The sequence below is a fragment of the Deinococcus arboris genome (genome assembly GCF_009755355.1).
Lineage (GTDB): Bacteria > Deinococcota > Deinococci > Deinococcales > Deinococcaceae > Deinococcus > Deinococcus betulae.
The window spans coordinates 1-57054 of the sequence record NZ_WQLB01000003.1; the positions used below are offsets into that span (position 1 = coordinate 1).

Sequence of the window (57054 nt, forward strand, 5' to 3'; positions counted from 1 at the left end):
GCTTAGGCCCAGGGATTCAGGACCACCTTGATGCAGCCGTCGTGCTTGTCGCGGAAGGTTTTGTAGAGGGCTGGGGCCTCGTCCAGTGAGGCGCGGTGGGTGACCACGAAACTGGGGTCAATCTCGCCGGCTTCAATGCGCGAGAGCAGCGGCGCGATGTGGCGCTGAGTGTGGGTCTGGCCCATCTTGAACGTCAGCCCCTTGGCAAAGGCCGCGCCCATCGGCACCTTGTCGATCAGGCCGCCGTACACGCCGGGCAGGCTGACGGTGCCGCCTTTGGCGCAGCTCAGCAGCGCCCAGCGCAGGGCTGTGATGCGGTCAAAGCTCAGTTTCAGCCGCTGCTTGGCCGTGTCCACCAGGGCGCCGGGACCGTGCCCGTGGGCCTCCATGCCCACCGCGTCTATGACGTGGTCGGGGCCGCGCCCGCCGGTGGCTTCACGCAGGGCCACCAGCACGTCGTCCTGCTCGTAGTTGATGACCTGGCACCCGGCCGCCTCGACCATTGCCAGGCGTTCAGGCACGCGGTCCACGACGATGACGTGGGCCGCGCCCAGCATCTGCGCGCTGCGGGCGGCAAATTGGCCCACGGGGCCGGCCCCGAACACTGCCACCACGTCGCGCCCCGGCACGATGCCGCAGTTCTCGGCGGCCTGGTAGCCCGTGGGAAAGATGTCGGTCAGGAACAGCACCTGTTCGTCGCGCAGGTCGGATTCAATCTTGTGTGGGCCAATGTCGGCAAACGGCACGCGCACGTACTGGGCCTGCCCGCCCGCGTAGCCGCCGTACATGTGCGAGTACCCAAACAGGCCGCCGCCGCTGACCCCGCCGTACAGCGCCTCGGCCATACGGTGATTGGGGTTGGAGTTGTCGCAGGCGCTGAACAGGCCCCGCCGGCAGGGGTCGCACACCCCGCAGGCGATGTTAAACGGCACGACTACGCGGTCGCCTGGCTTCAGCTTTTTTACGTCCCGGCCGACTTCCACGACCTCACCCATGAATTCGTGGCCCAGGATGTCACCCTTTTCCATGCTGGGAATCACGCCGTCCAGCAGGTGCAGGTCCGAGCCGCAGATGGCCGTGGAGGTGATTTTGATGATGGCATCGGTGGGCAGCAGCAGCGTGGGGTCGGGCACAGTCTCCACGCCGACCTTGTTCGTTCCCTGCCAGACAATCGCTTTCATGCGGCACCTCCCTGGGGCGCGCGGCCGCTGCTCTGGCCCTCGGTGGTGGGGGCAAAACCCAGTTCCTGCTCCCGTTTAAAACGCATCAGGTCGTCGCGCAGCTGCTGGGCGGGTTCCTCGCCAGTCAGGCGGGCCACAATGGCGCCCGCCGTGCCCGCCGGCGGGCGGTAGGTCAGGCGCACCACGACCTCGGTGCCCCGGTGACCGGGGGCCGCGCGGAAGAGGACCTCCCCGTGGTTGGGCACAGACGCGCCCTCCACGCTGGCCCAGGCCAGGCGCTGGCCCGGCTCGTCGGCGGTGATGTCGGCCTCCCAGCTCACCTCGCCAGTGGGGGCCTTCACCGTCCAGCGCGAGCGCCTAGCGTCCAGCACTTCTACCCGCTCCAGATGGGTCATCAGGCGGGGAAGGCCAGCCAGGTCGCGCCAGACGGCATACAACTCGGCGGCGGGTTTGCCGACCGTCACAGCGTCACTGACCAGCACCTCGCCCTCTTTGGTCTGACGGATCTTCAGGGCCGTGGCCAGTGGGTTGCGTCCGGTGGCCGCCAGTGCCACCAGGCCGGCCCCCACCCCACCCAGCACGATTTTTTGCAGGGGGCGGGCGCTGCGCAGGCCCGCGCCCATCAGGGCCACACCTACTGTGCCCACCACCGAACGCTCGCGCGCAAGCATGTGGGCTCCGGTGCTGTGGGTGTCCGGAGTATCGGAAGCGGAATCGGAAAGGGCGGGAGGGGTGGGCTGGGTGTCGTCCTGACTCATGGTGACCTCCTGAAAGCTGTGGGCGCAGTCAATCCAGCGCGGGCGGGCAGGAGTGCGGTCTGTCTTACTGTGTGACCACTGCCTCAAGGCCCAGGCGCTCTCTGCTCGCCCAGATGACAGCGGCGTCAAGGCAGTGGCCAGGGGACCTAGGGCCGCGCTTGAGTTGCACCAAGGTGTCTTAAGCTCCGGCCTCTCCCCCGCTCTGTCCGGCTGGTTTCTGGTTGAACTCGGCTTCAGCAGCACTTTTCAGCGGGTTGGCACGGGTCAGGGCGGTCTCGACCTCACGGCCAGCCACCGCCTGCGTGGTCCGGCCAGGGCCCGGCAGCAGGCGGCTGCCTAGCGCCAGCAGGTCGGCGGTCAGTTGCGGCGCCAGTGCCTGCGCGGTGCTCAGCAGCCAGGCAGGGGCGCCAATGGTGGCCTCGGCGTCGCCGCGCACCAGGGCCGTGACGATGCGGCGGGCCGCTTCATGGGCGTCCAGCGTGAGCCCCGGCAGGTTGTCCAGGGTGGCAAACAGGGTGTACTCACGCGCCTGCTGGCCCTTGATGGGGGCGTTGCGGGGGCTGCCAGTCCGCATCAGGCCCGGCAGTACGGTGGTGACGGTCACGCCCTCGCGGGCCAGTTCAGCGCGCAGCGCCTGTCCCAGCCCCGCAGCGGCGAACTTGCTCACCGAATACGGCGCCAGGTGGGGCACGGCCACCTTGCCGCCCAGCGACGACACGATGACCACGCGCCCGCCGCCGCGCAGGTGCGGCAGGGCGGCGCGCACCAGCCGCAGCGGCGCCAGAGCGTTGACCTCCAGAGACTGCCGGAAATCGGCTTCGGTGGTGTTGGCCAGCGGCCCCACCTGAATGATGCCGGCGTTGTTGACCAGCACGTCCAGGCGGCCGTGGGCGCGCACCGTTTCGGCCACAGCCCGGTCCAGGTCAGCCGCCTGGGTCACGTCACCTGCCACCACACTGACACGCCCCGGCGCATTCAGGCTGGCCTGGGCGCGGTCCAAGTCGGCCTCGGTGCGGGCCATCAGCGTGACGCGCGCGCCGCGAGTCAGCAGTTCCTGGGCCAGCGCCAGCCCCAGCCCCCGCGAGCCGCCCGTGACCAGCGCCACCTTGCCGCTGAGGTCATAGGGGGGCGTCAGGGCGCGGCGGGCGAGGGTGGCCCCCACGGTGGCGGCCAGCAGCAGACGTTTCGGGATTCGCATACGGGCATTGTGTGCGGCCAACTTTGCGGAGCAGCCCTGCATGAAGAGGACGACAAGTTCAGGTTGAGGGATATGGTCCTAGCCTGTGGAAAGGGGCGCATAAGTGGCGGCTGTAACTCGCGGTCGTCGCTTCGCTCAGAGACAGCAGGGGGCGTGTCCGCTCTTTGAAGGCCCTCGACATATAGGCGAAGCCCGCGTTACGGGGCAGTACGGGAACCCCTCAAAGTGTTGACCTCCCTTCTGACAGCGGCTGACCCAGGAGACACCAGGGCAGAGACTAGGAGGATGACCAATCACCCCTGATCAGCCGGGAGCTCTGGCGTGTGCCGCCGACCGTCACCAGCTTCACGTGACCCAGGCGCGGCTGCTCTACCCTGGGACCCTATGACGCTCACCGCGCCTACCCGCATTGTTAGCCTACTGCCCAGCGCCACGGATTTGCTGTTTGACCTGGGGCTGGGCGGGCAGGTCGTGGGCGTCAGCCACTCCTGCGACCACCCCGGCGCGGCTGGCCAGCCGGTGCTGACCCGCTCGATTGTGGACGCCGGCGCCCCGCAGGCCGAGATTGACCGCGCCGTAAGCGAGGCGGTGCGAGAGGGCCGCGCCCTGTACCAGGTGGACGGCCCGCTGCTGGACACCCTGCATCCCGACCTGGTGGTGACGCAGGGGGTTTGCGAGGTCTGCGCGGTTACCCCCGGCACCATTGAAACGGCGGTGCGCTACCTGCCGGGCTGCCTGCCCGCCGCCCAGGTGCTGAGCCTGGAAGGCCGCAGCGTGGCGGGCATTCTGGACGACCTGCGTGCCCTGGCCGGCGCCGCCGGAGTGCCGGAGCGCGGCGACGCGCTGGCCGCCCAGGCCCGTCAAGACTGGAACGCCGTGGTGCCCGTCACCCACGCGCCGCGTGTGCTGACGCTGGAATGGACAGACCCGCCCTTTTACGGCGGCCACTGGGTGCCTGAACAGGTGGAGCGTGCTGGCGGCGTGAATGTTCTGGGCGAGGCAGGCACCGACTCGGGCCGCGCCACCTGGGCGCAGATTGAGGCGCTGGACCCGGACGTCGTGGTGGTGATGTGCTGCGGCTTTGACCTCCCCGAGAACCTGGGCTTTGCCCACACCCTACTGGGACGCGGGCTGCGCGCGGTCCAGACGGGGCAGCTGTGGGCCACCGACGCGAACGCCCTGTTTAGCCGTCCGGCCCTGGGCGTGGTGCGCGGCGCGGCCGTGCTGGCCGATCTGCTGCGCGGCCAGCCCACGCCGGGTGCCAGTGTGCGGGTAACGGCCTGAGACGAGCATACTGAGAGTAACTTTCTGTTGCCTTGATGCTGAGCCGTCGCCACCTGTTCTTTCACAAAGGCCGCTGTCGGCCGGCAAAGACCCGCCTCGCCAAGCCGCTCAGGCACGCCCACAAGAAGGAGTCCCGCAACCTCTGGACGGTGCCATCCGCCAGTGCCCCCTCTCAGCGCAGGTCGCGGCCTCTTCCTCAAACACGGGCATGGTTGTGCTCACACGAACTGAACGGGACGCCCTCAACCCGAAAGGAGCCAGCCCTAACCTGCCCGCCAGGCCCGCCACCACCCCCGCACCGACCAGCCCCAGGCGGCCAACGTGCCCAGACCCAGCAGGGCTACCACCAGGGGCGGCCACCCCACGCCAGCCGCGTACAGGGTCAGCAGGGCGCCCAGCACGCCCACCCCAAATACCGACCAGAACAGCAGCCCCAACAGCTGCACCACCAGACCAATCAAAGCGTCCATGCGGTCAGAGTGACGCAGGGGGCATGATGGGCGGATGGTGGCCTGTAGGGACCAGAACTGAGGGCATGGAACCTCACACGGGGGATGCCTTCAGGTCCCGTCCATCAGCCCGGCGCACAGCCAGCCAGCAGCGCAACCTGCTTAGCTGTGGCCCACCAGCCGGCGCACGAGGGCGTCGTAGCCCTTGGGGTACACCGGGAACATCTGACGGCCCTGGGTATTCCACAGCACGTCGAAGCTGCGGTAACTCATGTAGGCCAGCGGCCCCACCATGCTGTCACTGACCCACACCAGCCCGGCCTGGTCGTCGTAACCGCGCACCACCCGGAAGTGCGGCACCTGGCCTGTGCGCTCGAACCACTGCAAGACGATGACTGGAATGCCCAGGGCCAGCAGCCGCTTGACCTGTGACAGCCGCGCCTGACGCACCGTCAGGGTATTCAGACCAAACTTGGAGAGTTCCGGGGCGATGGCGCTGATCTGCATGTAGCCGCCGCCAGGCCGGGCTGTGCGCTGAATCACGTCCTGACCGATCTTCACCCGGTAAAAGCCCAGCACCGAGGACAGCGCGCTGGGCCCACAGTTGTTGTACGTCTGGTAACTGAAGGACAGCCCCGGCAGGTAGGTGCGAATGGGCGCCTCGTCTCCCACCGGCAGCCCCAGGTCCGTCAGCGCCCAGCCGATAAAACTGACCACAGTGGCGGGCGGCGCCGCCGTCCAGGCCCGTGGGCCGGTCACCTGGGCCGGGTCCGGTCGGGGGCTGCCGGGCAGCGGCGCCGCAACCGCCGGAATCGCTGCCGCGCGCGCCGCCGGCGGTGCGGCGGTGACTTGCGGCGCAGTGGCCTGGCCCGCGCCCGGCGCCGCTGGCAGCTGAAGCACCTGCCCTGGCCGCAACGCCGCGCCACTTAGGCTGTTCAGGCGCTGCAACGTCTCGACCGACGTGCCCACGCGCCGCGCCACGGCGTACAGGGTGTCCCCGGCCTGCACGGTGTAGGTGCGGGCGTCTGCCGCGCCCAGTGCGAGGGCCAACGCGGCGCCCAGAGCCCACAGGGACCGGCGCCCACCAACCAGCTGTTTTCCCATTGACCGGGTCATCTTAGCGCCGCTGACCCGGCCCAAAGATGTGACGCAGGGCCGGCCACAGACCCCAGCCTGCCCACCTTCCAGTTCAGTGCTGCTCTCCGGTGGCCTGGGTCAGCGCCAGCATGGCCGGTGTCCCGCCCACCGCCAATCGGCGCGAGACTTTCAGGTCGGCCAGGGCCACCTCCAGAACCTCACCTGTGGCTGGGCTGGTCAGGTAGGCGTGGGCGGCGCCCAGCGTCATGGTGGGCCGCACAGCCGCCTTGTCGGCCGGGTCGGTGGGGGCCACCAGTCCGGCGCTGCTCAGCACGCGGCCGGTGGGGGCGTGCAGCAGGTGCAGCGCGCCGTCGGCCGTCAGTACTGCCAGGCGCTGCCCATCCGCAGTGAAGGCAAACTTGAGGGGCGCGGCGGGCAGCGCAACAGCCGTCAGGGCCGGGTCGGCCGCCGTCCAGCGGGCCAGACCTGCGCCAAAGTTGCCGTACAGCGCCGCACTCCGCTCATGCGCGGCCACCGTGCCGACCCGTGTCCCCGCCGGGGTACCTGCCGGGTTGGGCAGCTTGCGCGCGCTGACCGTCTGCCCCTGGACAGTCACGGCCAGCACACCGTCGGTGCAGCCAAAGTAGGCGGCCCCGCCCTGCACCACCTCACCATGCAGGCCAGGGCAGGGCACGTCCAGGGTCCTGAGCAGGCGGCCGGTGGACAGGTCGTAGGCGTCCACCCGGTTCAGGGCCAGATACCCGCTCAGCAGCACGTCACCCAGCAGGGCTGGGGCGCCGTGGTCGGGGGCCGCCACCTTCACCAGCCGCATGTCATTCGTTTTGCCCAACAGCAGCTCGCCAAAGACGGCGACGTCACCGCCCCTGTCGTTGAAGATGGCAATCTGGTCGCCGTGGGCAAAAAAGTGGGTGGGCTGCTGCCCCACGTTCAGGGTGGCCAGGATGTGGGGCGCCTTTTGCACGAGGTCACGGTGGTCACCGTGGTCAATGGCCCCCAGCCCAGAATGCAGCACGGTCACGCGGTCGTCGTCGCGGTGAATGGCGTAGGCGTAGGTGCCGCCAGGACCAGCGTACAGGCCACTGAGCTTGCCGGGCGTGCCAAAGCTGGCCAGCGGGGTGCCGTCTGCCAGGTTAATGACACTCAGGGCGTGGGTGCGGGCGTCAGCGACCACCAGGCGCGCGGCAGTGGTCTCGGCCAGGGCGGGGGTCGTCAGGGTCAGGGCAGCGGTCAGCGAAACAAGGATGGGGCGCATGGTCAAACTCCTGTGAAAGAAGGCGAACGGGGTGGGCGAGGGGGCTGAACCGCTATTTCAGGGCCAGCAGGAGGGTGTCGCGGTTGCGGCGCATCATCTCGGCGTAGCCCGGGGTCTGGGCGCTGCCTTCGGGGTCCAGCACATAGAGAGGCACGCCCGCTTCGGCGGCGACGGCGCGGGCAGGGCCAGCGGGCAGCTGCGGCTCGGCAAAGACGGCCTTTACCCCCAGGACACGAATGGTCTTAACGGCCTGAGCCATCGTCTGGGCGCTGGGTTCCAGCCCTTGCAGCGGGGCCAGGGTGCCGACCACCCGCAGGCCATAGGCGCGGGCAAAGTACCCGAAGGAGTTATGAAAGGTCAGCAGCGCGCCGCCGCGCACGGGGGCCAGCGTGCGCTCAAGTTCGGCGTGCAGCCCCGTCAGGCGGCGCGCTTCCTGCTCGGCGCCCAGGCGGTAGGCAGCGGCGTGGGCAGGATCGGCCTGGGCCAGGGCGCCGCCCACGGCCACAGCCGCCTGCGCCATCAGGCCGGCGTCCAGCCACCAGTGGGGGTCGGTGGCCCGGCCGGCGCGCAGCCGGGGAAACGGCAGGGTGTCGCCCAGCTTGACCACGGCGGCGCGGCTGCCGCTGGCCCGCACATACCGCTCCAGCCAGTCGTCGGCGCCCAGCCCGGCCATGATGACCACATCGGCGGTTTTCAGGCGGGCAATGTCGCGCACCGTGGGGTCAAAACTGTGCGGACTGGCCCCCACCGGCACGGCGCGCTCCACCTGGGCGGCGTCTCCGGCCACGCGCGCGACCACGTCGTACAGCGGCTGAAACGACACGGTGACCTTCAGCGGCGCGGCGCTGGCGACTGACAGGGCCGCCAGCAACGCTGTCGCCGCCGCGCGCCTCATGGGTGCTGCACCGCGGCGCTCAGGAGCGCGTCCAGAGCGGCGCCGTCCAGATCACGGCCAATAAAGACGATCTCACTAAAGGCCTGGTCCGGCGAGAGCCACTCGCCAGCCTGTTCCAGCGCCAGTTGCCGCCCCGTGTGGTTCCAGAGGGTTGCCGCGCCGTCCCCCAGGTTGACCCAGCCTTTCGAGCGAATGACGTTGCGCGGCAGGCCACTGGTCAGGGCGGCCGTGAAGCGCACAGGGTCGAAAGGCTGCTCGCTGCGGTAGATATGGGTGCCCAGGCCGTAGGTCTCGGACTCGGGCGTGTGCACCTTTTCCAGTTCGGCCATCCAGGCGTCCATCTGACTGGCGGTGTCAAAGTCAAAGAGCCCCACCCCCAGAATGTCCTCGGCCGGCACCTGACCCCGCACGGCGTCCAGCACGCGGGCGCGCGGATTGGAAAGCCGCAGGAGCCCGCGCAGCGCCGCCACGTCACCCGGCGCCGCCAGGTCCAGTTTGTTCAGGACCACCAGGTCGGCAAACTCCAGCTGCTCGGCCAGCAGTTCGCCAAAGCCCCGCTCCTGGTCGTCACCGGGAATGGCGTCGGGCCGGTTCCAGAGCGTGAAGAACTGGGCGCTGTCCACCACGGTGACCATCGCGTCCACATGCACCCGGCCAATTAGGTTGGGCAGCTCTGGCTGGCCGTCTTCCGGTGCCAGGTCCAGTTCCTCAGGGGTGAGGCAGAAGGTCTGGGCAATCGGCAGCGGCTCGCCAATCCCGGTGGACTCGATCAGGATGTGGTCCAGTTCGCGCGTGTTCACCAGATCAGCCACGGCGTAGAGCAGGTCGCCGCGTAGCGTGCAGCAGATGCAGCCGTTAGACAGCTCAATGGTGCCCTCGTCGGTCTTGACCACCAGATCGGCGTCAATGTTCACGGCGCCAAACTCATTGACAATCACGGCAATTTTCTGGCCCCTGGTCTGGGTCAGCAGGTGATTGAGCAGCGTGGTCTTTCCTGCTCCCAAAAACCCACACAGCACGGTGATGGGGACAGAGGACGACGGGGACCACTGAGAAGAAAGCGCATCCATATTTGATATTGATAACACAGTATCAATATCCAGGGAAGAGTGGGTCGGATGAGCTGGCTGGACAGGCGGGCTAGGGATGCCTGAGTTCACGAGAGGAATGTCGTGTAGCAGCGGCAATTCTCAGTCCTAGGGGCTGCAGGAAAGCCTCCTATCAGAGACGGCTCTCAGCGTCTGCTCTGCCGCTGTCTGTGGCTACTTGTCCTCTGTAGCTCAGGCGACTGCACGTCGTCCCAGCAAGCACAGCCTTGGTCAAAGGTGCGCAGCGGGACTCGGGCGCCCTTTGTAGAACGACAACACAGTTCTGTTTCGCAGCGCTACACAGCGATTCGCTCTGCTGCGAAGTTCTGCTGGCCCGCTTCAATGAGCGGCGAGGGGGCCTTCTATGCAAGACGCCTCTCCCCCGCCGGACAAGGTGAACCGGTGCTACACCCAGCGGGCTTGCAGACAGGTTCAGGATGTAGGCAAATCACAGGAGGACGCGCGATCTGGGACAGCCCCAGCCCTGCCGACGCCACGCTCCCGCTATGTACTGCTCCCGCCTGCATAGGTCTTTTTCAGAGCATGCAACCGCTGAAACCGTAGCGGTAGCCCAGCCCAAACCACCGGCGCTCTGCACACGCCTGCCGAATTCGTCACCGCTTTATGGAATGAGCGTCAGCAACTTGTCCAGGCGGGCCTGCAACGTCTCCGCATCTGGCGCCGTCAGGTTGACATGGCCCAGCTTGCGCCCAGCGCGCCACGCCTTGTGGTACAGGTGAACGTGGGTGCCGTCCAGCGCGTCAATCCCGGCCCAGTCGGGGTGCAGCGGCTGACCGTCCGGGTCAGTTGCGCCCACCACGTTGACCATGGCGCAGGGGTGCAGGGGGCGCCAGTCGCTGAGCGGCCAGTCCAGCACAGCGCGCACCTGCGCCTCGAATTGACTGGAAGCGCCGCCGTTCTGGGTGAGGTGACCACTGTTATGCACCCTGGGGGCCACCTCGTTGACCAGCAGATCGCCGCCCGCCACCTGAAAAAACTCAAGGGTCAGTAGCCCCTCCAGCCCCCAGGCTTCCGCCACAGCGGCGGCCAGCGACCGGGCGCGGACCTCGGTGCCTGCCGGCACGCGGGCCGGAAAGACGCTGCTTCTCAGAATGCCCGCCCGGTGCACATTTTCCACCAGCGGCCCGCAGGCCACCTGACCCGAGGGAGCGCGCGCCACCGCCAGACTGAGTTCCCGCTCGAAAAGCACCAGGCCCTCCAGCACGCAGGGCACGGCGCCCAGTTCCGTCCAGGCGGCGCGCAGGCCCTCAGCGGTGGTCACGCGGGCCTGGCCCTTCCCGTCATAGCCCAGTTCACTGGTTTTGAGGATGCCCTGACCGCCCACCTGGTCCAAGGCGCCCTCCAGGTCGGCGGCCGTTTCAATGGCGACAAAGGGTGCGGTCTCGGCCCCTGCCGCGCGCAGGGCTTCTTTCTCCCGGACGCGGTGCTTGCTGCGCGCCAGCACTTCGGCGCCGGGGCGCACCGGCGCCCGGCCATGCAGGGCGCTGAGGGCCGGCAACGGCACATTCTCGAATTCCAGTGTGACGGCGGCGCAGGCCGCCAGTTGCTCCAGGGCGGCAGGGTCGGTGTAGGGGGCCCGCAGGTGCGCGGCACACAGCCGCGCCGGAGCCTCGGGGTCCGGTTCCAGCACCGTCACGCGCACGCCCAGCGGCAGGGCCGCCAGCGCCAGCATCTGCGCCAGTTGCCCGCCGCCCAGAATCCCCAGCGAAGGCTGCGAAGCGCGGCTCATGCTGTGCCCGCCTGGGGGTGACCCTCAAAGAAAGGGTCGTCCAGCACCGCCTGGGTCTGGGCGGCCCGGAAGGCGTCCAGCCGGGCGCGCACGGCCTCGTCGGTGGTGGCCAGCAGGGCCGCGGCAAACAGCGCGGCGTTTTTCGCCCCCGCCGCCCCGATGGCAAAGGTGGCCACCGGCACCCCGGCGGGCATCTGCACGATGCTCAGCAGGCTGTCCTGGCCGCTCAGGGCGCGCGACTGCACCGGCACACCCAGCACCGGCACGCGCGTAAAGGCCGCCAGCATCCCCGGCAGGTGCGCCGCGCCGCCCGCCCCGGCAATGATGCAGGCCAGGTTCAGGCGCTCGGCCCGCGCGCCGTAGGTGGGCAGCAGCGCCGGCGTGCGGTGTGCCGACAGCACCCGCACCTCGTAGGGCACGCCCAGGTCTCCCAGCAGGTCCAGCGCGCCCTGCATGGTCTCGAAATCGCTGCGGCTTCCCATCACGACGCCCACGCGGGGGAGGCGGCTCTGCACGGCAAGGTCAGTCACGGGCTGCATGCTAACGCGGGGCCTGCGCCGGTGCCGGGCCGCTGCTGGACAGGAAGAGCCGCCCCCCTCTGCCAGGTGCCTCCGCGGTGTCTTACCCTGACCCTGTGTCCGAGCGTCCCCCTGCTGCCCCCGACTACACCTGGCTGTATGCCCGTACCCGTGCGGGCCGGGCCCGTGGCCCAGAAGGCGCGCGGGCGCTGCTGGACAGCCTGAGCCGACCCGACCGCGCCTTTACCAGCGTGCGCGTGGTGGGCACCAACGGCAAGGGCAGCACCTGCGCCATGCTGGAAGCCGGCCTGCTGGCCGCCGGGGTCCGCACAGGCCGCTTTACCAGCCCACACCTTCACGCCTACGAGGAGCGGATTCGGCTGGGCGGCGTGAACCTGCCGCCAGAGCGCACCGCCGCCTTTATTACCTGGGCACAGACCCACGCCCCGGACGCTGCTTTTTTCGACCTGACGCTGGCCCTGGCCTGTCAGGCCTTTGCAGAGGGCGGGGTGGAGGTGGCGGTCATGGAGGCAGGCGTCGGAGGCCAGAGCGACGCCACGCAGGTCCTGGAGCGCGTGTCGGCCGTGGCCCTGACCAATGTGGGGCTTGACCACACCGCTACCCTGGGCGAGACGGTGGCGGCTATTGCCCACGACAAAGCTGGGGCCGCGCAGCCGGGCGTGCCGCTGCTGACGACAGCCGAAGGCGAGGCGCTGACGGTTATTGAGCAGGTGGCCCAGGAACGGGGGGCGCCGCTGCTGACCCCTGCCACCCACCCGGCCCTGTTTGCCCTGCCGTACCCTCCGGCCCTGGCCGGCGCACATCAGCTTCAGAATGCGGCCCTGGCAGCCGCAACCCTGCGCACGCTGGGCTTTGACGCAGGGGTTGAGGCGGCGCTGACGGCCGCCCACCCCGCCCGGCTGGAACGCCTGCGGGTGCAGGGTAAGACTGTGCTGCTGGACGGCGCGCACAACCCCCACGCCACCCAGGCGCTGGCGCGGGCGGTGCCGGCGGCCGACGTGCTGCTCTTTGGCGGCCTAGCCCGCAAAGACACGGCAGCCACCCTGGCCCCGCTCCTTGCGGTAGCCCCGGTGCGGGTGTTTACCGCACCCGGCGACCTGGCCGCACCACCCGCCGAACTGGCCGCCCTGTACGGCGGTGAGGCCGACCTGGACCCGGCGCGCGCCCTGGCCCGTGCTCTAGCCCTGACTCCAGCGGGCGGCACCCTGCTGGTGGCGGGCAGCTTGTACCTGGCGGGGACGGTGCGGGGCCTGCTGGCGCCAGATTTGGCTTGACAGCCTCCCTTGCGGCCCGTATACTTCCTTCCGCTCTGGGTCGTTAGCTCAATTGGCAGAGCAGCTGACTCTTAATCAGCGGGTTGTAGGTTCGATTCCTACACGACCCACCAGACAAAGCCTCGCCTAGCGCGGGGTTTTTTTGTTTTTTCTTCTGCATAGTCCTGATTGATTCTGGCACTCCCCCAGCACGACCCCAATACAGCGGCTCTGCATCAACTCGCGCGCTTGCGCTGCGAAAAGGCCGCAATAGTCAACTCGGCCGCTGATCTCAATGATGCTGCAGCCTTTCGCAAGGTCTTCGGCCAGCCCCTTGGATTGAGGTTTGCCCTGAGTCCGTGGGTTGATGGCCGAGGGCGTGGCTGGGCAAGCTGATTGGTATGGAATATGTCCAGGCCGTTCTGTTGCAACTCGCCTTTCAGGTGCCGCTCCTGGCGCTCTGGATCTTCGGAATTGTGATGGCGGCCCAGCGGCGCAGGGTCTACCCCGCCTTGACTTGGGTGGTGGTGGGGTTGACCGCACTGTGCCTCCTGCGGCTGGTGAGCACCGGGGTCAACATCGGGCTGCCCCTGTGGGCATCCGGGCGGGGGTATTCGGCGGTGGCGACAGGGCAACTGCTGGCGGTGACCGGAATAGGCCAGCTGGTGGTGGAACTGAGCGCGTGGGTTTGCCTGCTGGTGGGGCTGTTCGGCGTCATGCGCCCACAACCGTCCGGCGTGCGGCAGAGTGCTGTAGAGAAGTGATGGCAAGGGGCTGATTAGCCGAGCCAGTCGCCCGTGTGGGACATAGCGCCGGATCTGGCTGACTGGCTTGCTGGGTGGTGGTCTCAGCACCGGCCTACTGGTCCTGCTGATCGCGGTGTTTCCACCGCCGTCATGTTCCGTCGACCGCCCTTGGTCAGGCATGTAACGGGCTTCCTCCTACCTTGCGTGCTTGCCGCCGGTCCTGGCATAGCGGCGCGGTTTGCGGCACCACTCAGGGGCGCGCAGTTTACCGTTGCATCGCGGCTCCTTTGGTGTCTGGCCGCGCTGTTCGTGATTTCGCGGTATTCCTTTTCTGGCTGCCAGAGTCATCATCGCTGTCCGCCGGAGAGCGCAGGAATGCACGTCAGCGCATCCGACACCCGACCCTACACCACTGGCCCTTGCTCGAGCTCTACATGTGGCGGGGGCTGTATTCGCGCTAGTCAGCGCTCTTCTGCGGGTCATCACCTTCCAGCTTGGTTGTGCCCGCCGCCCAATGATCCGCAGACGTAGCGGGGTTCACAGATCAGACAACAGGCGCTGCTGAGCCCACGTACCGTGAAGCGATGAATGGTGCCTTAAGTCTGACCCTGAGCTTTGGCGTGCTCGCCGCAGGCCTCATCTTCGCTTACGGCGTCTGGCTGGATCGCCGCGACATCGGACGGCGCGCTGCCCTTGGTGTGTTGGCCACCGCCGCTTTCGCCGCCATGCTGCCTTTCTTGATCGCGCAATTGGCGCCTGGCCTCGCCGCGTACGCTACCCGTGGACTTTCAGGCTTGTTCCTCCTGATGGCCTGGAGCATCACCGGGGTTTGCCTCGCGTTTCTGCCCTGGTTGGTCGCTGGGAATTGATTAGAGGTGCTCTGCCGCGACGCACGGCGTGACTGAACATGCAATAAGAACCCACCTGGCCGTCAGACAAGTGGGGCTTTTTCCTTATAGGAGAGCGGAGGTTACGGTTGCGCTGTCACGCGCGTGAACTCTACAGAGCTGTAGTCCTCAGCCTTTTCCTCTTCGGCCCAGGCGATATAGCCACCATGCCGCTGAGGCTGGCTCGACCCGGAAAACAGCCCGCTCATGCGCCCTTTGTAAATGCCGCCTTGCAAGAGCTGGAGAGTCCATGTGGGGAAGATCCGTCGAGTCGTCTGCGGTTTAAACGCATGGGCTTCATTCGCTTGGCCCTCACCTTTGACCACGTATTGTTCGTTACGAAAGGTCAGCGTGCCAGAGATCTCGTAGGTCTCCTGATTTTTGTAGGTTGCGGTGGTTTCGAGACGAAGCGGCTCGGTGGTTTGGGCATTGCCTGGTTTGGCCGTCCCCTCAAACGTGCCGTGCAGAACGCGCGCATCGGTCGGGACCATCACAGGTTCACGGGGGCTGCACGCGCTTAAGGTGCCAAGAAGAATGAGACCTGCCAGGAGACGCATGCCGACAAGATAGAGAACTGGAGTGGCCGCTCATTCAGACCGCGCTGAGGGGCACCACTCTCAGCGCCAAAAACCTGCGCCAGCAGCCTTAACAGGTGGCCGCGCTGGACCATGACGGCGCGGCAGACCTGGCCGCCACACTGCAGCGCTGGGGGACTGGGAATTGATCCACGTCATGCTGGCGAGCCAGGAGCGGCGAAGATGAGTGATTCGCCGTCTGCGGGAATGCGGAGCTGCGTTGGGCTGATTCCAGCAGCAGTGGCCGCTTCTCGCAGCGCACGCCGCGACGTCGCCGCATGGTCCACAGCTTCCAGATGGGTGGCGACCACAGTGGCTTGGGGCGCGGCCTGACACACCGCCACAGTCTGCTCGGCGTCCATGATGATCGGCAGGCCGTCCCAGAGTGCCCCACCTGAATGCGTCACGATGACCTCTGGCTGAACACGCATAGTAGTCTCCAGCACCGCCGGCGTGAGGATGGTATCGCCAGCCCAGTACACCGTGGGCTCCCCGGCGGCCCGCAGCACGAAGCCCATCACTTCACCCATCAGTGGCAGAACGTGGCCAGACCCATGTGTCCCAGGGGTGCGCTCGATCAAGAGGCCCAGCCCCTGCCACGACGCCTCAAGGGGCGTAACGTTGGTGAATCCCAGGCGGCGCAGCGCCTCTACATCTACGCCCTGGCAGAGGATGGGCATAGAGGAAGGCAGCAGCTGCTGGGCGAGCGGGTCAAAGTGATCCGGGTGCAGGTGTGAAATCAGCGTCAGATCTACGCCCTCAAGCACAGCCTCGGCTGGAACAGGCAGTTCAGACGTGGGGTTCGGCTCATGCCCCCCGATGGTGGGCAGGCTGTGCCGAGGGGCCAGGTAGGGATCAATCAGCAGGGTGCAGCCGGCATAGGTCAGTCTGAGGGTGGCGTTACGGATGAGCTGCAGGCGCATAGAGAACCTCCGGCACAGGGCCAGGACAGGAGGCAGTGCCTCCCAGACAGAGTGGGTGGGGATTAGGGGTGAACCGAGGGCGGGTGATCAGGTGAAGCGTTGTCCATCTGCTCTTGCAGGCGCCGCATCTGAGCATGGAGGGTGTCCCGCATCCGCTGAACGGCGCTCAGATGCGCGTCCACCTCCGTCAACTTGCGCTGATAGAACGCCAGAACGTCTGCCGTGGGCACTGTCAGGTCGTCTACCGAGCCATTCTGAAAACAGGGCGCCGAGTGACGAATCTCGTCCAGGCGAAAGCCGACGCTCAGAAACAGGCGGATGAGCCGGACCTGGTCAACGTCAGCTTCTGTGAAGACACGGTAGCCATTCTCGGTGCGTGAGGAGGCCAGCAGGCCCAGGCGGTCGTAATGCCGCAGGGCACGGGCACTGACCTGGGTGCGGTGAGCGAGCTGACCAATCTGCACGGGAGCAGCCTAAACCTTGACACCTATGTCAAGGTCAAGTGGGTCGGGTCACGACCAGCGTTGGTGAGGTGGTCTGCACTGTTCATCTGAACCAGCGAGCCCAGTGCTCCAGTGGCGCCCCTATGACGAGAAAGCGCCGCCGCAACCACTCTTTTCCCCGCCCGAATCCCTGGGTCACCCGCCTGAACACCCTGCTACTGTGGCTGGATTTGGGCCCACTGCTCATCTTTTGAAGCAAGCGGACTGAGTGCGTAAGCTTCACGGATGCTGTACCTGAATGCCCCGCGCCCACTGTGCATCAGACCAGAGAAACCATCAAGGTGGCTGAGAGACCCTGCCGGCTGTTCAAATGGATGCCTTGAAGGGGATGTGTGCACGCAAAACTCCCCCTATGCATTGGGGACAGATCAGGAGTATCTAGAAGGAGGCAAGGGAAAAACGCGTTTCAGTCGAAACAAAACCCGTATTCACAGGATTTATTCGGCAGAACTGCGCAGAAGTGCTGCCTGATCGCATGTCCCAATCAGCAGGTTGTAGGTTCGATTCCCACACGAGCCACCGGAACAAAGCCCCGCCTAGCGCGAGGTTTTCTGATTTTCTCTTTCTATCCTAAGAGTGTTTTGCTGGTGTGGTCAACCACCTCTCCTCCCCCTCAGCTCTAACAGGTAGAGCCGCACGCCTCTTCAGGCTGTGGTGAAGAAGGGCAAAGTGAAGGCGCCGCCCAAGAAAAAGCCCCCACGGGTGTGGGGACAGAGAGAGCCGAAGGCCGGTCAGAAAGCTGCAGCGCCAGCTTCTGCGACGGTCTGGTCCTGTTCCCCCGTGCCGCCACTGACGCCGATAGCGCCCACGACCTCACCGTCACGCTTGAGGGGAATGCCACCCGCGAAAATCATGACGCGCCCACCGTTCGAGACGTGAATGCCGAAGAATTGGCCGCCCGACTGACTTTCGGCCGCAAGGTCCTTGGTAGAGAGGTCAAAGGCCCGCGCGGTAAACGCCTTGTTGATAGAAATGTCGATGCTGCCAATCCAGGCTTTGTCCATGCGGACATGGGCGACCAGATTGCCACCGCTGTCCACGACAGCGACGTTCATGGGCTGGCCAATCTCTTCGGCTTTCTGTTCGGCGGCGGCGATGACTCGGCGGGCGTCAGCAAGGGTCAACATAAGGCTCCTTTGGAAACGGGGACGACAGGGAAAGTAGAAATGAGGCGTCCCTGCGCAGCATAGGCAACACACGCCTGACCTGCCCTGAGCAACAGTTCACCCTGGGACGTCCGCAGAAGTGACACTTGAGCTGACCTCGGGGCCCTCGCACCCCACCAGCGCGGCGCCAGAGGGTCAGGTGTGAGGGATGAACCCCAGGGCCTCACGGGGCGGGCGAAGAAACAGGCCCCGGTAGGTAACATCAACGAAGCCATGCTCCTGGGACAGCACGCCCCCGGACTCAAGCAGCATCAGGAGAGGTTCATAGGGCTCATCACAGAAGGCCGGAACTAGCCACCGCTTGCCCAGGATGTCTTTGACCAGGGCAAACTGGAGCATCCACAGGGCGAGCCTTTGAATCAGAGGCGAGACCGCGAGGGATTGAACGAAGTCCAGATGGAATGCGGGACTGCCCAGTGCCGGCAGGATGGTCCCGGCCACGTTGAAAAAAGGCCAGTGGGGCGGCCGCACCAGAACAGCGAACCATGAGGCTCGCCGCAGGTACTCCCGGAAAAGCAGAATGTGAAAGTCAGGATCTGTGGGCTCGGCCTGCCAGTCCACCTGCTGGAGCCGGGCCAGGGTGGCGTTGACGTGATGCTGGGATTCGGGTTTGTGCCTGAGGCTGTGCATCCGCCGCTGCTCAGGTAAGGGCAAAGGGCTGGGGCAACGTAAGCAGTTCAAGCCAGACCTCACGGGCAGCCTCATCCTGCCAGCCTTCCCCCACCTGCGAGAGTTGCCACAGCGATTCATCCATCCAGGCGCACAGCAGCACGTCCGGCCACATCTGGTGCTCCAGCGGGGTCAGGTCGATGTGCTGGGTGTAGCCGCGCAGGAAGGTGGCCCACTGGGCCGGGGTCATCAGCTGCGCCGGGCCGCTGTGGAGGCTGGGGTCCAGATGAAACGAGAGGGCCGTCAGCGCAAGGTCGTACACACGCGGCATCCGCGCGGCGTTGTCTGGGTCAACTAGCACCGGCTCACCAGACGGCAGGTAGACGAGATTGGCCGCCTTATGGTCCCAGCTGCAATTGACCATCGGCAGGGACTGGCTGACGGCGCGTGGGAGGGCCCCGGTCAAATACTGGGTCTGCCGCTCAGCCAGCAGGGCGGCGGGCCTGGCCGTGCTGAGCTGGGCCCTGGCCAGGCCCTCAAGGACCTCATCGCTCAGGGCCTGGAGGTCGCTGGCCGTAAAGGCGCGCACGGACGCCAGGTGTGGCAGGTCAAACGTCTGATCTGGCGCCGCCGCGTGAATCTGTCCAAGAAGAGCGCTAGCCCTCTCCAGGTCCTGGTCCAGCCCCTGATAGCGCCGGCCCTCAACGAAGGGGTACAGCACCCAGCGGGAGGAGTCGCCGGCGCCCTCTGGCAGCAGGACGGTTGGGCTGGGGAGGGGGGCAAGAACCTGGACACCAGCCTGGGCGAGGGCCTGACTCCAGGCGGCGATTCCTGGGGCGTGGTTCAGACTGGTCCGTTTGAGGACGGCCCGGCGGCCAGTCAGCTGGAGAGCCCAGACATCGGCGTGGGCGCTGAGCCGCACTGCCTGGGTGTGAGGAGGAAGATCAAAGTGCGCCAGCAGGGGGGCGAGGTTCATAGGGCCACGGTAGCGGTCACAGCGTGACGGCTGGATGACGGCGACAGGGAGGCAATGTTGCTCTGGCCTGCTCAGACCTTTGACGGCCTCTCAGGGTTGTCTTTAGCGCACTTTCCAGGCCAGAGCAACAGCTGCCGCTCCCGCTGGATCAAAGGCCTGAAGTTCACGTCGGTTGCAGGGCGTGGTGGGACGCGCAGCAAAGTAAGCCAGAGTCAGCTCGGCAAAGTATTCCTCTGACCGGCTCATGGCATAAGCGTCAAATTCGGCGTCGGTGTAGTGGCCTGTCTTCCGGGCCTCCTGAAAGGCCGCCAGGACAGCAGGGTGGCGAAAGCCGTGGGCGCGGTCATCGTAAGCATGCGTCAGTTCGTGCAGCAGGAGGTTGTACTGGCCATGCGAAGCAATCAGGCCCTGAGGGTCAACCAGCACAATATCGCCGCGTTGCGCAGTCTGACTCCGAAGGCGGACGTACCAGGCCTGGGGTGCCAATCCCCCCGGCTCAACCCTGGGGTCAATCCACACCCGCACGCGCCGCAGTTGGCTGTGGCTCTGAGCCGGCAGGACGCGGAGGGCTTCTTGCAACTGCTCCTCAACCCGCCAGAACAGGCGGTCTTGCAACGCCGGGTCGGCCCGCAGAGCAGGCGCCAGAAGGACTGTAAACCCGGCCAGGGTCTGGCCCTGAACCTCGGCGAGGTCGGTCGGAGCAGAGAGGGTGTCACCCACCGTGCAGGCTGAACACAGAAGACCGAGACAAAAAAGCAAAATGCGCATGACTCCAGAGGTTTACGCTCTCGGCTGATCCAGCGTTCCGTCTGGGTTCACCTGACTGAAGATTTCGGAGCTATAGAAGGAGAGCAACGACGCGGCCGGCAGCTTGTGCGCCGGAGGCTGGAACACAGTTCAAACAATTGGCGCCGCATTCAAGAACCTGACTGTTACTCAAGGTTTGTGCACCCTGGCGCCCAGACCTGCAACCTAGAGCGCCCGCCGGTCTTGCCTCTGGTGCCCATCCGAGTAGGAGATGCGGGCAAGAAGGTCGCGCACTTAAAGCGATTTTTCTTCTCGCAGCACGGCCTGCCATACACCTATGCGGCGTACAAACACCCCAGGTATCCATGCAGCAGTAGGGCAGTTCAGCAGCGTCACCGACCAAGCGCATGGCTCGCCTCGTTGTCTCGCCTGCTCACTTCAATCTGATTGAAGACATGCCCCAGATCAGGAGCTACAGGACTTCTCTGATGTCTTGGCATGAGAGAGGCGCCGCCAGGTCTTCCCAGCGACGCCCTCACTTCCTCTTTGCTTGAGCCCAGGGTGCTTACCGCCCAGCCAGCAGACTCCAGATGCCCGGATTGGCCACCCAGCCGTACCACAGGTTGGGCAGCAGGCCCAACACCGTCACGCCGCCAACGCCCAGCGCCACGGCGAAGGTGGTGGGTGGGCGCTGACCGTGGGCGTACTCGCGGGCGGGCGTGCGGTCGGGCATGAACATCAGCATGGCGGGGCGCAGGTAATACACCAGCGCCGCCACGCTGGTCAGGGCGGCCAGGACACTCAACCAGACGTAGCCGTTCTGGAACGCGGCCTGAAATACCAGGTACTTCCCGAAAAATCCCGCAAACGGCGGCAACCCCGCCAGCGAGGCCAGGCAGATGGCCAGCGCCACCGCGTAGCCAGGGTGCCGGTAGTACAGGCCGCGCATATCGTTGTTCTCGAAACCCGCTTCGCTGCGCTGCAGGGCCGCCACGATGGCCAGGGCGGCGGCCGTCATCAGGGTGTAGATCAGCAGGTAATAGGTCAGGGCCGCGCCGCCCGCCTGGGGCGTACCCAGCAGCGCCATGGCCAGAAAACCAGTGTGGGCCACCGCCGAATACGCCAGCATCCGCTTGAAGTTGCTCTGCCGCAGCGCCGCAAAGTTGCCGATAATCAGGGTGGCCGCAATCAGAATTTGCAGGACCGAGTGCCAGCCCGGCGCGTCGGCCAGGGCGCCCGAAAACACCCGCAGCATCCCGGCAAAGGCGGCCACCTTGACCACCGTGCTGAGAAAGAGGCTGACACTGGTGGGCGCGCCGCCGTAGACATCGGGCGTCCACTGGTGAAAGGGCGCCAGCGCCACCTTGAAGCCAAAGCCGCACAGCAGCAGCAGCGCGCCGCCGACCAGAATGCCCACGTTCTCCGGGTTCAGACCCTGCACCGAGGCGACCCGCGCGGCAATTTCAGCGTAGTTCAGGCTGCCGGTCGCGCCGTACACGAAGGCCAGGCCGTAAATCAGCACCGCGCTGCCCGCCGCGCCCAGCAGGAAGTATTTGAGGCCGGATTCCTCGGCGCGGCGCGAGCCCTGCAGGGTGGCCAGCACATAGGAACTCAGGCTCATGATTTCCAGGCCGATCAGCATGACCACGAGGTCGCCCGAAAAGGCGATCAGCAGGCAGCCGGTCACGGCGTACATCAGCATGGCGTCAAATTCGGGAAACGACACGCGGGCCCGCCAGGCGGTGTCCAGCGTGACCAGCAGGGTCATCAGGGTGCCGATGAGCAACACGAAGGCCAGCAGCAGCGCGGCATTGTCGGCTACGAAGCCGCCGCCAAACGCCGTCAGGCCCCGGTTCCACAGCAGGGCCAGGCTGGCGCCCGACAGCAGCAGGGCGCCGATGTTGATAAAGGTCAGGGTACGCCTCGGCACCCAGAAGCCCAGCAGTGTACTGGCCAGGGCGCCGGCCAGCACGATCAGGACGGGCAGCATAGGGGTCAGAGCCACATCGGGGGGCGTCAGCATGTCAGTTGCCTCCCAGGGCGCTCAGCACCGTGCGCACGGCCGGCTGCATGAGGTTGAGGGCCGGAGTGGAATACACCCCGAACAGGACGAGAACAGCCAGCGGCAGCGCCAGCACCAGCCATTCGGTGTGGACGAGGTCACGCACGGTCACCGCACCCCGGGGCCGCGCTTGCCAGAAGGTCGTCTGAAAGGCCGTCAGGGCGTAGGCAGCGGCGGCAATCGTTGTGATCCCCGCAATGAAGGTCAGCCACGGCGAGACCTGATAGGCGCCCAGCAAAATCGAGAACTCGCCAATAAAACCTGCCAGCCCCGGCACGGCGATAGACGCGAACCACAGGGCCATCGTGAGGCCGCTCAGAGCGCCGGCCTGCGTCATGACACCGCCCACGCGGGTCTCCAGGCTGCCAATCCGCTCCTGCACCATGCCCACCGACAGAAACAGCGCGCCGGTGTACAGGTTCTGAAAGGCCAGCAGGTACATCGCGCCGATGACGGCGGTTTCGTTCAGCGAGAACACACCCAGACCCACAAAACCCATGTGCGAGAGGCCCGCGTAGGCCAGCAGGCGTTTCCAGTCGGTCTGCCGAAAGGCAATCCAGGCTGCGTACAGCGCGGTAAACGCCGCCAGACCCATCAGAATGGGGCGCAGTTCCAGGCTGGCGTCGGGGAACAGGGGAATGGCGAAGGTAAAGAGGCCATAGCCGCCCACCTTGTACAGGGTGCCCATCACGTCCGGCACGCCCGAGTCGTGATTCTGCTCGTGAAAGTCCGGCAGCCAGGCATGCAGCGGCCACAGCGGCAGCTTGACCGCCATCGCCGCCAGGAAGCCCAGATACAGCCAGGTCTGCGCCGGGCCAGTCACCAGGTGGGCCTTGAGGTCCGTCATGGCGAAGGTAGGGCTGCCGCCCAGGGCCTTGACCCCAATGATGCTCACCAGCATCAGCAGGCTGCCAAACAGGGTGTAGGCCGCGAACTTGACCAGCGCCCGCATGCGCCCAGCCTTGCCGTACATGGCGAGCATCAGCAGGGCAGGAATCAGGGCGTCTTCAAAGAACACGTAAAACAGCAGCAGGTCCTGCGCGGCAAAGATGCCAATCAGGCCCGTTTCCATCGCCAGGATGAGGGACAACATAGGTCCTGGGTTAGGAATGCGCCGCGCCGTGTACAGGATGGCGATGAATGACATGAACGCCGTGACCAGCGCCAGCGCGAGGCTGACCCCGCTCAGCTGCACCGAGTAGGTGATGCCCAGCGGCGGAATCCAGTCCCAGCGGAACAGCTCTGAGCCGCCGCCGCGCCAGATGGCCAGGCCCGCGCCCAGGGTCAGCGCAGCGATAAAGCCCGCGACCTCATCCCGGAAGGTCTTGGGCACCACCAGCAGCAGCAGACTGCCCAGCACCGGCAGAAAAATCATGAGGGTCGGCAGCCAGTCGGTCAGCGTGTTCATGCGCCACTTCCAATGGTTTTCAGGGCCCAGTACCCGATAATCAGGGCGGTGCCCAGCAGCATAGAGACGGCGTAGGCGCGCACAAAGCCGCTTTGCCACAGGGTGAACAAGCCGCCCGGCCCACTGGCGTTGCGCGCCACGCCGCCCAGGGCGCCGTCCGTGCCCCGGTCCACGGTGTCCAGCGCCCCGGCGATGGCCCGGCTGGGGTTCCCCACGAGGTTGTCGTACACGGTGTCCAGGTACAGGGCGCGGGTGCTGGTCTCGCCCAGCGGGCCGTCCGCGAGGCTGCCCCGGCGGTGTTCAAGGAATGCCCAGACCAGACCAATCACGCCGGCTGCCACCGCCAGCGCGGTCAGCAGCCATTCGGTGCTCACGGCGATTTCGTGGCCGTGGCTGGGAATGGCGCGGCCCAGGTAGGTGTCGAAGGCGTGTCCGCCCCCGAGGAACGAGGGGATATTCAGGAAGCCGCCCAGTGTGGCCAGCGCCGCCAGAATGCCCAGCGGCACCTTGGTCAGTAGATCGGCCTCGTGCGGGTGGCCGTGCCCCCGGTACGCGCCGCGCCACACCAGGAAGTACCATCGGCCCATGTAGAAGGCGGTCAGCAGCGCCACGCCCAGGCCAATGACGTACAGGCCAGGGTTGGCCTCGTAAGCGGCGGCCAGAATGGCGTCCTTGGAAAAGAACCCGCTCCAGATGGGAATGCCCGCAATCGCCAGCACGCCCGCCACCGAGACGATGTGGGTAAAGGGCATGAATTTGTGCAGCCCGCCCATACGCCGCACGTCCTGCTCCTCGTGCAGCGCGTGAATGACCGCCCCCGCCGCCAGGAACAGCAGCGCCTTGAAAAAAGCGTGGGTGAGCAGATGAAAGACACCCGCCGCGTACGAGCCCAGCCCCACCGCCATAAACATGTAGCCCAGCTGCGAGACCGTGGAAAACGCCAGAATCTTCTTGATGTCGTGCTGGTTGAGGGCCGACAGGGCGCCGTACAGGGCCGTCAGGCCGCCCACCCAGGCCACCCACAGCGAGGCGTTCGGGGCCAGTTCGTACAGGAAATGGCTGCGCGCCACCAGATACACGCCCGCCGTGACCATCGTGGCCGCGTGAATGAGCGCCGAGACCGGCGTGGGGCCTGCCATCGCGTCCGGCAGCCAGGTGGTCAGGGGCAGTTGCCCGCTCTTGCCCACCGCGCCCACCAGTAGGAACAGGCACGCGAGTTCGATGCCAGCGGCAGCCACCTGCGCGCCGCCTTCTACCCGCTCGGCCAGTTCGGGGATGGAGAGGGTGCCGTAGAGCTTGAACAGCAGGAACATCCCCAGCATGAAGCCCAGGTCGCCAATGCGGTTCATGATGAAGGCCTTGCGCGCCGCGTTGGAGTTCGCCACGCCCTCGCGGTCGCTGGCTTCGCGGACCTCCTGATTTGAGGCCTCGCTGTTGCGGCCGTTAAACCAGAAGCCGATGAGCAGGTAACTCGCCATCCCCACGCCTTCCCAGCCCACAAACATCAGGGGGTAGGAGTCGGCCAGCACCAGAATCAGCATCATGGCCACGAAGAAGTTCAGGAACGCGAAAAAGCGCGTGAACTTGGGGTCGTGGCCCATGTATGACAGCGAATAAACGTGAATCAGGAAGCCGACGCCCGTGATGATGAGGGCCATCAGCGCCGAGAGTTGGTCGTACCAGAAGCCCACCGAGAGGTTGGCATTGAGCGCCATGTTGGGCAGCCAAGCCCACAACGTTTCGTGGGCGGGGTCAGCCCCCTGACCTAGAAAGCGCAGCACGGCGACAATAAACGCCGCGAACACCGCGCCGGTGGCGAGCAGCCCGCCGGTCTTGGCCGGAAAGAGGCGCGGCAGGCACATGAGCAGCGCGAACGAGAGTAGCGGAATCAGCGGCAGGAGATAGAGGGCAGGCACAGGCGCACTCAACCTTTCAGGGCGGCGAGGTCGTCCACGTTGGTGGTCTCGCGCTTACGGAAGATGGCGACGATGATCGCCAGGCCAATCGCCACCTCGGCGGCGGCCAGGGTCATCACGATAAAGACGGCGGTTTGCCCGGTGGGGTCGCCCCACGAACGCGCAAACGCCACCAGCGCGAGGTTGGCGGCGTTGAGCATCAGTTCTACCGAGAGAAAGACCATGATGGCCGTGCGCCGGGTCAGCACTCCAATCATGCCCAGGGCAAACAGGATGCCCGACAGGGCGACGTAAGAACTGGTCGGCACCATTACGCGCTCACCTCGCCTTCGCGCCCCGTTTGTAGGGCCGGCTGCCCAGCCGCACGCGGGCCAAAAGAGCGCTGCTCCTGAACTGTGCCCACCGGGGCTTCTAACTCGTCCGGCACGCCGTCAGGCTGCGCGGCGGGGCGCTGCACCAGGGCCACTGCCCCCACAATGGCGACCAGCAGCAGAATGCTGACCGCCTCAAAGGGCAGCAGAAAGCGGGTGAGCAGCGTCTCCCCCATCTTCAGGGCCGAGCCGCCCTCCAGCGCCGCCGCACTGTCGGCCAGCGGGCGCGGGTCTTTGTAGGTGAAGGCCAGTACCACAAAAGCGCCGGCCAGCACGGTGCCGCCAATGCCCGCCAGTTCGCGCACAAACGGCACCGGGTCGCGGCTGGTTACGGGCTGGTTGGCGTTCAGCAGCATGATGACGAACAGGAACAGCACCATCACAGCCCCCGCGTACACGATGACCTGCGTGGCGGCCAGAAACGAAGCGTTCAGGGTGGCAAACAGCCCCGCCACACACAGCAGCGTGCCCACCAAGCCCAGCGCGGCGTGAACCGCGTTCTTGGCCGCAATGGTGATGATGCCGCCGATGATGGTGAGCGCCCCCAGGAGGATGAAAGCGAGGATCATAGGGGGCCTTGGGCCACAGGTTGTGGGGAGTGGGAAGTGGGAAGTGGGGAAAGAGGGAGGTGGGAGGCGGTGTGCAGTGTCTCAACCGCTCGATTCCTCGACCACTCAACCCTAACGTGATTCAAACCCTCTGCCCTCACTGGTACTTCACCCCTTCCAATTCCTCGCGCACGCCGCCTTCGAGCTGAAAACCCAGGCGCACGGGTTTGCCCTTGCGCTCGGCTTCACGGCGCTGGGGCAGGCTGCCGGTCACGCCGACCAGCATGTCCTCTTTCCCGTACACGAAGTCGCGGTAGCGGTAATCGGCCATCTCGAACTCGTTGCCCATGACCACGGCGCCCGTGGGGCAGGCTTCCTCGCACATGCCGCAGAAGATGCAGCGCAGCATGTTGATTTCGTAGACCTTGGCGTAGCGCTCGCCGGGACTGACCCGGGCAGTGGGGTCGTTCTCTGCCGCTTCCACGTAAATGGCGTAGGCCGGGCAGGCCGCGGCGCACAAGGAGCAGCCGATGCACTTTTCCAGGCCCGTACCGGGGTGCCGCGTCAGGATGTGCCGGCCCCGGAATCGGGGTTGCAGCGTGGCGCGCTGTTCGGGGTAGCTGACGGTTACGGGCTTCTGAAACAGCTTGCCCAGCGTGACGCCCATGCCTTTGGCAATTTCAAGTACGCCCATAGGAGGCTCCTTTTGAGGGGGAGAGGTGGGGGGAAGCCGGAGCGGCTTGACTGCTGACTCCTGGCCCGCTGTGATCGGCCCAGCGCCTCATCAGTCTCCTCCGGCTGAACTCATCTCGCCTTCCCGGCGCACGGTCGGCTGATTCCACAGCACGCGCACGCGGTCGCTCATGACCAGCAGGGCCGCAAGGGCCGCGAAGCTCAGCACGGCCAGGAACCACAGGCCGCCCTGCCCCCGGAAAGCCAGAAACGCGGCGGTCATCACCGTGTTGGCCAGCGCCAGCGGCAGCACCAGCTTCCAGCCAAAGCGCATCAACTGGTCGTAGCGCAGGCGCGGCAGGGTGGCGCGCACCCAGATAAAGACGAACAGGAAGAAGGCAATCTTGGCGATCAGCCACACCAGCGGCCAGTCAGAGATGCCCGGAATGAGGGCATTGAGGAACTGTGGCCCCTTCCACCCGCCGAAGAACAGGGTCGCCATCACGGCCGAGGCCGTAATCATGTTCACGTACTCGGCCATCTGAAACAGCGCCCATTTGATCGCAGAGTATTCCGTCAGGTAGCCGGCCACGATTTCCTGCTCGGCTTCGGGCAGGTCGAAGGGGGTGCGGTTGGTTTCCGCAAACGAGGAAATCAGGAACAGAGCAAAGCCCAGCGCCTGAAAGAGAAACAGCACCCCGTTCTGCGCCTGCCAGCCCACGATGCCCTGAAAACTCGTGGTGCCGACCAGCATCAGCAGGCCCAGGATGCTCAGGCCCATGCCCAGTTCGTAGGAAATCATCTGCGCGGACGACCGCAGGCCACCCAGAATCGGGTACTTGCTGCCCGAGGCCCAACCGCCCAGGAAGATGCCGTACACGCCCATAGAGGTGAGCGCCAGCAGAGCCAGAATGCCGGTGTCAAGGTTGTAGACCCAGGGATTTTCCCCGAACAGGCTGCGGGCGGGACCAGCGGGCAGTCCACCAAAGGCAGTTAGCGCCATGCCAATCGCCACGATGGGCGCCAGGGTGTACACCAACTTGTCGGCCAGCGTGACGTTCAGGTCTTCTTTGAAGATGCTTTTAATGGCGTCGGCGGCGGGTTGCAGCAGGCCCATCGGCCCCACGCGGTTGGGCCCTGGGCGCAGCTGCATGCGGCCCAGCAGTCGGCGTTCCACCAGCGTCATGTAGGCGAAGGTGGTCAGCAGCCCCAAGACGACCAGCACGGCCTTGAGCAGCGAGATGAGGAGGGTAGCGAGCCAATCAGGCATCAGTCGTCGCCTCCGGGTTGAGGAGCGGTGGGGGCGACCGGCAAGGTCCAGCCGCCCTGGGTGAGGTCCGCAATACGGTCCACCCAGTCCTGGTCGCGGCGCACCATGCGCTCGGTCCACAGGCGCGGGGTGTGGGGCTGAGCCGGCGCCGTGTGGGCGCGGGGCAAGCGGTGAATGACGCCGCCGGCCGGCAGGCTGTCCAGTTTCAGCCCCAGTCGGCTGGCCAGCAGCGTCTGAGCGCCGCGCAGGCCGCGCACCGGGGCCTTGACGCCCAGGGCTTCGGCCAGAGCCGTCAACGTGCGGATCAGGTCGGCGGCTTCTCCGACCTGAATGGCCGCAGGGTTGAGGGGCAGCAGGCGCCCTTCGAGGTTGACGGTGGTGCCGCGCTTCTCATAGTTCGTCACGGCGGGCAGCACCACGTCGGCCAACTGGGCAGTGGCGGTCAGGTGGGTGTCGTGCACCACCGTGAAGCCCCGCGCCCGCAGGCCCGGATTCAGGCGGCTGATGAAGGCGGCGGGCACCTCACCCAGGCGGTCCAGCCCCAGGCCCCCGGCACGCGGCACGAGATTGAGGGCGCTCAGGCCTCGGCTGTTCGGGCCAGCGGGAATGGCCATGACCTTGGCGCCGATGTGGCCCACGAGGTCGCTCAGGGTTGCCGCGAACGAACCACTCGCGCCGTTTAGAGCGTCGGCGCCCAGAACCAGAACCGGGCGCTCGGCCTTCCTCAGTGCTTCAACGACAGCCTTCAGAGCGTCGGTATCGGGGCGGGCCAGGCGGGTCAGGGCGTCGCGGCCATTGGCGCTGATGCGGTGGCCAGCGTGCGACCACAGGCGACTTTCGGCGCCAATGACGGCCAGGCGCTCGGGCTGGCGGGCTGGCCGCTCTACCAGGCGCAGGTCCGCAATGGCCGTGCCGTGGGCAAATTCAGGGGGCAGCAGGCCGCCGCGCAGCATTTCCAGAATCCGCAGTTCCAGCACCGGGGCTTCCTCGCCCAGGTCGGCGCCGATCACAGCCACGAAATCAGCCTGTGCCACGTCGGTCAGGGTGGCGGTGGGGGCAATATCCACCGCCTGCCGGGGGCTGTGGTCCACGTGGCGCGCCTGGAGAGCGTCGGCCAGAGCTTCCAGCGCCGCGCCTTCTTCCATCGTGGCGTCTGAACCCGTAAACAGCCCTAGATCCGCCAGCGACAGACCCGCCAACCCTCGGTTGATGGCGGTGATGGCCTCGTCCCAGGTGGCGGGGACCAGTTGTCCGTCCTCGTTGCGAATGAGGGGCGTGGTTAGGCGTTCCTCGCTGGCAAAGGGGTGGCCAAAGCGGCCTGCGTCGCAAATCCAGGCCTCGTTCACCTCGCGGTTTTCGCGGGCCACGACCCGTTCCAGGCGGCCGTTGCGGGCGTCGGCGGTAATCGAGCAGCCCACCGAGCAGAGCGTACAGGTGGTGGGCGTGTGGTCGTATTCCCAGTTGCGGCCCCGGAAACGCGCCACGTTGTCCAGCAGCGCCCCCACCGGGCAGATGTCGGTGATGTTGCCCTGAAAGCCCAGTGGCAGCCCGCCCTCTTCGGTGTCAATGAAGGTGTGTCCGCCGCGCTCAATGAAGTCCAGGACCTCCTGGCCCGGCACCTCCTCGAAGTAGCGCACGCAGCGCTTGCAGTGAATGCAGCGCTCCTGGTCCAAGATCACGAAGTCCGAGAGCGGATAGTGCTTGTCGGCGTGGCGGCGGTCAAAGCCAAAGCGGCTGGCGCCGTAGCCGTATTCAAAGGCGCGGTCTTGCAGTTCGCACGCGCCGCCCTTGTCACAGGTGGGGCAGTCGAGCGGATGGTTCAGCAGCGTGAATTCCATCATGCCGGCCTGCGCCTTGGCGACCACCTCGCTGGTCTTGGCGGTGCGGATGTGCATGCCTTCGGTGGCCTGCATGGTACACGAGGCCATGGGCTTGGGAAACCAGAAGATTTTGGGCTTGGCCGCGTCCCCCTCCCCTTCCATCACGAACGAGCCGTCGGGGTTCTTGCGCGGGCTGCCTGATTCCACCAGGCACATCCGGCAGGCGCCCACCGGCGACAGGTACGGGTGCGCGCAGAAATACGGCACGTCGCCCCCGGCGCCGAACACCGCGTCAATGGCGCTGGTGCCAGCGGGGAGGTCGAGTTCGTGGCCGTCTACGGTAACTTTCATGCGTCCCTCCACCGCTGGCGCGCCGGGTACATCGCCTGCCCGGTCGTCGCCAGCGCGTCGTATTCCTCGCGGAAGAGCTTGATGCTGCTCAGGACCGGACCCAGGCAGGCGTCGGCCAGTGCGCAGAACGAGCGCCCGCCGATGTTGTCGGACATATCCAGAATGAGCTGCACGTCACCCGGCTGCCCGCGCCCGGTGGCCAGTTTCTGGTACATGCGCGTCATCCACCCAGAAATCCCCTCGCGGCAGGGCGTGCATTTGCCGCAGGACTCGTGGCCGTAGAAGCGCACCAGATTCCAGGTCGCGTTCACGATGCAGTCGGCCGTCGGAATCAGCGTGACGCCGCCCGTGCCCAGCATGGACCCCGCCGCCGCAATGGCTTCGTAATCCATAGGCGTGTCGAGAATGGCGTCGGTCCAGGGCAGCATGGGGCAGCTGGAGCCGCCGGGAATAATGGCTTTCATCTCTTCGAGGGGGCCACCCGCCCAGTCGTAGATCAGTTCGCGGAAGGTGGTGCCCAGCGGCAGTTCGTAGACACCGGGCCGCGCCACTGGGCCCGAAATCTGAAACAGCTTCATGCCCTTGCTTTTCTCGGTGCCCATGCCCGCGTGCCAATCGGCGCCGTATTTCAGAATCTGGGTGGCGGCGCAGAAGGTTTCCACGTTGTTGATGGTGGTCGGCAGGCCGTACAGGCCGGCGGCGGCGGGAAAGGGGGGCTTGAGGCGCGGATTGGCGCGCAGCCCTTCCAGCGAGTTCATCAGGGCGGTTTCCTCGCCGCAGATGTAGGCCCCGGCGCCCCGGTGCAGATACAGCTGGAAATCGAAGCCGCTGCCCAGCACGTTCTGGCCCAGTAGGCCGGCGGCGCGGGCTTCGTGAATGGCGGCCCAGATGCGCTCGGCGGCGTGGACGTACTCGCCCCGAATGTAGATATAGCCCACGCTGGCGCGCATGGCGTAGGCAGCGATCAGCATGCCTTCAATCAGCTGGTGCGGATCTTCGGACAGCAGGTAGCGGTCCTTGAACGACCCCGGCTCGGACTCGTCCGCGTTGCAGATGATGTAATGCTGGCGGCCATCCTTCAGCGGCATGAACGACCACTTGAGGCCCGTCGCAAACCCGGCGCCACCGCGGCCACGCAGGCCGGATTTCTTCACCTCGTCAATCACGGCGTCGGGGCCCATCGCAAAGGCGCTCTTGACGGCCTCGTAGCCCCCCGCGCGGCGGTAGAAGTCCAGCGTCCAGCTCTGGTCCTGCCCCACATAGGCGTAGAGGGTCGGCGCAAAGCGGGGGTCCTTGGCGCTGGTGATGGGCTTGGGGGCAGGCTCGGCCACGGTCATACGGTTCCTCCACCCAGCCCAGTCAGGCTGGTGCCGACCGTCTGTCCGTTGGCCATGACCTGCCGCCCCTCGGCGGTGACCGTCACCGGCACTGGGTTGTCCGGCAGTGGCTGACGGTCCACGCGCAAGTCCGCCAGAATGCGGGCGCACTTGCCGGGCCCCACGTTCTCGTAGTAGCCGTCGTCGTTGATCTGCAGCATGGGTGCGGTCCCGCACGAGCCCAGGCATTCCACCTTCTGCACCGAAAAGCGCCCGTCTGGGCTGACCTCGCCCGGCTGCACGTCCAGCGTTTCGACGAGGTGGTCCCACAGCTCGTCCGAGCCCGCCAGCGCGCACATGAGGGTGGAGCAGACTTGGAGGTGATACTTGCCCGTCGGCACCGTGTGGTACGTGGAATAGAAACTCATGACGCTGCGGACTTCGGTGGCCGTGGTCCCGATGAGGGCGGCGATCTCGGCCATCCGCGCCTCGGAGACGAAGCCTTCGGCGTCTTGCACTTCCCTCAGCAGCGGCATGAGCGCGCTGCGGCGCCCCTGCGGTGAATCGGGGTAGCGGCTGAAGATGTCGGCCACGAGGGCTGATTTGTCAGCAAAGTAGGTCAACTTAGTCCCTCCATATGGGCCACGTGGCGCGGGCCAACTGGTCCAGTGCTGCTGCCGAGCGGCCCCCTTGCCGGAGCAGGGTGGTGATCTGCCCTCTGTGGTTCGCGTCATGAATCAGCGTCAGAACCAGCAGCTGAGCTGGGTGCGAGGCGAAATAATTCTGAAAACCTGGTCCGTCACCAGCGGCGTCCTGTACTGCGTTGAGGACAGCGGCGTCCGCCTCTGCCAACGCGCCCCTCAGCTGCGTGGTGCTCAGGGTGACTGGCCAGAAGGGCTGATCGCCTTCTTCGGTCTCCACCGTGATCTGCTCTGCATAGGTGGACCCCACGCGGTGCAGGTAGACTTTCCGCATCCCGAACAAGTGCTCAAGAAGCTGACCCACACTCAGGCCACCCTGGCCGTCCGAGAGCGCCAGGTCCTCCTCGGTCAGCGTGTTCAGCAGCGCTTCATTCACGCGGCCGTTGCGGTGAAAGGCTTCGGTGAGCAGTGCCAGGTCACTCACCGGTCTACATCTCCCAGCACCGGGTCAATCGTCGCCAGAATCGTAATCAGGTCAGCAAATTGTGCGCCGACGCAGGCGTATTCCAGCGCCTGCAGGTTCACGAAGCTCGGCGCACGAATTTTCACGCGGTAAGGCATAGAGCCGCCGTCGCTGACGATGTAATACCCCACTTCGCCACGCGCACTTTCCACCGGCACATACACCTCGCCAGTCGGCGGGTGAAAGCCTTCAGTCACCAGTTTGAAGTGGTGAATCACCGCCTCCATGCTCGTTTCCAGCTCATGCCGGGGCGGCAGGGAAATCTTGCGGTTGGGGTCTTTGACGGGGCCTGGCTTCAGGCGCTTCAGGCCCTGCCGCACAATCTTGATGCTTTCGGCGAATTCCAGCAGGCGCATGTTGAACCGGGCCAGGCTGTCGCCGTCGGTGCTGGTCACGACGTTAAAGTCGTAGCTTTCGTAGCCGCAGTAGGGATTGTCCTTGCGGTGGTCCAGCGGCACCCCGCTGGCGCGCAGGTTGGGCCCAGTCAGGCCCAGGTCCAGGGCGACCTCGGGCGGAATGATGCCCACACCCTTGGCCCGGTCCAGAAAGATGGGATTTTGCGCGAACAGAGTGGTGTATTCCGCCACGCCCCTTTCCATCTGGTCCAGAAACTTGGCCACGCGGCCTGGCCAATCTTCGGGAATGTCGCGGCTCAGGCCACCTATCCGGAAATAGCCCTGGTTCATGCGGTAGCCGGTGGCGGCTTCAAACAGGTCTTGCAACGCTTCTTTCTCGCGGAACGCATAGAAGAATGGGGTCAGCGCGCCGAGGTCGAGCAGGCCCGTGCCCACGAACACGAGGTGGCTGTGAATCCGCCCCAGTTCGTGCAGGATGACGCGCACCGTGGTGGCCCGCTCGGGAACCTCGGCCGACAGCAGTTTTTCCACACTCAGGACATAGGCCAACTCGTGCCCAAAGCAGTGCAGATAATCCGTGCGTGGCGCGTAAGTCACACCCTGCTGGTAGGTGCGGTTCTCGAAGGTCTTTTCAAAGCCCGTGTGCAGGTAGCCCATGTGCGGCGTCACCTTGACCACGTACTCGCCGTCCATGTCCACCACGAGGCGCAGCACGCCATGGGTGCTGGGGTGCTGCGGCCCCACGTTCAGCGACATGATCTCGGTGTGCATCAGGGCGCCGGATTCGGTGCCCAGGCGCTCCTGGCGGTCACTTTCCTGGTGGTCGGGTCCCATCTGCTCGGGGGGCAGCGTGCCGCCGGGCGTGCGGGCGCCGTGGGTGGGCTTGTCGGTGGTGGTCATACGTCACCTTGGGCGCAGCGAACAGCGCCCGAGCCGGAGGCCAGCGTCCAGCAGCTCATTTCGGCCCACCCTCTGGCATTACGGGCGGCAGACGGTCTTCGCCGCGTCCGCGCCGCAATTCACCCCGGTAGCCCGTCAGGCCGGCGTCGCGCCCTGTCAGGCCTGCCCGGAAGGTGGCGGGGTCCAGAAAACGGCCGTCGCGGAACAGCGTGGGGCTTTCGCCCAGCGGGAAATCCTTGCGTAGGGGATGGCCTTCCAGGTCGTCCGGCGTCAGCACCTTGCGCAGGTCCGGGTGGCCCACGAATGGGATGCCCACCAAGTCGTACACTTCGCGCTCTAGATAGTTGGCCGCCTTCCAGACCGGAAACAGGCTGTCCACTTCCTCGCCGTCGTCCAGCCACACGCGCAGAAACAGGCGGCGGTGGTCGCGCGGATGGTAGACGTTGTGCAGCACCGCAAAGCGCTTGGGGCGCGGCTCGGTGTAAGCGCTGTAGTCCAGGCCCACCGTGTCCATCAGCATGAAGCCCCGCTCTTTCAGCGCCTGGGCCACCGCGCGCAGCTGCCCGGCTTGGACAACCGCGGTGGGTTCGGCGGCATGGTCTTCCTCCAGCCCCAACTCCTGCATCAGTGGCGCCACGTCGCGCGACGCCGGGGCAGGCACCACGGTCACCGCCACCGCAGGCACAGGCGTTGGCAATGTCTGGGACGACTGCACGCCGCCCTCACGCCCGGTGAATTTCTCGCCCGTCACCTTGTCCACGCATCCACCATGGGCAGTTGGTGGCCCAGACTGTCAAAGGCCTCGCCGCGCACCTTCTTCTGCAGCTGCATGACGGCGTAAATCAGGGCTTCGGGCCGGGGTGGGCAGCCGGGCACGAAAATATCTACCGGCACCACGCTGTCCACGTTCTGCACGATGGCGTAGTTGTTGAACATGCCGCCACTGCTGGCGCAGGCGCCCATAGAAATCACCCATTTGGGGTCGGGCATCTGGTCGTACACCCGCCGCATAATGGGGGCCATTTTTTTGCTCAGGCGTCCAGCCACGATCATCACGTCGGCCTGCCGGGGCGAGGCCCGGAAGACTTCCGACCCAAAGCGCGCCAGGTCGTTGCGCCCGTCGGTGCTGCTCATCATCTCGATGGCGCAGCACGCCAGGCCGAAGGTGGCGGGCCACAGGCTGTTGCTGCGTCCCCATGCCACCAGTTTCTCCAGGCTGGAAAAGAGGACGCCTTCAGATTCCAGTTCCTGCCAGTCTTTCTCGAACAGCTCTTTTAGGGCCATAACCACGCCTCCCGGCTCGATGAATGACCAATGGCGGCTGCGCTGGCCGCAGGCTCAGGGGCGGCCCTTCGCCCGTCTTGACCAATTGGCGGAGGAGTCCCCACTCTTAGGCCCATTCCAGCACCTTCTTTTTCAGGATGTACACGTAGCCCACCAGCAGCAGCAGGACAAACGTGATGGCCTCGAAAAAAGCAAACGGAATGAGCTTCTGGTAGGCGACCGCCAGCGGGTAAAAGAACGCCGTCTCAATGTCGAAGACGATGAACAGCATGGCGACCAGGTAGAAGTGCACCGGGAAGCGCTGGCCCGTGCCCACCCCCCCTTCCGGGTCGTTGCCGCTTTCGTAAGCCATGAGCTTGGTGCGGCTGCCCCGGCGTTTGGGGCCAAGAATGGCGCTGGCAATGACGGCGACAATGCCGATGCCGAGCGCAACGAGCAGCATGATGACAAAGTTGGCGTATTCGATAACCGTTCCCCTTTCTGAGACCGTGCCCGTCCCCCACGACCGACTCGTGAAAAAGGGCACGAAATACTGGAAAAAAAGAGAGTGCGTCCGAACTCCTCTTGCCTGACTTGTGGTGCACCCCTGTTCTAGCACGTTTTGTCCGGCTGGGGCGCAGATTCACACAGTGTTACGGGCAGTTTTAAAGGCAGGAAAACCAATCTGTTTACTCTGATTTCGACTGAGCTTTCCCTGATTGGTTAGCTCAGTAATGTGTCTTCATCAAAGGCAAGAGGCGACCGTCAGCGGAGCTTCTAGAGCTCTTGTGTGCGTCGTCTCTTCATGGTGATGAGGCCCGCAGCTTCGCCAACCAGCACCGCAGAAGGAGTCGCTGCGGCTAGGCGGCGGCCTCTCTGAACTAGATAGCAAGCACCTGCCACCAGCCATGCAAAGCAAGCCAGTAGCCAGACCGCTTCTTTTTCCTTCCTGACCTACACCAGTTCGGCGAAATCGTCGTCCTCGTTGTCGGCGGCCAGGGGCAGGGTGAAAATAAACGTCGCGCCCTGCCCGCGCACAGAATCCACCCAGATTTTGCCGCCGTGCTCTTCAACCGCCAGCTTGCAAAAGGCCAGGCCCATGCCGGTGTCAAAGCGCCCGTGCAGGGTCAGGCGGGACTGCTCGAAGGCCGCAAACAGGTTGGGAATGTCGTCCTCGGGAATGCCCTCGCCGTCGTCGCGCACCGTCACCTGCACGGCGTCACTCAGGCCGCGCACCGCAATGGCGATCATGCCGCCCGTCATGGTGTGTTTCAGGGCGTTGCTGATCAGGTTGGCCAGCACGCGGCGCAGAATCTCGGGGTCGGCGCTGGCGGGGCTCAGGTCGTTTTCCACGTCTACGCGGACATGGCGGTCACGCAGGCCGCTGCCCACATCGCCGCAGGCCAGGTCCACCACCTCGCGGAACATCGGGGTAAACATCAGCTCGCGGCGCAGGTTCATCTTGCCTGCCTGAATCTTGCGCACGTCCAGCATATTGACCGCCAGGTGCAGCAGATGCTGGGTCTCGTCGCGCGCGACTTTCAGCAGGTCACGGTTGTCCTCAGGCACGCGCGGGTCTTCCTGCACGATTTCCAGCAGGCCCATGACGGCAGCAATCGGGTTTTTCAGGTCGTGCACCAGCATGTGCACCAGCTGGTCACGCACCCGCTCCTCGTGTTCCCAGGTGTCCATGCGGCGCTGCAGCGCCGAGACGCGGGCGTGGTGGTCGCGGTACTGCTGGGCGCGGACCAGCAGGCTCTGCACCTGCAGGGCAATCGCCTGCGGCGGCGTGGCGTCACTGATCAGGGCGTCCACCCCCGCCGAGAGCATGTCGCCCAGGCCCTGCGACCCCACCGCCAGCCAGTGCGTCCCGGCCAGTTCGGCGCGCTGGCGCAGCATGGGCAGCACCTGATGCAGCGGAACACCGGGCGTGTTGGTGTACAGCAGCGCGACATCGGGCGGCGTCAGGTGCGCTTCTCGCAGCAGCGTTTCAGCGTCCGGGACGTGACGAACAGAGGCGCGGGGCAGCAGCGGCGCCAGGGCCTGCGCCCGCGCCGGTTCGGCACTGACGACGAACACGGTCAGGGTTTCGGAGGTCGTCATGAAGTGGGGTACAGCATAGCGGCCACTGGTCAAGTGGAGTGAAAGAAGATTCACGAGAGCCAAAAAGGCAGCGGGGCGCCGAGCACGCTGCCCGGAACCCCGCCACGCCAGTCAAGACGCTGGTTCTACGTCCGACAACCCACGTCCCACACCTCTCTTTTACCCCTTCACACTGCCCGCCAGCAGACCGCGCACAAAGTAGCGGCCCAGCAAGATGTACACCAGCAGCGTGGGCAGGGCCGCCAGAATAGCCCCCGCCATCGGGAGGTTCCAGCTGACCGCCTGGCCGCCCGCCAGTTGCGACAGCGCGTAGGTGACGGGCTGCGAGCTAGTGTTCGTCAGCGTGGCTGCAAACAGGAACTCGTTCCAGACCTGCGTGAACTGCCAGATGATGACGACCACGAAGCCCGGAATGCTGATGGGGAAAATGACCCGGCCGTAAATCTGCCAGAAACCTGCGCCGTCAATGGTGGCGGCTTCGATCAGGGCGTCGGGCACGTCGGCGTAGAAGTTGCGGAAAATCAGGGTGGTGATGGGCAGGCCGTACACCACGTGCGCCAGGATCAGACCCCAGATCGAGCCGTACAGGCCCAGCGATTTGATGAACTGGAACAGCGGAATCAGAACCGCCTGGTACGGAATGAACATCCCGAACAGCATCAGCGCGAACAGCGTGTTGGCCCCCCGGAACTTCCACTTGCTCAGGGCGTAGCCGTTCAGGCTGCCCAGCAGGGCGCTCAGCAGGGTCGCCACCACGGCCAGAAACACACTGTTGAGCATGTTGCCGCCGATCTTGGTCCAGGCGTCGCTGAAGCTGGCCCAGTTCAGAGCGCTTGGCCAGTGCCAGGTGGTCGCCAGTTCAATGGCTTCGGGGCTCTTCAGTGCCGTGGCAAACAGCAGGTAGACCGGCACCAGGAAAAACAGGGCGGCCAGCACCAGCAGCGCGTACATCAGCACGCGGCCGGGGCGCAGCGGTTTTCTGGGGGTCGCCGCTGGGGCCACTTTGGTGGGCAGGGTGGTGGTCATGCGTGGCCCTCCTCGGCGCGGAACTGCGAGGTCAGGTACGGCACGATCACAAACGCCACCAGAATCAGCAGAATGGTGCCAATTGCCGCGCCCAGCGCGAACTGGTTTTGCCGGAAACTGGTGAGGTACATGTTGAGCGCCGGCACGCTGGTGTTGATGTTGTCGGGACCGGCCATCGCATACACTAGGTCAAAAATCTTGAGGCTGATGTGCCCCAGCACAATCATGGCGCTTAAGGAGATGGGCGCCAGCAGCGGAAAGATAACGTGGCGGTACATGCCCAGGTCGCCGGCACCGTCCACCCTGGCGGCTTCTCGCAGTTCCTCGGGAATCCCGCGCAGGCCAGCCAGATACAGGGCCATCGTGTAGCCGCTCATCTGCCACACGGCCGCAATAATGATGCCGATCAGGGCGAGGTTAAACCCGTGAGGCTCGGGGGCCGGCAGCAGTTTGAGGTTGGGGGCCACCAGCAGCGCCCAGCCCAGCAGCAGCGCGGCACAGACGGCCGCCACCAGCGTGCGGCGGCGGTCACCACTCTGCGCGGCGCGCACCGCCACCACGATCAGGACCACGGCCACCACGCTGGCGGTAATCAGCGGCAGCTTGTTCCAGTCAAATTTCCAGATGGCGTCGGTGCTGCTCAGCCAGGGAAAGGTCGCCGGCTGACCCCCAAACAGCGTAGGCGCCTGGTTCACGCCCCCCTGCGGCTGCAGCATCCAGCGCCAGATAGTGCCGGTCACGATAAACGACAGGCTCATGGGAAACAGAAAGATGGTGCGCCACAGCCCTTCACCACGCGGGTTGCGGTCCAGAATCAGCGCCAGGCCCAGCCCCAAACCCAGGCAGCCCAGGATGAAAAACAGGGTGAAAAACACGGTGCTGACCAGTTCCTGCCGGAAACGGCCCTGCAAGAAGCCGGTAAACAGCTCCTGGTAGTTGGCCAGGCCGATAAACCGGATGACCGGGTCCAGCGCCAGCGCCTGCGCCGGGTCATTGCCCCAGTCGGTCATGCTGACGTACACACTGCGGGCGATAAACCCGTACACGAACACCGCCACCAGAATGATGCTGGGCGCCAGCACCGCCATGGACCACAGGCGGTCTTTACTCAGGCCTTTCATAGGGCCTCCTTTGGGAACATGGATGTGGGCTGTGGGACGGAGGAAAAGCCGTTCCTACAGCCCACAACCCACACCCGACGACTTGCTGTCTTATCCGGATTCCGCTGCGTGACGGCACAGCCGGGAAGGCACCGTCTGCACTTTCATCACGCCAAATCCGTCTCTTCTCGCTCTACTCGGAGTTCAGCCAACAGGACGCCGGCTGAACCCCGAGTCCGGCTTACTTGCCGATGCCGGCACGCACGGCCAGTTGCTGGGCGGCCGCTGCGGCGCCAGCGCTGTTGCGGCTGGCCACAAACTGGTCAATCACGGTGCCAAAGGCGCTCATGAAGCTCTCGGGGGCCACGGCGCCGTGCACCAGTGAGCCGACAATCTTGTTGCTCTTCCAGTCGGCGGCGGCGCTCTTGGAATAGGTGTTGTACTTGCTCAGGTCGCTGTCGGTGCGGGCAGCAATCGAGCCTTTGAGGGGGTTAAAGGCGTCCTGGCCGGCCTTGCTGCCCAGCACGCGCAGCCAGTTCAGGGCCTCGGCACGGTTTTTCGTGCCCTTGGGCAGACCGAAAGAGTCGGCCAGCATCACGAAGGTCTTGGTCGTGCCGGGAGCCGCTGCCCAGCCAAAGCCCGTGTTCGGGGCCAGCTTCTTGGTGGTCGTAAAGTACCCGGCCGCCCAGTCGCCCATGATGTTAAAGGCACTCTGGCCGCTGATGATCCGGTCACTGGCCTGCTGCCAGCTGAGGCCAGAGGCGTCCTTGTTGGCGCAGTCCATGACCTTGCCGAAGGTGGTAAAGGCCCCCACGACCTTGGGGTCCGTGAACTTGAGTTTGCCGGCCCACAGGTTTTCCCAGTTCTGGGCGCCCAGGGTGCCGATGGCAACGGACTCCCAGAGGTGCTGCTGGGTCCAGTTCTCGCCCACGACCAGCGGCGCCGCCAGGCCCTTGGCCTTGAGTTTGGTGCAGGTGGTCAGGAACTCGGGCCAGGTCTTGGGTGCGGTCACGCCCCATTCCTTCAGCTTGGCGGGGTTGTACCACATGACGTTGCTGCGGTGAACGTTGACGGGCACGCTCCAGGCCTTGCTGCCGGTGCTGATCAGGCGCACGAGGTCCTTGGGGAACACCTTGTCCCAGCCCTCGGATTTAAAGAGGCCGCTCAGGTCTTCCATGCGGTTGGCGACCACCCAGGTGCCGATGAGTTCCTGACCGGCGTGCGCCTGGAAGGAGTCGGGGGGCGTGCCGCCCAGCATGCGGGTCTTCAGCACGGCCTTGGCGTTGGTGCCGGCGCCGCCCGAGACCGTGGCGTTGTCCACGGCGACCGAGGGGTACTTCTGCTTGTACAGCTTGACAAGGGCTTCCAGGGCGGGGCCTTCGTCACCGGCCCACCACGAGAAGATTTCCAGTTTGCCCGCAGCGGCGGCGCTGGTGGCGGTGGCGAGGGCGGCGGCAATAAGCAGGGCTTTTTTCATGAGCTTCCTCCGAAAGGGGAAAAAAAGGCGTGGGGCTGCGGAACTTCGGGCGGTGGGCCAGGCGCAGGGGGCGCGCGGCTGGCGGCCTGCTCGTGGGCGCCCATGCGGGCGATGCCGTACAGGTGCGGCAGGCCGCGCGGGGTAAACAGTGAGTCCAGCATCATGGCCCCGGCGCCCAGCACCCCGGCGTCGCCGCCCAGGGTGCCCAGGTCTATGCGGGCGCGGTCAGCGTTAATCCGCATGGTGCGGCTCTGGGCGCTCGTCCGCACGGCGGTCAGCAGCACGTCGCCTGCCCGCGACAGGCGCCCCCCAATCACCACGGCGGCCGGGTTAAACAGGTTCAGGGCCGTGCTGATGGCCACGCCCAGGTGGTGCCCGGCCTCTTCCCAGACGGCGCGGGCCAGTGGGTCGGTCTCGGCGTGGGTCAGCAGCGTGTCCAGGGTGATGGGGCCGTGCAAGGTGGTGGCCTGACCAGCGGCGCGGCGCGCTTCGGCCAGGGCCACCAGCACACCGGCCGCCGCGTAACTTTCCAGACTGCCGGGGTTGCCACTGCGCCCCACTGGCCCCTGCTCGTTGATGCTGATGTGCCCGATCTCACCGGCCCCGCCGCGCATCCCCCGGTGCAGGCGCCCGCCCAGCAGCACCCCGGCCCCAATGCCGGTCGCGACCTTGACATAGATCAGGTCCTGGGTGCCCCGGTGGGCGCCAAAGCGGGCCTCGGCCAGCGCGCCCAGGTTGGCGTCATTGTCCACCAGCACGTCCAGGCCGGTCAGGGCGCGCAGGGCCTCACGCACGTTCTCGCCGTCCCAGCCTGGCATGTTGGGCGGCTGCACCACCCGCCCAGTGTCGTGGTCCACCGGCCCCGGAATGCCCACGCCCACCAGCGCCACCTGGGCCGGGCGCAGCCGCGCGGCGCGCAGCACCTGGGCACTCAGGTCGCCCAGCAGGGCGTAGGTCGCCTGCGGCCCCGCCTGAATGTCATGCGGCACGCTGCGGGTGGCCAGGGTGCGGCAGTGCAGGTCCAGCGCGTCTACGCGCGCGTGGCTGGCCCCCAGGTCCACGGCCAGCAGGGCGGCGGCGCGGGTGTTGAGGTTCAGCAGGGTGGCCTTGCGCCCCACGCCACTGCTGCCGCGCGTGCCGACCTCCTGCACCAGCCCCACCCCGATCAGCTCGGTGACCATAGAACTGATGGCGCTGCGCGACAGGCCCAGTTCGCGGGCCAGGTCCACCCGCGCCAGGTCGCGGGTCCACAGCAGCCGCAGCAGCAGCAGCGTGTGGCGCGCGCGAATGGCGGCCAGGTCCAGGGTGTCAGGGGGATGGTCAGCGTGAGGCACGGTAGTGGGGTCCTTTCTCCGGCGACGTACCGGACGGCAAACAAATGGAAAGACCGTCAGGCACGGTCAATTGCTGGGGTGGGGTCAAGCTGTGTGTCCGAATCCTGCGCCCTGGCAATTTTGTTTGTCAAACGAACGAATGAATGAAGCGGTTCCAGGTTTTGCCTGACTTGTAGGGGTATATGGACTCGGATTGAAGCGAGCAGGAGTAGATGCGGATTTCGCGAGATGGAAGCGCAGACTGTGCTTTTCCGGCTGTGCTGCAATCCAGCGGCATCCGTATCAGGTCATAGGCCAAGAGGGCCAGGAATCTCCCTGACCCTCTCCCCTTGTTGCGCTGTGCTGGCAAGCGCTCTGAAGCAGTTGGCTTAAACGGGTTCTGACCTCACCGCTTCGGCTTCTGCGCCGCCGGTGCCTTCTGGACGCAGCAGCGGGAACAGCAGCACGTCGCGGATAGAGTCGCGGTCGGTCATCAGCATGGCCAGGCGGTCCATGCCCATGCCCATGCCCGCCGTAGGCGGCATGCCGTATTCCAGGGCCAGCAGGAAATCTTCGTCCTGTTCGTGGGCCTCATCGTCGCCCGCATCCCGTCGGGCCGTCTGGGCTTCAAAGCGGGCGCGCTGGTCCAGGGCGTCGTTCAGCTCGGAATAGATGGGCGCCAACTCGAATCCTGCCACGTACAGGTCGGCGCGTTCGGCCAGCCCCTCGCGCTCCCGGTGCACCTTCACCAGCGGGCTGATCGCCAGGGGCATGTCGGTCAGGAAGGTCGGCTGCTGGAGCAGGGGCTCCACGTACTCGCCGCCCAGCTTGTCCAGCAACTTGTAGTCGGGCGTTTTGCGGAATTCGGGGTGGCGCTTGTCGCTCCACTGGCGCAGCCTGGTCAGGTCCAGGGGGTCAAAGTCCAGCCCCGCCTGTTCCTTGAGGGCCGTCACGAAGTCCAGCCGCTTGAAGGGCAGCGAGAAATCCAGTTCTTGCCCCTGATAGGTCAGCTTGGGCTCGCCCTTTAGCTCCACCACGAGGTCATGCAGGAGCTGCTCGACCAGCGCCATCATGTCGTGGTAGTCGCCGTAGGCAAAGTAAGCCTCCAGCATGGTGAATTCGGGGTTGTGGGTGCGGTCGATGCCCTCGTTGCGGTAGTTGCGGCCAATCTCGTAGACGCGCTCAAAGCCGCCGACCAGCAGGCGCTTGAGGTACAGCTCCAGGCTGATGCGCAGGCTGAATTCATGCGAGAGCGCATTGTGAAAGGTCTTGAAGGGCTTGGCTTCGGTGCCGCCGGGCACGACCTGCAGGGTGGGGCCTTCAACCTCCATGAAGTCGCGGCTGTCCAGAAAGGTGCGGATAAAGCGCAGCATCCGTGAGCGCGTGCGGTAAACCTCGCGGCTTTCGCTGTTGACCATCAGGTCCACGTAGCGGCGCCGAGCCCGCAGTTCATCGTCCTGCAGGCCGTGAAACTTGCTGGGGAGGGGGTGCAGGCTCTTGACCAGCGGCTGCCACGAGGTCACGCGCAGGGTCAGCTGGCCCGTCTTGGTGACGAAGGGAAACCCCCGCACGCCGATAATGTCGCCCAGGTCAATTTTCTTGGTGGGGTCGAAATTCTCGGTGTCCCCCTTGGAAAAATGCAGTTGCAGTTTGCCATGTTCGTCGCTCAGGTCGGCAAAAGCGGCTTTGCCCATGTGGCGCATCAGGGTCACGCGGCCCGCCAGGGCATAGACCTCTTCAGGCCACTCCTGGCCAGGTTCCAGGCCTTCAGCTGGGTGGACGGCCAGCACCTCGCGGGTGTGGTGGGTGCGCGCGTAGGTGTACGGGTGGGCCTCAAAGCCAGCGGCGACCTGGGCGTCCAGATTGTTCAGCCGGCTGACTGTCTGCTCGTGCAGGCCGTCGCGGCGGGGGGTGGGGGCGTCCGACATAGGGGGAAGTATAGGGGGGCGGCGGGGCAGAGAGCAGAAAGCAAATGGCAGATGGTCAGGCCCTCTTGCCTTTGCCATCTGCCACAGACCATCTGCGCTTGGAGTTGTCTGGTCTTCGCTGCGGGCGCGTTGCCATTGACCTTATTGGCGCGTCTGGTCCTTGGTCTTCGCCGCGCAGGACGGCCTGCGCGTTGCCGCTAACTTGACTGACGCGTCTGGTACTTAGTAGTCAATACTCTTCACCTTGTATTTCATCTGCTTGCCGTTGTCCAGGTTCACCACAAAGGATTCGCCTTTTTTGCGGCCCATCAGTTCCTTGCCGACGGGGCTGTCTTCGGAGACGCGGGGCAGGCTGCCGCCCGTCACGGTGGCCTCGGCGGCACTCACGACCTGCACCTTCATGTCCTTCTTGGTGGTCTCGTTGGCCAGGTTGACGATGGCGCCCAGTTCCACGCGGCCGTCGTGTTCGTGGTCTTCGATCACCGTGGCGCGGGCCAGGGTGTCTTCCAGCTCCTCGATGCGCGCCTCGATGTTCATCTTCTCGCGCTTGGCGTCTTCCAGCCCCGTGTCTTCGGTGTCGGAGTTGGTCTCCATCTGCTCTTGCAGAATGCGCGTGGCCTCGGCCAGACGCGCCATCTCCTGGTCCAGCGTCTTTTGCAGCCGTTCGTACCCTTCGCGCGTGAGCTTTACCTGTCTGGTCGCTTGTGCCACTCTTGAGCCTCCGTTGCGCCGCCGCCTTATGCCGGCAAGAACCTGTGGATGTGGGTTGAAGAAGTCGCCGCGCATTCTGCCACACGCCCCCTGCCCTGACAATGCGCCCCGCTAACTAGGTTGCCGTTCTTCGCAAGATGATGAACGAAGAGGGCACGAAATGGGGCCGGTGCAGCAGAAATGGAGCGGTTCTGGCCCTTCTCTGGCACAGCGACCTGTGGGCGACAACAGACTCAAGTGGGCAGGGTGGCTGCGGGCGTGGCCCGGCCCACCAGTACCGTGAACAGGCCCATCAAGGCGGCCAGGGTGCCCAGCCCGGCCGCCACCGCCCCTGGGCCGCCGCCCGCCAGCAGGGTCCCCAGCAGGGCCGGGGCCAGGGCGCCCCCCAGCGACCCCGCCACCAGCAGCGGAGGCACCAGCCGCGCCGACAGGGTGGCCGACACCCAGGCCAGAACCGTCCCGAACACCGGGGCCAGTGCCAGGCCCGCCAGTACAAACGCGGCTGGGGCAACGCCCGGCACGGCACTCAGGGCGGCGCAAACGGTCAGGACGGCCGCGCAGGCCAGCACGACGGCCGGGGGGGCCAGGCGCGCGCCCCACAGGCCCATCAGCACCCGCCCGGCGGTCAGGGCGCCCCAGAACAGACTGAGAACCAGGGGCGCGGCCTCCACGCTCTGCAGCCGGAGCAGCCGCACCATCCAGGCGCCGTAGCCGGCCTCCATGCCCACGTAGCACACGAGCAGCGCGGCAAAGAGGCCCACCTGTACCCCAGATCGCCCTGCTGGCCGGGTGGCGGTATGGACGGCCATCTCGGGCACGCCCCACACCCGGCCAGCCCCCAGAGCCAGGGCGCACAGCATCACCACACTCAGGAAAGGGCCGCCTGGGCCGCCGGCCCCTAGGCCCGCCACCAGCAGCGGCGAGAGCATACTGCCCACGCCAAAGACGGCATTGACCAGATTGACGGCACGCGCCCCCACACTGGCGTAGGCCGCGTTCAGGCAGGCGCTCACCCCGCCCAGCCCCAGGCCCCCCACCAGGGCCGCCGCCACCGCCAGCGGCCACGCAGGCGCCAGCACCACCCCCACCATGCCCAGCGCCAGGACCAGCAGGCTCCATGAGGTGCCGGCCCGCACGCTGACCCGGCGCAGCAGCGCGCCCATCGGCAGCGGCGCCGCCGCCGAGCCCAGAAAGTGGGCGCTGGCAATCAGACCCACGGTGGCGGTGGGCACGTCGTAGCGGGCCTGGAACAGCCCAAAGGCCGGGCCGTACATCGCCTGCACCACGCCCAAGGTGAAAAAGGCCGCTGTCCCCACGGCCAGCAGGGGCCAGGTCAGCGGCCTGAAGGAAGGGGGCGCGGGAGAAGGCAGGCTCACGCCGGGACGCTAGCACCAAAGGCGCCCCTGGCGAAACCGCCCCGCTTTAGAGGGCCGACCGTCCATGTCCAGACCCACCAGGAAGGAACCAGGGCGGTGCCTAGTCGCAGCGTTAGGCCAAGTCCCGGCCAACAGCCTCTTGTCTTTTCGCGGCCTCAAAGGGCTGTGCTGCCGCTCTGCGCCTCCTTCCAGTCGGGTTCAAGCAACCTTCGTCTTACCGGGGCTGCACCGCCAGGCCAAAGCGCCAGCGGTTGGCCCCCGGGGCGGCCTCGTGCCACTCGTAGCCCACGCTGCCGCCCACCATGACGGGCACGCCGTCGGCCCGCAGCAGAAGGTCACCGTCCAGCGTGCTGATCTTGCTGGTCCAGTCGCGCCCAGCACGGGCACGTACCAGGCCCACCCCGAAGCCAGCGCCGCCGGGGCGGTAGGCCAGACTGGCCGCGCTGGCGTGGTAACGGCTCAGGCCGAAATCAGGAATGGCCACTTCCCCTACCGCGAAGCGCTCGAAGTGAGAGGCGTCCAGCGAGAGCCCAGGTGCCAGTCGGGCGTTCAACGCCAGCGTGGTATCCAGGCTGCCCTGCGCCTTGCCCTGCACCGGGAAGGCGTACATGCGCGCCGTGGCGTACACCGCCGTGTTCACTGAGCCCAGGACCTTGCCGTAGGCCCCGCTGACCTCGGTCTGGGTATACGGCGCCGTCACCGCACCCTGCTGCGCTGCGCCCACATTGTTCAGCACGCGCACGCGGCCCTCAGCGAGTTGCGAGGCGTAGCCCAGGGTGAAGCGCGAGTGGGCCCCCTTGCCCTGCACCACACCGCTCCACTGCAGGCCAGCGGCAGGCGCCGAGGTCAGTTCGGCCCTGGGCACGTTGTAAAAGACCCCCACAGCGGCCGACAGGCTGCCCATCTGGGCACTGACGCCGTAATCTACGTACGTGGGGGCTTTCACGAAGGTCAGGCGCACATTGGTTTTGAGGGGCAGCGGCAGGGCGCGCACCCCAAAGCCCTCGGTGGAGGACGCCACCGCCTGCGTGCTGCCAAAGCGGCTCAGGTAGTCGGGGGGCAGCTGAAAGCCGCCAATAGAGGTCTGGGCGGCAGCTGAGGACGCAAGGGCCAGAGCAGCAAGGAAAGCAGAAACGCGCACCCGCCTATGCTGCCTGCCCAACCTGAGGATTGCTAGCCGGATTCCTGGGGCCGTCTCACCGGGGCGCTGGCCGCAGCGGTGGTCGCTGGTTGGCACAGGACTACTGCACACCCACCAGGCCCACGCAAAATCTCTCTCAGCGCCGGATATTCACGATGGTAACGCCGTGGCCACCCTGGTTGGCCTCGGCGTCGTGAAAGGACTCCACCCGCTTCTCACCCTTCAGGTAGTCCCGCAGGAGCCTTCGCAGGACGCCCTGCCCCTTGCCGTGTACCACGCGCAGGGGGCTTTCCTTCAGGGCGTGGGCTTCCAGAATGGCGGCGCGCAGTTCTTCCACAGCTTCTTCCACACCCAGGCCGCGCAGCTGCAGCTCATTCTGAAAGGTGCTGGCGGTGGTGCCCGTAAAGCGCGGTCCACGGGTCTTGGGCGCCCCGGCGGCCACTGGCGCCACCTCGGGCTTCAGGCGCACGTCGCGGCGCTTGACGCCCACCTTCATCACGCCCAGCTGCACCACCAGGTCGTCGCCGCGCAGCTCCAGAACCTGCCCAGCGGCGTTGTAGGCGGGCACGTCCACCCGGCTGCCCACCCGGATGGGGTCGCCGCGTTCCTCGCGCACCAGAGGCGCGGGGCGGGCCTTCTGGGCGGCCACCCGCAGCTCGCGCAACTCCTGCATGACGCGGGGGCGGGCGCTGTCTTCCTGGGCACGGGCGCGCAGGGTCCGCACCCGCTCGACGGCGTCGGCATACAGCGACTCGGCTTTCTGGGAGGCCTCGGCCAGCATCTCGTTGCGGCGGCTTTCCAGGGTTTCCCGCTCGGCGCGGATGCGGCCCAGTTCGGCCTCTGTTTGCTGGCGGGCGCCGGTGGCGGTCTCCAACTGGGCGCGCAACTCGGCCCGCTCACGTTCCAGCCCTTCCAGCATGCGTTCCATCAGGCCGGCGTCCGGGCCCAGCAGCGTCTCGGCGCGGGCCAGCACATCTTCCGGCAATCCCATCCGCTGGGCAATCGCCAGCGCAAAAGAGCGCCCCGGCTGTCCCACTTGCAGGGCGTAGGTGGGCGCCAGGGTCTCGAGGTCAAAGCCCATGGAGGCGTTTTTCAGGCCTGGCGTTTCCAGAGCAAACAACTTCAGCGGCGAGAGGTGAGAGGTGATCACCCCGCGCGCGTCCTGGGCCAGCAAGGTCTCAATCATGGACTGAGCCAGGGCCGCGCCCTCGTTGGGATCGGTGCCGGACCCCAGTTCGTCCACCAGCACCAGGGTGTCAGGTGCGGCGTGGCGCAGCACGTAGCGCAGGTGCTTGAGGTGCGAAGCGAAGGTCGACAGGCTGGCTTCGATGCTCTGCTCGTCGCCAATGTCCACCAGCACGTCGCGCACCACCGGCAGCCGTGCGCTGGCCGCCGCCACATACAGGCCGCACTGGTGCATCAGCACCGCCAGCCCCAGGGTCTTGATGGTGGCAGTCTTGCCGCCCATGTTGGGGCCGGTAATCAGCAGCAGCCGGGTCTCGCCCAGCATGAGGTTGTTCGCCACCGGGTTCTCGATCAGGGGGTGACGGACCTCGCGCAGGTCGTACTCGCCCGCCCTGGCCTCCTCGGGCCGGTTCAGGCGCCAGTCGCGCGCCAGCTTAGCCTTGGCGGCAATCAGGTCCAGTTCGCCCACCGCCGCGAGGGTGAGGGGCACCGCGCTGTCAGAAGCCAGCAGACCCGACAGCTCCGTGAGAATGCGCCTGACCTCAGCTTCTTCGTCGAGAATCAGGCGCGTGAGTTCGTTGTTCAGCTGGGTGACGGCCGCCGGTTCTACAAAATACGTCTGTCCGGTGGCGCTGGCGTCCACGATGATGCCCTGCACCTGACCGACGCGGCTGGCCTGTACCGGCAGCACGTAGCGGTCGCGGCGAATGGTGACGATGTTTTCCTGAAGGACATCGGCCCATTTGTCCAGTGTGGCGGCCAGCTTTTCACGGATGCGGCTCCGCAGCGGCTCGATACGTTTGCGCAAGTCGCGCAGCCTGGGGCTGGCGTCATCGCGCACGGCGCCGTCCCGGTCCAGGGCCGACAGCACCCGGCGCACCAGTTCGCTGTGGTCCCCCAGGTCCTGCGCCACCTCGCGCAGTGGCCCGCGTGAATTGGCCTGAATGGCGCGCTTGACCGTCATGGCCCCGTCCAGCGAATACGCCGCGTTCAGGAGTTCCTGGCCGGCCAGCACCCGGCCTTCCTGGGCGCGGGCGTGCAGGTCGCGGATGTCCTGAATCCCGCCCAGGCTCAGACTGACGCCAAACAGGGCGTCCTCGACCTCGTCCAGCTCGCGCGCAATCCGCGTCCCGTCGTCGCTGGGCCGCAGGGCGCGGGCGCGCTCGGCCCCCAGCGTGGTGGCGCTGCGCTCGGCCAGGGCCGACAGTACGCGGGGGAAATCCAGGGCAGACAGGGCGCGGGCATCAAAGGACATCTCGCTCAGGAGCATACCGGGCGAGTGCTGGGCGCACCGTGCGCCGAGTGGCTTAGAAAGCGTTGACTCAATTGGGTGAGAAGGGGTGTGGCAATAGCAGGGTCATAGCGAGGCGGTGCTGGGCGGAGGTGTTCAGCAAGCCGAGAGATGCGAACCCGGCTTTCGCGTGAGCCCTCACCGCGCGGGCGTTGTCCTCCTGGGGTTAACAAGCAGGCGCCGCCATACAGGACGCTGCGTGCGGAGAACACCGGCGAACCTGCGGCCCCAGGCCACGCTCTGTTTGCTCAGGCTCACCTCAGGGCCAGTCCCCAGGGTTGGCTGGCCCAGGGCGCGAACGCCTGACCTGGTTGAATCTGCTGTGTCTGGAGAAAAACCGTATGCAAACCATCTGCCCACTCGATCAAGTCCGGCACGTCCTGCCCCAAAGGAAATAACGAGCCTGCACGGCAGCCTCATCGCGCGCTGTCGTCCCAGAAGACCCAGATATAGATATGCGGCGCTTGCCGCCAGCTGCTCAGCAGCGGTACGTCGGCTAAGGCGGGCGGCTGACAAGTGATGGTCATGGGAACGCCCGTGTGCATCCTCCCGTACCCGACCGCGTCCACTCCCGGAGGTCTGCCCCATGACAACGACGCCGCCCCGAACGATTCGCTTGAAGCTCCCCCAGCCAATAGGCCGCCTGCTGGCCCGGCTGCTCACGGCCCGCACCGTGCGCCCCGGCGCCGTTATCCTGCCTCCCGCCGCCCTGAAGGTGCAGGGGCCGACGCTGCTGTATTTCAAAACGGAAGCCTGCGTGGCCTGCGAAGGCCTGGACCTGTGGGTGGGACAGCTGGCGGCCAGCGCCGGACTGAAGCTGCGGGTCATTGACGCCCGGCGCGGCGAGGTGCCGCTGCATGCCTACGGCGACGACCTGCTGCTGGACGAGGGCGGCGAGGTGCGGCGCGCTTACGGCATCCGGGTCTTTCCCACGCTGGTGCTGACCAACCCCAGCGGCGACATTGAGCGCGTGGTGATGGCCGTGCCCGAAGACCCGGAGGCGGCCAGACGGGCAGTGACCGCTGGACTGGGGCTCGACTCACCAGCCTAGCCAAGGGGCCAGCGCTTAGTCTGTTTCTTCCCCGTGTGCTTCTTTCAGCTTGCGCCAGCGCCCCTCCACCCGCGCCTCCCAGCCTTCACCAGTGGGGGCGTAGAGGTCCAGTTCTGCGCCGTCCGGCAAGTACGACTGGGCAAACGAGCCTTCGGGGTCGTCAAAGTAATATGCATAGCCCTGGCCGTACCCCTGCTGACGCATCAGGGCGGTGGGGGCGTTGCGTAGGTGTAGTGGAATGGGAAGTGATTCGCCGTCCCGCACCGCATTCAGTGCATTTTTCCAGGCCACATACACGCTGTTGCTCTTGGGGGCCAGCGCCAGATAGACCACCGCCTGTGCCAGTGCCAGGTCACCTTCGGGGCTGCCCAGAAACTCGGCTGTGTCGCGCGCGGCGATGGCCAGCCGCAGGGCCTGGGGGTCGGCCAGGCCGATGTCCTCGGCGGCCATCCGCACAATCCGGCGGGCCACGTAGAGGGGGTCTGCCCCGCCCTCCACCATGCGGGCCAGCCAGTACAGGCTGGCGTCCACATGAGAGGCCCGCACGCTCTTGTGCAGCGCCGAAATCAGGTTGTAGAAATCCTCGCCGTTCTTGTCCATCTGCGGCAGGTGACGGCCAAACGCCTCGGTGACGGCCTCGGGTGTGACCGGGTTGGCGAGGCTGCTGGCGACTTCAAGGGTACTCAGGGCGCGGCGGGCGTCCCCTTCGGCCAGGCGGGCCAGCAGGTCCAGGGCTTCGGGCTGCGCCGTGACGCCGGGCAGGCCCCGGTCATCGGTCAGGGCGCGGTCCAGCAGGCCGCGCACCTCCTCGGTGCTCAGGGCCTGCAGGACCAGGGTGCGGGCGCGGCTGCGCAGGGCCGGGTTGACCTCAAAGCTGGGATTCTCGGTGGTCGCGCCGATCAGGGTCAGCAGGCCCGACTCGACGTGCGGCAACAGGGCGTCCTGCTGGGCCTTGTTGAAGCGGTGAATTTCATCCAGAAACAGCACGGTGCGCTGCCCACGTCCGCGCAGCCGCTCGGCTTCGGCCACCGCGTCACGCACGTCCTTGACGCCTGCGCTGACGGCGGACAGGGCGATAAAGTGCGCGCCGACCTCGCCGGCCAGCAGCCGCGCCAGGGTGGTTTTGCCCACGCCGGGCGGCCCCCACAGAATCAAGCTGCCCAGCCGCCCCGACGCCAGCACGCGCGTCAGCGGTTTGCCTGGCCCCAGCAAGTGCGTCTGGCCCATCACCTCGGCCACAGTGCGGGGCCGCAGGCGTTCGGCCAGGGGAGCTGGCGGATCAAAGAGCGTCACAGGGGCCAGGATAGGCGGGCCAGGCCACCAGCAACGGCGTGACTTTCTTTAAACAGAGGCGCCCAGCGCCCCCAGTCAGGCCAGAATGCAGGCATGGACGAGGCAACGCTGCGGCATCAGGTGGAGCTGGCGAACTTTCCGGCTGGGGTGCAGGTGACCCAGGTGCCGGGCCCTGGGCTGGTGCTGCGCGCCACGCAGCAGGGCGGCGCTGCGGGCCTAGAGGTACAGCTGACCGACGAAGCCGCGCGGCTGTACGGTGAAGGGCCAGCCGTGGCCGTCACACTGGAGCGCCTGAAGCAGGCGGCCGAGGCTGGACTGCCTCAACCTCACGCCGACGGCAGTTTTGAGCGGCTGGTATTTGTAGGGGACTGACCGCAGGAGTTGCGAAATGGGTGATGCAGCGCGCTCGCCCCGATGACACACAGCCGGTCAGCTCAACGCAGAGGGTCGTCTGACAGCGAGCTGCGCACCGTCGCCCCAGCGTCATGGAAGAAAACATAGGGGTGACTCCAGGTCACCCGATTGGTGACCGTCAACCTTCACGGCCGAGCCGCTGCTGAGCCTCTTGCTGACGCTTTTCGACTCGCTGGAGAGTGGCCGTTGATTCCTCGTAGAACGGGTCTTTGACGCTTCCTGCGTCATCAGGCGTCAGCACGCCAACATTCCATAACAGCTGGCCAAATCGCTGGTCTGGCTCAGCGCTCACCGCTTCAAGCAGCAGTTCTAGAATCGCAAAATTGGCTTGTAGACGGGACGGCGTCACCTCCGCACTGTCGCACACCTCCCGCTCAGTCAGTCTAGAGCCCGGCTAGCCACGCCCGCGCAAACTCGCCGGGTTGGCCACGCAAGGTGGGGAGGGCCGTCGGGGCGAAAAAGGCCAGCTCTGCCCCTTCCACGCCGTCTGGCACAGGCACCCCCGTCCAGGCATCCACACGGTACATCGCCGTATAAAAATGGGCCTGGTCGCCGTTGGCGACTGTCCGCAGCGGCGTGGTCAGCAGGTCCAGAAGGCTGGCGGCCTGCACGGTCAGCGCCGTTTCCTCCCAGACTTCGCGCCGCAGGGTCTCCAGAGGCGGCTCGCCAAGCTCGCACAGGCCGCCGGGCAACGCCCAGACCTCTTGCCCCGCCAGCCGCTGGAGGAGAAGGTGGCCCCGCTCATCCCGAATCAGGCCGCACGCCCCCATCAGATTGACGGGTCGGTGTCCAATCTGAGCGCGCAATTCAGCGATGTAGTCGGGCATTGCAGACCAGTGTAGTGGGGACCGTCCGGGGCGCACACCGCTGTTGCCCCCACTCTCCCTTTCTTCACACTTGTAGACCACAAAGTGCTGTGGTCATCCGAACTAGGCTCCAGACAGGCCTGCACAAGTGCGCCGTCAAGCCGCAGCGCCGCCCTCCCGGCTCAGGTCTCGTAGGTCCGGGCCACACTGGTCAGGACACTGCGGTACTCATCCGCCGTAATCAGGCCCATTGCCATCGCGTGACTGGCGGCGTTCAGGCTGTCGGCTGCCAGCACAAGGTCCACCCCCGCCCGGCGCACCTCCTCGCGCAGCTTCATCACGCCCTCGTCGCGGGTGGCCTCGGTCACGTCGCGGATGTACACCGCCAACACGCGGTTGGGGTGACGCTGGACGACCTCGGCGTAAATCTCGGGGTCTTTTTCGCCGCTGTCGCCCACCAGCACGAAAGGCAGGTCAGGAAAGCGCTGGAAGATGCGTTCGATGACGCCGTGCTTGTACCCCCCGTGCCCGCCCAGCAGGTCCATGCCCCAGTTGCGCAGAAACATCGGCCCCAGCGGAATGCGGCGGTAATCCAGAAACTGCCACAGCAGGTCAAAGAGGTTCCAGGGACTGCTGGACACGTAGAAAATCGGGTTGCGGGCCTCGCCATCGCGGGTCAGCGCCCGGTACAGCGCGCCCACCCCCGGAAAGGGCAATCGGGTGCGCGCGTTGCCGGTCAGGACGGTGCTCAGCATCCGTGTGATGCTGGTCACGTCCGACTGAATGACCGTGTCGTCCAGGTCACTGATGACGCCAAAGCGGGCCTGAGCCACCACCTGCACGCGGGCCGTGGCGCTGACCTCGCGGCCCTCGATGTTCAGGCTGACCTGATGCCAGCCGCCGCCCAGGGGCGAGGTGGGCGAGAAAATCAGGGTGAAATAGCCGTCACTGTCGCTGACATTCTCGACAGTGACGCCGTCCATCGTGCCGCGCACCTTGACGCCTGCTACCTCCCGCGAAAACAGGCGGCGCAGGATGTTCTGGGCATTTTGCAGACGGCGGTCGGCCTTGCGCGCCGGAGCGACGGTGCGCGGCAGCAGCACGCGGCCGGTCAGCTCGACGTACTGGGGGGTTCCCCAGCCCACATAGGGCTGCAAAATCAGCTTGCCGCGCGCCCGCCGGGGCTGCACGTAGCCGCTAAAGGCCCGGTCGATCACCAGAATGAGGCGCTCCAGCACCGGCTGAATCGTCTTGAGGGCGGTCTTGACCGGATTCATACAGATTCCGGCCAAATAAACGCGTTTCGGAGTTGGCCCAACTGGAAGGAGAGAGAAAGGGTACGGATTTCGGGAATTGGAGAAACATCCGGCTCTTTCCTGGATGTTGCGGCAATGGACGGAATCCGTATCACAGGGCCCAGTCTAAGGGGCTCTATGAGGTGAGACCCTGAGCAGCGCCTTGCGGGTTTGTACAGGGTCGCGTGCCCCCTGCCCTACGCCGGGCCACGCGGCACATGGTCATAGCGCCGCCAGATGAGGCGCTGCACCATCCAGTCTCCCAGGGCCGGAAACAGCTGCTCAAGCCACACCAGGGGGCGGTAAAACCCCGGCACGGTGGTTTCGGGCCGGGGGCGCAGCAGCACCGCCGCCACGGCGCGCGCCACCACCCCAGGCCCCGGCATAGGGAGGCGGGCGCGGGCGGTCATCTCACTTCTGACAAAGCCCGGCGCCACCAGGCTGACCGTCACGCCGCTGCCCAGCAGTTCTCGGCGCAGCGCCAGCGAGAAGCCGCGCAGGCCAAACTTGCTGGCCGAATACAGACCGTTCGTGGCCGCGCGCCCCGCCACCGAACCGATATTGACGATGTGCCCGCTGCCGCGCGCGCGCATGGCGGGCAGCACCAGCCGGGTCAGCTCAATGGGCGCCTCCAGATTCACGCGCAGCACCCGCAGGGGATCGGGGTCATCCCACCACCAGCCGCGCTCTACGGTGACGCCCGCGTTGTTCACCAGCACATCAATGCGCCCAAAATGGGCCAGCGCGGCCGCAACCAGCGCGCGGCGGGAAGCGTTGTCGGTCACGTCGGCCGGCACGGCAATTACCCGCCCCCCCGAGGCGTCCAGCCGCAGGGCCAGCGCCCGCAGGTCGTCGGCGCGGCGGGCCGCCAGCACCAGCGCGTAGCCCAGGTCGGCCAGTTCCTCGGCGGTGGCCCGCCCGATGCCACTGGACGCGCCGGTGAGCAGCACGACTGGCCGCGCGGTGGGCGCCGCTGCGGGCGCTTCTGTGTGATGTGCCTCCATAGAGCGATGGTAGCCCCAACGCCGACTCAGGTGCGCGTCAGGCGCGGGCCGCAGACTGAGGGGATGAAGCTTCAAGCTCTGGCCTGCGGTGTGCTGGCGGCGGCCCTGCTGGGCGTGGGGGTGGCCGCCCAGAACGTGACCCTGCCTGAACTGGCCCCGGTGACGCCCCTGCCCCAGCCGGCTGCGCCGCCCCTGCTGCCGCTTGTCCCAGCCAGCCCAGCGACCAGCGCGGCGCCTCAGACTGTCATCCCCACCGACCCACTGTTTGCGCGGCAGTGGAATCTGAACGCGGTGCGGCTGCCGCAGGCGTGGGCTCGCCTGGGGCCAACGCACGGCGCCCCGGTGACAGTGGCCGTGCTGGACACCGGCTATGTCCCGAGCACAGAACTGGGGGCGCGGGCTGTCAACGGCTACGACTTCGTGAGCAGCGCGGCCCGCGCGGGCGACGGCAATGGCCGCGACCCCGACGCCCGCGCCGCTGGCAGCTATGCGTACCACGGTGAGGTGATAGGCAACCTGATTGGCGCTGCCCACGATGGACGCGGCATGGCGGGCATCAACCCCCAGGCGCGTGTGGTGCAGGTGCGCGTGGCGGCGGTGGACGGCACTATCGAGGTGCCTGATCTGGTGGACGGCCTGAAATGGGCCGCTGGCCTGCCGGTGCCGGGCGTGCCGCCCAACCCGAACCCGGCCCGGATTCTGAACCTCAGCCTGTACGCCGACTTTATTCCGCTGACTGGCTGTGACCCCCGCGTGCAGGCCGCCGTGGACGCCGTGACGACCAAGGGCGCCCTGGTGATTGCTGGCGCAGCCAACGATGGCCAGGACGCCGCCGGATACTCGCCTGCGGGCTGCCGCAACGTGCTGACCGTGACCAGCGTGACCGAGGCCGGCACCCGCCCTGGCTACGCCAACTGGGGCCGGGCTGTCTCGCTGGCTGCCCCAGGCGGCGACACGGGCCGGGGCATTCCTGCCCTGAGTGCCACTGGGCCGGGCGGCGAACGCAGCCCCAACGGCACCAGTTTTGCCGCGCCACATGCAGCCGGGCTGGCCAGCCTGCTGCTGGGCGTGCGGCCCAACCTCAGCCCGGCCCTGCTGCGCTCTTACCTCACCCGCAGCGCCGCGCCCTTTCCAGGTGGCCGCTGCGACCCTTTGCCAGAGCACAGTTGCGGCGCCGGCATTCTGAACGCCGAGGCGGCCCTGACCCTGGCGCTGGCCTCCAGCCTGGGGAAGTAGGGAGCGAGCG

General features: G+C 66.3%; 54 protein-coding genes and 1 tRNA gene. 8 read left to right on the plus strand and 47 right to left on the minus strand.

The features are described 5' to 3' along the window. Positions 1–2 precede the first annotated feature (2 nt). From GO986_RS02825 to GO986_RS02835, 3 genes are all read right to left on the minus strand, one after another. Positions 3–1181, minus strand: a complete 1179-nt coding sequence (locus GO986_RS02825; RefSeq protein WP_157457720.1) for a zinc-dependent alcohol dehydrogenase — start codon at positions 1179–1181, stop codon at positions 3–5. After that, entirely contained in the window at positions 1178–1939 is a 762-nt protein-coding gene (locus GO986_RS02830) for an SRPBCC family protein (RefSeq protein ID WP_157457721.1), read from the minus strand. The genes GO986_RS02825 and GO986_RS02830 overlap by 4 nt, the downstream gene beginning before the upstream one ends. Before the next feature lie 178 nt (positions 1940–2117). Further along, positions 2118–3137, minus strand: coding sequence for an SDR family NAD(P)-dependent oxidoreductase (locus GO986_RS02835; protein WP_157457722.1), 1020 nt, complete (start codon positions 3135–3137; stop codon positions 2118–2120). 384 nt (positions 3138–3521) lie between these two features. Between GO986_RS02835 and GO986_RS02840 the strand changes: the two genes are divergently transcribed. After that, positions 3522–4421, plus strand: coding sequence for a cobalamin-binding protein (locus tag GO986_RS02840; protein ID WP_157457723.1), 900 nt, complete (start codon positions 3522–3524; stop codon positions 4419–4421). Between the two features lie 263 nt (positions 4422–4684). On the opposite strand, the gene GO986_RS02845 is transcribed toward GO986_RS02840, so the two are convergent. The 7 genes from GO986_RS02845 to purE all read right to left on the minus strand — a co-directional run bounded on the left by GO986_RS02845 (position 4685) and on the right by purE (position 11447). Further along, entirely contained in the window at positions 4685–4891 is a 207-nt protein-coding gene (locus GO986_RS02845; protein ID WP_157457724.1) for a hypothetical protein, read from the minus strand. Positions 4892–5032: 141 nt separating this feature from the next. Then, positions 5033–5974, minus strand: a complete 942-nt coding sequence (locus GO986_RS02850; protein WP_157457725.1) for a LysM peptidoglycan-binding domain-containing protein — start codon at positions 5972–5974, stop codon at positions 5033–5035. 85 nt (positions 5975–6059) lie between these two features. Continuing rightward, positions 6060–7220: a hypothetical protein gene (locus GO986_RS02855; RefSeq protein WP_157457726.1), complete on the minus strand. Its 1161-nt coding sequence runs from the start codon at positions 7218–7220 to the stop codon at positions 6060–6062. Between the two features lie 52 nt (positions 7221–7272). Further along, positions 7273–8115, minus strand: coding sequence for a metal ABC transporter substrate-binding protein (locus GO986_RS02860; RefSeq protein WP_157457727.1), 843 nt, complete (start codon positions 8113–8115; stop codon positions 7273–7275). After that, complete coding sequence (locus tag GO986_RS02865) at positions 8112–9185, minus strand: CobW family GTP-binding protein (RefSeq protein WP_157457728.1); 1074 nt, start codon at positions 9183–9185, stop codon at positions 8112–8114. The genes GO986_RS02860 and GO986_RS02865 overlap by 4 nt, the downstream gene beginning before the upstream one ends. A gap of 640 nt (positions 9186–9825) precedes the next feature. Next, positions 9826–10953, minus strand: a complete 1128-nt coding sequence (gene purK / locus GO986_RS02870; protein ID WP_157457729.1) for a 5-(carboxyamino)imidazole ribonucleotide synthase — start codon at positions 10951–10953, stop codon at positions 9826–9828. After that, on the minus strand, positions 10950–11447 hold the full coding sequence (gene purE / locus GO986_RS02875; protein WP_439648694.1) for a 5-(carboxyamino)imidazole ribonucleotide mutase: 498 nt from the start codon (positions 11445–11447) through the stop codon (positions 10950–10952). The genes purK and purE overlap by 4 nt, the downstream gene beginning before the upstream one ends. A gap of 140 nt (positions 11448–11587) precedes the next feature. Between purE and GO986_RS02880 the strand changes: the two genes are divergently transcribed. The 4 genes from GO986_RS02880 to GO986_RS02895 all read left to right on the plus strand — a co-directional run bounded on the left by GO986_RS02880 (position 11588) and on the right by GO986_RS02895 (position 14360). Beyond that, positions 11588–12766 (plus strand): glutamate ligase domain-containing protein, encoded by a 1179-nt coding sequence (locus GO986_RS02880; protein ID WP_369409106.1) that lies wholly within the window; start codon positions 11588–11590, stop codon positions 12764–12766. A 37-nt stretch (positions 12767–12803) separates the two neighbouring features. Further along, positions 12804–12879 (plus strand) — tRNA-Lys (locus GO986_RS02885). A 267-nt stretch (positions 12880–13146) separates the two neighbouring features. Continuing rightward, positions 13147–13509 (plus strand): hypothetical protein, encoded by a 363-nt coding sequence (locus GO986_RS02890; protein ID WP_157457732.1) that lies wholly within the window; start codon positions 13147–13149, stop codon positions 13507–13509. A gap of 566 nt (positions 13510–14075) precedes the next feature. Beyond that, positions 14076–14360 (plus strand): hypothetical protein, encoded by a 285-nt coding sequence (locus GO986_RS02895; protein ID WP_157457733.1) that lies wholly within the window; start codon positions 14076–14078, stop codon positions 14358–14360. Positions 14361–14461: 101 nt separating this feature from the next. On the opposite strand, the gene GO986_RS02900 is transcribed toward GO986_RS02895, so the two are convergent. The 32 genes from GO986_RS02900 to GO986_RS03060 all read right to left on the minus strand — a co-directional run bounded on the left by GO986_RS02900 (position 14462) and on the right by GO986_RS03060 (position 49909). Continuing rightward, positions 14462–14935, minus strand: coding sequence for a hypothetical protein (locus GO986_RS02900; RefSeq protein WP_157457734.1), 474 nt, complete (start codon positions 14933–14935; stop codon positions 14462–14464). A gap of 173 nt (positions 14936–15108) precedes the next feature. Then, a complete protein-coding gene (locus GO986_RS02905) occupies positions 15109–15876 on the minus strand; it encodes an MBL fold metallo-hydrolase (protein ID WP_157457735.1) in 768 nt (255 codons plus the stop codon). 62 nt (positions 15877–15938) lie between these two features. Then, positions 15939–16340, minus strand: coding sequence for a MerR family transcriptional regulator (locus tag GO986_RS02910; protein WP_369409107.1), 402 nt, complete (start codon positions 16338–16340; stop codon positions 15939–15941). Between the two features lie 770 nt (positions 16341–17110). Next, complete coding sequence (locus GO986_RS02920) at positions 17111–17506, minus strand: GlcG/HbpS family heme-binding protein (protein ID WP_157457736.1); 396 nt, start codon at positions 17504–17506, stop codon at positions 17111–17113. A 174-nt stretch (positions 17507–17680) separates the two neighbouring features. Further along, entirely contained in the window at positions 17681–18175 is a 495-nt protein-coding gene (locus tag GO986_RS02925) for a hypothetical protein (protein WP_157457737.1), read from the minus strand. 10 nt (positions 18176–18185) lie between these two features. Then, entirely contained in the window at positions 18186–19130 is a 945-nt protein-coding gene (locus GO986_RS02930; protein ID WP_157457738.1) for a phosphotransferase enzyme family protein, read from the minus strand. A gap of 102 nt (positions 19131–19232) precedes the next feature. Next, positions 19233–19850 (minus strand): hypothetical protein, encoded by a 618-nt coding sequence (locus GO986_RS02935; RefSeq protein WP_157457739.1) that lies wholly within the window; start codon positions 19848–19850, stop codon positions 19233–19235. Between the two features lie 592 nt (positions 19851–20442). Then, on the minus strand, positions 20443–21900 hold the full coding sequence (locus GO986_RS02940) for an NADH-quinone oxidoreductase subunit N (protein WP_157457740.1): 1458 nt from the start codon (positions 21898–21900) through the stop codon (positions 20443–20445). A 1-nt stretch (position 21901) separates the two neighbouring features. Then, positions 21902–23347 (minus strand): NADH-quinone oxidoreductase subunit M, encoded by a 1446-nt coding sequence (locus GO986_RS02945; RefSeq protein ID WP_439648690.1) that lies wholly within the window; start codon positions 23345–23347, stop codon positions 21902–21904. After that, entirely contained in the window at positions 23344–25263 is a 1920-nt protein-coding gene (nuoL, locus tag GO986_RS02950) for an NADH-quinone oxidoreductase subunit L (RefSeq protein WP_369409108.1), read from the minus strand. The genes GO986_RS02945 and nuoL overlap by 4 nt, the downstream gene beginning before the upstream one ends. 8 nt (positions 25264–25271) lie before the next feature. Continuing rightward, positions 25272–25574 carry an NADH-quinone oxidoreductase subunit NuoK gene (nuoK, locus tag GO986_RS02955; RefSeq protein WP_157457741.1) on the minus strand — a complete coding sequence of 101 codons (303 nt, stop codon included), beginning with the start codon at positions 25572–25574 and terminating at the stop codon, positions 25272–25274. Continuing rightward, entirely contained in the window at positions 25574–26203 is a 630-nt protein-coding gene (locus GO986_RS02960) for an NADH-quinone oxidoreductase subunit J family protein (protein WP_157457742.1), read from the minus strand. The genes nuoK and GO986_RS02960 overlap by 1 nt, the downstream gene beginning before the upstream one ends. A 136-nt stretch (positions 26204–26339) precedes the next feature. Next, entirely contained in the window at positions 26340–26876 is a 537-nt protein-coding gene (gene nuoI / locus GO986_RS02965; protein ID WP_157457743.1) for an NADH-quinone oxidoreductase subunit NuoI, read from the minus strand. Between the two features lie 90 nt (positions 26877–26966). Further along, the gene (gene nuoH / locus GO986_RS02970; RefSeq protein WP_157457744.1) at positions 26967–28124 is read right to left on the minus strand and encodes an NADH-quinone oxidoreductase subunit NuoH; all 1158 of its coding nucleotides are present in this window, start codon (positions 28122–28124) and stop codon (positions 26967–26969) included. Further along, positions 28124–30295, minus strand: a complete 2172-nt coding sequence (nuoG, locus tag GO986_RS02975) for an NADH-quinone oxidoreductase subunit NuoG (protein ID WP_157457745.1) — start codon at positions 30293–30295, stop codon at positions 28124–28126. The genes nuoH and nuoG overlap by 1 nt, the downstream gene beginning before the upstream one ends. Continuing rightward, the gene (nuoF, locus tag GO986_RS02980) at positions 30292–31632 is read right to left on the minus strand and encodes an NADH-quinone oxidoreductase subunit NuoF (RefSeq protein ID WP_157457746.1); all 1341 of its coding nucleotides are present in this window, start codon (positions 31630–31632) and stop codon (positions 30292–30294) included. The genes nuoG and nuoF overlap by 4 nt, the downstream gene beginning before the upstream one ends. After that, positions 31629–32234 (minus strand): NADH-quinone oxidoreductase subunit NuoE, encoded by a 606-nt coding sequence (nuoE, locus tag GO986_RS02985; protein WP_157457747.1) that lies wholly within the window; start codon positions 32232–32234, stop codon positions 31629–31631. The genes nuoF and nuoE overlap by 4 nt, the downstream gene beginning before the upstream one ends. A 1-nt stretch (position 32235) precedes the next feature. Continuing rightward, on the minus strand, positions 32236–32736 hold the full coding sequence (locus tag GO986_RS02990; protein WP_369409109.1) for a DinB family protein: 501 nt from the start codon (positions 32734–32736) through the stop codon (positions 32236–32238). Next, on the minus strand, positions 32733–33965 hold the full coding sequence (nuoD, locus tag GO986_RS02995) for an NADH dehydrogenase (quinone) subunit D (RefSeq protein WP_157457993.1): 1233 nt from the start codon (positions 33963–33965) through the stop codon (positions 32733–32735). Before nuoD ends, GO986_RS02990 begins: the two co-directional genes overlap by 4 nt. A gap of 121 nt (positions 33966–34086) precedes the next feature. Then, positions 34087–34728: an NADH-quinone oxidoreductase subunit C gene (locus tag GO986_RS03000; protein WP_232337389.1), complete on the minus strand. Its 642-nt coding sequence runs from the start codon at positions 34726–34728 to the stop codon at positions 34087–34089. Between the two features lie 50 nt (positions 34729–34778). Continuing rightward, entirely contained in the window at positions 34779–35315 is a 537-nt protein-coding gene (locus GO986_RS03005) for a NuoB/complex I 20 kDa subunit family protein (protein WP_157457748.1), read from the minus strand. A 106-nt stretch (positions 35316–35421) separates the two neighbouring features. Then, on the minus strand, positions 35422–35757 hold the full coding sequence (locus GO986_RS03010) for an NADH-quinone oxidoreductase subunit A (RefSeq protein ID WP_157457749.1): 336 nt from the start codon (positions 35755–35757) through the stop codon (positions 35422–35424). Between the two features lie 491 nt (positions 35758–36248). Then, complete coding sequence (locus GO986_RS03015) at positions 36249–37397, minus strand: ATP-binding protein (protein ID WP_157457750.1); 1149 nt, start codon at positions 37395–37397, stop codon at positions 36249–36251. A 159-nt stretch (positions 37398–37556) separates the two neighbouring features. Beyond that, positions 37557–38423, minus strand: coding sequence for a carbohydrate ABC transporter permease (locus tag GO986_RS03020; RefSeq protein WP_157457751.1), 867 nt, complete (start codon positions 38421–38423; stop codon positions 37557–37559). Then, positions 38420–39544: a carbohydrate ABC transporter permease gene (locus GO986_RS03025; RefSeq protein ID WP_157457752.1), complete on the minus strand. Its 1125-nt coding sequence runs from the start codon at positions 39542–39544 to the stop codon at positions 38420–38422. Before GO986_RS03025 ends, GO986_RS03020 begins: the two co-directional genes overlap by 4 nt. A gap of 220 nt (positions 39545–39764) precedes the next feature. Continuing rightward, entirely contained in the window at positions 39765–41000 is a 1236-nt protein-coding gene (locus GO986_RS03030; protein WP_157457753.1) for an ABC transporter substrate-binding protein, read from the minus strand. Further along, positions 40997–42334: an ROK family transcriptional regulator gene (locus GO986_RS03035; RefSeq protein WP_369409110.1), complete on the minus strand. Its 1338-nt coding sequence runs from the start codon at positions 42332–42334 to the stop codon at positions 40997–40999. Before GO986_RS03035 ends, GO986_RS03030 begins: the two co-directional genes overlap by 4 nt. 368 nt (positions 42335–42702) lie before the next feature. Then, positions 42703–44241, minus strand: coding sequence for a lysine--tRNA ligase (gene lysS, locus GO986_RS03040; protein WP_157457755.1), 1539 nt, complete (start codon positions 44239–44241; stop codon positions 42703–42705). 222 nt (positions 44242–44463) lie between these two features. Then, on the minus strand, positions 44464–44952 hold the full coding sequence (locus tag GO986_RS03045) for a GreA/GreB family elongation factor (RefSeq protein WP_224574367.1): 489 nt from the start codon (positions 44950–44952) through the stop codon (positions 44464–44466). Positions 44953–45185: 233 nt separating this feature from the next. Further along, on the minus strand, positions 45186–46328 hold the full coding sequence (locus GO986_RS03050) for an MFS transporter (protein WP_369409111.1): 1143 nt from the start codon (positions 46326–46328) through the stop codon (positions 45186–45188). A 214-nt stretch (positions 46329–46542) separates the two neighbouring features. Continuing rightward, positions 46543–47469: a hypothetical protein gene (locus GO986_RS03055; RefSeq protein WP_369409112.1), complete on the minus strand. Its 927-nt coding sequence runs from the start codon at positions 47467–47469 to the stop codon at positions 46543–46545. Between the two features lie 136 nt (positions 47470–47605). Next, complete coding sequence (locus GO986_RS03060; RefSeq protein WP_198170373.1) at positions 47606–49909, minus strand: endonuclease MutS2; 2304 nt, start codon at positions 49907–49909, stop codon at positions 47606–47608. 622 nt (positions 49910–50531) lie between these two features. Between GO986_RS03060 and GO986_RS03065 the strand changes: the two genes are divergently transcribed. After that, positions 50532–50996: a thioredoxin domain-containing protein gene (locus GO986_RS03065; RefSeq protein ID WP_157457758.1), complete on the plus strand. Its 465-nt coding sequence runs from the start codon at positions 50532–50534 to the stop codon at positions 50994–50996. 15 nt (positions 50997–51011) lie between these two features. On the opposite strand, the gene GO986_RS03070 is transcribed toward GO986_RS03065, so the two are convergent. Continuing rightward, positions 51012–52289, minus strand: coding sequence for a replication-associated recombination protein A (locus GO986_RS03070; RefSeq protein ID WP_369409113.1), 1278 nt, complete (start codon positions 52287–52289; stop codon positions 51012–51014). A gap of 93 nt (positions 52290–52382) precedes the next feature. Between GO986_RS03070 and GO986_RS03075 the strand changes: the two genes are divergently transcribed. Further along, on the plus strand, positions 52383–52661 hold the full coding sequence (locus GO986_RS03075; protein WP_157457760.1) for a hypothetical protein: 279 nt from the start codon (positions 52383–52385) through the stop codon (positions 52659–52661). Between the two features lie 160 nt (positions 52662–52821). On the opposite strand, the gene GO986_RS03080 is transcribed toward GO986_RS03075, so the two are convergent. The 4 genes from GO986_RS03080 to GO986_RS03095 all read right to left on the minus strand — a co-directional run bounded on the left by GO986_RS03080 (position 52822) and on the right by GO986_RS03095 (position 55808). Next, complete coding sequence (locus GO986_RS03080; RefSeq protein ID WP_157457761.1) at positions 52822–53052, minus strand: hypothetical protein; 231 nt, start codon at positions 53050–53052, stop codon at positions 52822–52824. Positions 53053–53086: 34 nt separating this feature from the next. Beyond that, complete coding sequence (locus GO986_RS03085; RefSeq protein WP_157457762.1) at positions 53087–53530, minus strand: NUDIX domain-containing protein; 444 nt, start codon at positions 53528–53530, stop codon at positions 53087–53089. A 161-nt stretch (positions 53531–53691) separates the two neighbouring features. Further along, positions 53692–54786 (minus strand): App1 family protein phosphatidate phosphatase, encoded by a 1095-nt coding sequence (locus tag GO986_RS03090; protein ID WP_157457763.1) that lies wholly within the window; start codon positions 54784–54786, stop codon positions 53692–53694. A 215-nt stretch (positions 54787–55001) separates the two neighbouring features. After that, positions 55002–55808 carry an SDR family NAD(P)-dependent oxidoreductase gene (locus GO986_RS03095; protein WP_157457764.1) on the minus strand — a complete coding sequence of 269 codons (807 nt, stop codon included), beginning with the start codon at positions 55806–55808 and terminating at the stop codon, positions 55002–55004. A 63-nt stretch (positions 55809–55871) separates the two neighbouring features. Here GO986_RS03095 and GO986_RS03100 point away from each other — a divergent pair, with 63 nt between their 5' ends. Then, entirely contained in the window at positions 55872–57044 is a 1173-nt protein-coding gene (locus GO986_RS03100) for a S8 family serine peptidase (RefSeq protein ID WP_157457765.1), read from the plus strand. Positions 57045–57054 lie beyond the last annotated feature (10 nt).

Bases quoted from the DNA above. Each gene is read 5' to 3' on its own strand.
- GO986_RS02825 (WP_157457720.1), bottom strand. From the start codon at position 1,181: ATGAAAGCGATTGTCTGGCAGGGAACGAACAAGGTCGGCGTGGAGACT.
- GO986_RS02830 (WP_157457721.1), bottom strand. From the start codon at position 1,939: ATGAGTCAGGACGACACCCAGCCCACCCCTCCCGCCCTTTCCGATTCC.
- GO986_RS02835 (WP_157457722.1), bottom strand. From the start codon at position 3,137: ATGCGAATCCCGAAACGTCTGCTGCTGGCCGCCACCGTGGGGGCCACC.
- GO986_RS02840 (WP_157457723.1), top strand. From the start codon at position 3,522: ATGACGCTCACCGCGCCTACCCGCATTGTTAGCCTACTGCCCAGCGCC.
- GO986_RS02845 (WP_157457724.1), bottom strand. From the start codon at position 4,891: ATGGACGCTTTGATTGGTCTGGTGGTGCAGCTGTTGGGGCTGCTGTTC.
- GO986_RS02850 (WP_157457725.1), bottom strand. From the start codon at position 5,974: ATGGGAAAACAGCTGGTTGGTGGGCGCCGGTCCCTGTGGGCTCTGGGC.
- GO986_RS02855 (WP_157457726.1), bottom strand. From the start codon at position 7,220: ATGCGCCCCATCCTTGTTTCGCTGACCGCTGCCCTGACCCTGACGACC.
- GO986_RS02860 (WP_157457727.1), bottom strand. From the start codon at position 8,115: ATGAGGCGCGCGGCGGCGACAGCGTTGCTGGCGGCCCTGTCAGTCGCC.
- GO986_RS02865 (WP_157457728.1), bottom strand. From the start codon at position 9,185: ATGGATGCGCTTTCTTCTCAGTGGTCCCCGTCGTCCTCTGTCCCCATC.
- purK (WP_157457729.1), bottom strand. From the start codon at position 10,953: ATGAGCCGCGCTTCGCAGCCTTCGCTGGGGATTCTGGGCGGCGGGCAA.
- GO986_RS02890 (WP_157457732.1), top strand. From the start codon at position 13,147: ATGGAATATGTCCAGGCCGTTCTGTTGCAACTCGCCTTTCAGGTGCCG.
- GO986_RS02895 (WP_157457733.1), top strand. From the start codon at position 14,076: ATGAATGGTGCCTTAAGTCTGACCCTGAGCTTTGGCGTGCTCGCCGCA.
- GO986_RS02900 (WP_157457734.1), bottom strand. From the start codon at position 14,935: ATGCGTCTCCTGGCAGGTCTCATTCTTCTTGGCACCTTAAGCGCGTGC.
- GO986_RS02905 (WP_157457735.1), bottom strand. From the start codon at position 15,876: ATGCGCCTGCAGCTCATCCGTAACGCCACCCTCAGACTGACCTATGCC.
- GO986_RS02920 (WP_157457736.1), bottom strand. From the start codon at position 17,506: ATGTTGACCCTTGCTGACGCCCGCCGAGTCATCGCCGCCGCCGAACAG.
- GO986_RS02925 (WP_157457737.1), bottom strand. From the start codon at position 18,175: ATGCACAGCCTCAGGCACAAACCCGAATCCCAGCATCACGTCAACGCC.
- GO986_RS02930 (WP_157457738.1), bottom strand. From the start codon at position 19,130: ATGAACCTCGCCCCCCTGCTGGCGCACTTTGATCTTCCTCCTCACACC.
- GO986_RS02940 (WP_157457740.1), bottom strand. From the start codon at position 21,900: ATGCTGACGCCCCCCGATGTGGCTCTGACCCCTATGCTGCCCGTCCTG.
- GO986_RS02945 (WP_439648690.1), bottom strand. From the start codon at position 23,347: ATGAACACGCTGACCGACTGGCTGCCGACCCTCATGATTTTTCTGCCG.
- nuoK (WP_157457741.1), bottom strand. From the start codon at position 25,574: ATGGTGCCGACCAGTTCTTACGTCGCCCTGTCGGGCATCCTGTTTGCC.
- GO986_RS02960 (WP_157457742.1), bottom strand. From the start codon at position 26,203: ATGATCCTCGCTTTCATCCTCCTGGGGGCGCTCACCATCATCGGCGGC.
- nuoI (WP_157457743.1), bottom strand. From the start codon at position 26,876: ATGGGCGTACTTGAAATTGCCAAAGGCATGGGCGTCACGCTGGGCAAG.
- nuoH (WP_157457744.1), bottom strand. From the start codon at position 28,124: ATGCCTGATTGGCTCGCTACCCTCCTCATCTCGCTGCTCAAGGCCGTG.
- nuoG (WP_157457745.1), bottom strand. From the start codon at position 30,295: ATGAAAGTTACCGTAGACGGCCACGAACTCGACCTCCCCGCTGGCACC.
- nuoF (WP_157457746.1), bottom strand. From the start codon at position 31,632: ATGACCGTGGCCGAGCCTGCCCCCAAGCCCATCACCAGCGCCAAGGAC.
- nuoD (WP_157457993.1), bottom strand. From the start codon at position 33,965: ATGGGACCCGACCACCAGGAAAGTGACCGCCAGGAGCGCCTGGGCACC.
- GO986_RS03005 (WP_157457748.1), bottom strand. From the start codon at position 35,315: ATGGCCCTAAAAGAGCTGTTCGAGAAAGACTGGCAGGAACTGGAATCT.
- GO986_RS03010 (WP_157457749.1), bottom strand. From the start codon at position 35,757: ATGCTGCTCGTTGCGCTCGGCATCGGCATTGTCGCCGTCATTGCCAGC.
- GO986_RS03015 (WP_157457750.1), bottom strand. From the start codon at position 37,397: ATGACGACCTCCGAAACCCTGACCGTGTTCGTCGTCAGTGCCGAACCG.
- GO986_RS03020 (WP_157457751.1), bottom strand. From the start codon at position 38,423: ATGACCACCACCCTGCCCACCAAAGTGGCCCCAGCGGCGACCCCCAGA.
- GO986_RS03025 (WP_157457752.1), bottom strand. From the start codon at position 39,544: ATGAAAGGCCTGAGTAAAGACCGCCTGTGGTCCATGGCGGTGCTGGCG.
- GO986_RS03030 (WP_157457753.1), bottom strand. From the start codon at position 41,000: ATGAAAAAAGCCCTGCTTATTGCCGCCGCCCTCGCCACCGCCACCAGC.
- lysS (WP_157457755.1), bottom strand. From the start codon at position 44,241: ATGTCGGACGCCCCCACCCCCCGCCGCGACGGCCTGCACGAGCAGACA.
- GO986_RS03060 (WP_198170373.1), bottom strand. From the start codon at position 49,909: ATGTCCTTTGATGCCCGCGCCCTGTCTGCCCTGGATTTCCCCCGCGTA.
- GO986_RS03065 (WP_157457758.1), top strand. From the start codon at position 50,532: ATGACAACGACGCCGCCCCGAACGATTCGCTTGAAGCTCCCCCAGCCA.
- GO986_RS03075 (WP_157457760.1), top strand. From the start codon at position 52,383: ATGGACGAGGCAACGCTGCGGCATCAGGTGGAGCTGGCGAACTTTCCG.
- GO986_RS03085 (WP_157457762.1), bottom strand. From the start codon at position 53,530: ATGCCCGACTACATCGCTGAATTGCGCGCTCAGATTGGACACCGACCC.
- GO986_RS03090 (WP_157457763.1), bottom strand. From the start codon at position 54,786: ATGAATCCGGTCAAGACCGCCCTCAAGACGATTCAGCCGGTGCTGGAG.
- GO986_RS03095 (WP_157457764.1), bottom strand. From the start codon at position 55,808: ATGGAGGCACATCACACAGAAGCGCCCGCAGCGGCGCCCACCGCGCGG.
- GO986_RS03100 (WP_157457765.1), top strand. From the start codon at position 55,872: ATGAAGCTTCAAGCTCTGGCCTGCGGTGTGCTGGCGGCGGCCCTGCTG.